Source organism: Bradyrhizobium sp. G127 (assembly GCF_021502575.1).
Lineage (GTDB): Bacteria > Pseudomonadota > Alphaproteobacteria > Rhizobiales > Xanthobacteraceae > Afipia.
Genome location: NZ_JAKFGN010000001.1, coordinates 2443928 through 2500788 on the forward strand (window position 1 = coordinate 2443928; position 56861 = coordinate 2500788).

Consider the following 56861-nt stretch of genomic DNA (forward strand, 5'->3'; position numbering starts at 1 on the left):
AAAGCCCGGTCTTGCGCCGGGCTTTTTTTGAACGTTACCTCTCACGTCATCGCGTCCCTTCCAGTCGTCCCCTAAAGTTGGCTACACTCGTACCCGAAATCCGCGCGGCAGACGCGGGCACGAAGGGACGAAATGTGATGGACGCCAAAGCAGCCTCCAACGAGGTCCAACGCCGCATTCTCGATGCGGTTGATGATGCCTTCGACCGGCAGCTTGAGACCACGAAACAGTTCTCTGCCATTCCCTCGACGCGTGGCGCGGAGGGGCCGTGTCAGGACATGATGCATGATCTGCTGCGCGAGCGCGGCTATGAGGTCGACGACTGGCACATCGATCTTGACGATCTGAAAGACCTGCGCGGCTACGGCCCCATTGAACATGATTTTTCGCGCGCCCGCACCGTGGTCGGCACCTATCGCCCGGCGCGTGAGGCCGGCCGCTCCCTGATCCTGCAAGGCCATTGCGATGTGGTGCCGGCTGGACCGCTCGATATGTGGGACACGCCGCCGTTCTCGCCGACGGTCAAGGACGGCTGGCTTTATGGGCGCGGGGCGGGCGACATGAAGTCCGGCACCATCGCCGCGCTTTACGCGCTCGATGCACTGAAGGCGGCAGGCGTCAGGCCGACGGCGCGAATTCATTTCCAGTCCGTCATCGAGGAGGAAAGCACCGGCGTCGGCGCACTCTCGACAGTGCAGCGCGGCTATCGCGCCGATTGCTGTTTTATTCCGGAGCCGACCAATGGCAGGCTGGTGCGCTCGCAGGTCGGCGTGATCTGGTTCCGGCTTAAGGTGCGCGGCAAGCCGGCGCATGTCTATGAGGCGGGCATCGGCGCCAATGCGATCAAGGCCGCCTATCATCTGCTTCAGGCGCTTGAAGCGCTGGAAGAGGAATGGAACAGGCGCGCCGCCAGCGACAGGCATTTCAGGATCGTGAGGCATCCGATCACGCTCAACCCCGGCATCATCAAGGGCGGCGACTGGGCCTCCTCGGTGCCTGCGTGGTGCGATGTGGATTGCCGGATCGCGGTGCTGCCCGGCTGGTCGATCGCCGACCATCAGGCCGAGATCGTGGCCTGCGTCGACGCCGCGGCGAAGGCGCATCCGTTCCTGTCGCAGAACCCGCCCAGTGTGGAATGGTCCGGCTTTCTCTCGGAAGGATATGAACTGACCGGCGGGGAGGACTCCGAGGCCGTCCTGCGCAGTGCCTATGAGGCGGTGTACGGCGGCCCCATGAAGGAGCTGGCCTTCACCGCGCTGACCGACACGCGGTTCTATGGCCTCAACGCCGGCATTCCATCGCTTTGTTTCGGGGCGAATGCCGAGGCGATGCACGGCTTCAACGAGCGGGTGGACATCGAATCGCTGCGCAAGACCACGCGGACTATCGCACTGTTCGTGGCGGGGTGGTGCGGCGTGGAAGCCGCATGAATACAGTGCCCACCCTCACGTTCATCTTTTACTTTAACGTCGGATCGGCCCGCATCCCGGCATTTTCACTTCATCCAGTTCATGATCATAGGGAGCAAGAGCATGACCCTGCTTGAGAAGATTCAGTCTCGGCCGATGCCCCTGGCGGTGTTGATTGGCGTCACCTTTGTGGCGGCGGAGAAGGACAGGGTGGCGGCGACGATGGTGGTGCGTGACGACCTCTGCACCGTCGGCGGCTCCATTCACGGCGGCGCGGTGATGGCCTTGGCGGATTCGGTGGGAGCCGCGGCGACCGTCATCAACCTGCCGCCCGACGCCAAGGGCACCACCACCATCGAGAGCAAAACCAACTTCATCGGCGCGGCGAAGGCAGGTTCGACGGTCACGGCGACCGCAACCCCGGTCCATATCGGGCGGCGGACCCAGGTCTGGCAGACCCGGCTGGAGGCCGAGGAGCGGCTGGTCGCGGTGGTAACGCAGACCCAGATGGTGCTCTGATGGTTCGTTGATCTGGAACAATGACACCGGAAACCCCTGATTCCGGCTGATTTCTTCGTCTGAACAAGCGACTGTGAGCTTTGCGGCGTTGCGCAATCGGTCCAGATTCGGATAGATCAGCCTTCAAAGAGAAAAGCGTCAAGAGAACAGGTCTTTCCTGAGGGTGCGCCGTTGCGCCCAAGATGACCGAGAAAAGTCCGATATGAACGCGCTGGTCCGAATTGCTCTCAGCCGACCCTATACTTTCGTCGTGCTGGCACTTCTTCTTCTGATCGTGGGGCCACTGGCGGCCCTGCGGACGCCGACTGACATCTTCCCCGACATCCGTATTCCGGTGATCGGTGTGGTCTGGCAGTACACCGGCCTGCCGCCGGACCAGATGTCGGGCCGCATCGTCACGCCGTTTCAGCGCGCGCTGACGACCACCGTCAATGACATCGAGCACATTACTGCGAACTCCTACAATACCTACGGCGTCATCAAGATCTTCTTCCAGCCCAACGTCGACATCCGCACCGCCAATGCGCAGGTCACGGCCATCGCGCAGACCATGCTGCGACAGTTGCCGCCCGGTTCGACACCGCCGCTGATCCTCAATTACAGCGCATCGACGGTGCCGATCATCCAGCTTGCCCTGGCGGGCGAGGGGCTGACCGAACAGAACATGTTCGACATCGCAACCAACCAGTTGCGCACGCCGCTGGTCACTGTGCCTGGCGCCGCGATCCCGTGGCCGTTCGGCGGCAAGCAGCGACAGATCCAGCTCGATATCAATCCGACTGCAATGCAGGCGCTGGGGCTTTCCGGACAGGATGTCGCCAATGCGCTGGCCGCGCAAAACCTGATCACGCCGGTCGGCACCCAGAAGATCGGCAATTTCGAGTACAACATCCAGCTCAACAACTCGCCGCTGAAGATCGAGGATCTTGGCAATCTGCCGATCAAGGTGGTCAATGGCGCGACGGTCTACATCCGTGATGTGGCGCAAGTGCGCGATGGCAATCCGCCGCAGACCAACATTGTGCACGTCGATGGCAACCGCTCCGTGCTGATGATGGTGCTGAAGGCCGGCGCGACCTCGACGCTCGACATCATTTCCGGCATCAAGCAGAAGATCATTGACGTCAAGGATCAGATGCCGGCCGCGCTCCGGGTTAACCTGCTTGGCGACCAGTCGATCTTTGTGCGCGGCGCCATTGCAGGTGTCGCCTTCGAGGGCGTGCTCGCCGCGGCGCTGACCAGCGTCATGATCCTGCTATTCCTGGGAAGCTGGCGCTCCACCATCATCATCGCGGTCTCAATCCCGCTCTCGGTGCTCGGCGCGATCATTTGCCTTGCCGCCATCGGCGAGACGCTCAACATCATGACGCTCGGCGGCCTTGCGCTCGCGGTCGGCATTCTGGTCGACGACGCAACGGTGACCATCGAGAACATCAATTGGCATCTGGAGCAAGGCAAGGAGGTCGAGGAATCGATCCTTGACGGCGCACGGCAGATCGTGACGCCGGCCTTCGTGTCGCTGCTCTGTATCTGCATCGTGTTCGTGCCGATGTTCTTCCTGACCGGTGTGTCGCGCTTCCTGTTCGTGCCGATGGCGCTCTCGGTGATGTTCGCCATGATCTGGTCGTTCATCCTGTCGCGCACGCTGGTGCCGACGATGGCGAAGTATCTGCTGCACAAGCATACGCATCACGAAGACGGCGCTGAGTTGCCGCCGACCCGAAATCCGCTCGTCGCATTCCAGCGCGGTTTCGAGGCCCGTTTCGAACAGTTCAGGGCGGGTTATCACAACCTGCTGGCGATGGCGCTGAACCATCGGCCGGTCTTTGTGGCGGGCTTCCTGGCCTTTGTCGCCGTCTCGTTCCTGCTGGTGCCGTTTCTCGGCCGCAACTTCTTTCCTTCGGTCGATACCGGCCAGATTTTGATCCACGTCCGCACGCAGGTTGGGACCCGCGTCGAGGAGACGGCCAACAAACTGGCCGACGTGCAGAAGGCGATCCGGCAAATCATCCCGTCCGAAATGATTGAGACAATGGCCGATAACATCGGCATGCCGATCTCCGGCATCAACCTGACCTACAACAACACCGGCGTGATCGGTCCACAGGACGGCGATATCCAGATCAAGCTCAAAGAAGATCACAAGCCGACGGACGAATACGTCCGTGAACTCCGCGAGCGGCTGCCGCGCGAATTCCCCGGCGTCACATTCGCATTTCTTCCCGCCGACATCGTCAGCCAGATCCTGAACTTCGGTTCGCCCGCGCCGATCGACATTCAGGTGCGCGGCGCGAACGTGGTGGAGAACTTCAAGTACGCCAACGATCTGTTGCGGCGGGTCAGGCTCATTCCCGGCGTCGCCGACGCGCGCATCCAGCAGTCGCCCAACAATCCGGGATTCAACGTCGATCTGGACCGCACGCGCGCGCAGTATGTCGGCCTCACGGCGCGCGATGTCACCAACAGCATGGTGGTAAACCTCGCGGGCTCCTCGCAGGTCGCACCAACCTTTTTCCTCGATCCGAACAACGGCGTGTCCTACTCCATCGTGATGCAGACGCCGCAGTACCAGATCGACTCGCTCAACAAACTCGAGGCGCTGCCGATTTCCTCCGCCGGGATACAGACGGCGCCGATGCTGGGCGGCATCGCCAACATCACGCGTTCGACATCGAGCGCGGTGGTGTCGCAATACGACATCCAGACCATGGTGCAGATCTACGCGACGCCGCAGGGCCGCGATCTCGGCGCGGTGGCCAAAGATATCCAGAAAGTGATCGACGAGACCGCGAAGGACCTGCCGCGGGGCAGCCGGGTCGTTCTGCTCGGACAGGTGCAGACCATGAACAGCGCCTTCGCCGGATTGCTGTTCGGCCTGCTCGGGGCGATCGTGCTGATCTACCTGCTGATCGTGGTGAACTTCCAGTCATGGTCCGATCCGTTCGTGATCGTATCCGCGCTGCCTGCGGCGCTTGCCGGCATTGTCTGGATGCTGTTCGCCACCCACACCACGCTGTCGGTGCCGGCGCTCACTGGCGCGATCATGTGCATGGGCGTCGCGACCGCGAACTCCGTGCTGGTCATTGCGTTCGCCCGGGAGCGCTATGAGGAACTCGGCGATCCCGTTGCCGCCGCGCTCGATGCCGGCTTCGTTCGCTTCCGTCCGGTGCTTATGACCGCGCTCGCGATGATCATCGGCATGACGCCGATGGCGCTGGGTCTCGGCGAGGGCGGCGAGCAGAACGCACCGCTTGGACGCGCCGTGATCGGCGGGCTGATTTTTGCGACGACCGCCACGCTGCTGTTTGTGCCGGTCGTATTCAGTATGGTTCACAAGAAGCAGCCCGCACAGCCTGCGATGGCGCCGGAGTTCGTTCATGCAACCTGACAAGACGCCCCCCGTTTCGCCGCGCAAGATACGGCTCTACGGCACCGTCGCCATCGGCGTGCTCGCGGCTGTGGTCACGACCGGCATCATCACTCGCTCGAACGGCGACGTGAAGTTGCGCGAATGGACTGACGCGCAGGCGGTGCCGTCGGTCGCGGTCACGCTGCCTGGCACCAAGCCGCTCAACGCCACGCTCGATCTGCCGGGACGGCTGGAGGCATATTCGCGCGCTCCGATCTTTGCGCGCGTCAGCGGCTATCTCAAAAGCTGGAAGTTCGATATCGGCGCGCAGGTGAAGGCCGGCGAGCAACTCGCCGAAATCGATGCGCCCGATCTCGATCAGCAGTTGTTGCAGGCCCGCGCCGATCTCACCAATGCGCAGGCTGCGGCCAAGCTGTCGGCGGCGACGCTGACGCGGCGCAAGACGCTGCTGGCCTCGAACTTCGTGTCGCAGCAGGAAATCGACGAGCGCTCGGCGGACCTCGCCAGCAAGGAGGCGCAGGTTAACTCGATGACCGCAAACGTTCAGCGGCTCGAGGCGCTGGCCAGCTACAAGAACGTCACCGCGCCGTTCGACGGCGTCGTCACCGAGCGCAACACCGACGTCGGCGCGCTCATCAATGGCGGCACCGGCTCGGGTGCAGCGATGTTCGTGGTGTCCGACGTCAAGAAACTCCGGCTCTATGTCAACGTGCCGCAGAGCTATCTGCCGGGCATCAGGATTGGCGCGAAGGCGACGGTCACTGTTCCGGAATATGCGGGGCGCACGTTCCCGGCCACCGTCGAAGCCTCGGCGCAGTCGGTCGATATTTCGTCCGGCACCACGCGGATGCAACTTGCGATCGAAAATCCGAATAACGAGTTGCGCCCGGGCGCCTACGCCAACGTCAAGCTGGCGTTGACCCGCGACGTCCAGCCGCTCAGCATTCCGGCCAGCGCGCTGATCTTCAACAACAGCGGTTTGCGTGTCGCCACCGTCAGCCCCGGCGACAAGGTGCTGTTCAAGAACGTCACCATCGCCCGCGACCTCGGCCGCGAGATCGAGATCGCCACCGGCCTGTCCGCCGATGATCGCATCATCATCACGCCGCTCGACGGCATCGCCGACGGCGACGCGGTCCGCATCGCAGGCGCTGGCAAGGACGGCACACCGCGCACCAGTTCGAACGCCACCACCAAGACCGAATAGGTTTCGGTTCAATCGGACTACCTGCCTTCACGGCGCGGTTCCTCGGGGGCCGCGCCGTTTTTGCGTGTGCATTTGTCACGGTCCATGCATCGGGGAAATTCTCTACGCTGATACTGCGGAGGATATTCATGCAATCACTTCTGGAGGCGGCGGGCAGTTTCAGGCTTGGGCCGCATCTGATCGCGCTGACGATCGCTTATCTGCTGGCGCTGCCGATCGGATGGAACCGGGAAAAGGAAGAGCGCAGCGCGGGCCTGCGCACCTTTCCGCTGGTGGCGCTGGCGACTTGCGGCATCGTGCAGGCCACCGAACATATTCTCCAGGGCCACCCCGAAGGCACCGCCCGCATCATCGAAGGCCTGATGACCGGCATGGGATTCATCGGCGGCGGCGCGATCCTCAAGACCGACAACACCGTGCGTGGCACTGCCACGGCCGCGAGCCTGTGGGCCACGGGGGCGACGGGCGCTGCGGTCGGACTCGGGGCTTACGACGTCGCAGTGGTGATTTCGCTGTTCACTTTCCTGACGCTGTGGCTGCTGGCGCCGTTCAAGCAGGAAGCGAAGTCGAAATAGCGGCCTGTGCGAGCCGCCGCTCTGGCGCTACCGCATGTTTCCGATCCGGCCGGGGAAGCCCGGATGGTGCGCGCTTTCGCCGGGCAGGCCGCTGGCCGCAGCTCCCGTTCCGATCAGACCTGGCATCGAGGTGTTGGGTGCGCCGGGCTGGTTGATGCCGCTGGTGTTGTTTCCGCTCGGCAGGGGCGCGATGAGGGCCGGCGGCGTCGCCGGCGATACGCCGGGCGTGCCGACTTCGCCCGAGAATTGCGCCGAGGCCGGAGAGCTCGCCGCGAGCGCCGATACGGCGGCGAGAATTGTCATGAGCAGTTTGCGTAACATGGGAGACTCCTTCATTTGACAAAGGCTCAATCCGCCCCGGGGGGACACGGTTCAGGAACAGCCGCGTGAATTTCATTATCGTTTCGACAGGGAAGGCATAAAAAAACGGCCCCGCATCGCGGGGCCGTTCCGTGGAGATTGAGTGTCTCGATCAGCGCGCCGGGCTTCCGACCGCGCCGGGGTAGCCGGGATTGGTCGGGCTGTCGCCGGGCAGGCCGCTTGGCGATGCCCCGGTTCCGATTGAACCGGGCGTGGACGTGTTCGGTACGCCTGGTTGATTGACGCCGCTGGTGTTGCTGCCTGTGGTTGTGCCGGGCGACGGCGTGATGGCGGGCGGGGTGGCCGGAGAGACGCCGGCCGAACCGGCCGCGGTGCCGCCAGGCGAGGAGGGCGGCGCCGTCTGGGCCATTACCGCGAGGGTCGAACCGGTGATCGCCGCCGTCACCAGTGCCGTCAGGAGTATTTTTTGTCGCATGTGAACCTCCGTGAAGATGAAGTTCAATGCGTTGGGCGATACACCGTTCCGAAACATGCGCGTGACACAGACGTGACGCGTGCCGTAAAAATTATCAGCGTGGCGCGCGTTGCGTCTTGGAACATTCACGAAAATGGCGCATTGTATACGTCGCCGGCTTAAGGGATGAGCGTTATGCGTACCGTCGTCGCCGTCGCACTTTTATGTGCAGTCTCCGCGCCATGCCCGGCGCAGGAGTTGACGCCGAACTTTCTGAAAAAAGAACCGTATTTTCTCTCGCCATGGTCGGTCGTTTACGTCGACAACGGCTCCTGCGGGGTCGGCAAGGTTCTGAAAGTCACCGGCGCGCTCGGCGCACTCCGCCGCAAGAAGGCTTGCGTCCCGATGGGACGGGAAGAGGCGTCCCGCAGTTTCGCGACACCCTGATCGGGAAATCTTCAGTCAGATTTGATTGGCGCGCCCGCTAGCGGGCGCGCTTTTTCCATAAGCCCACCAGCGGACCGTCAGTCCCATAGACCGGATCGGTGTCCGGCAGGGCGACTTGCGGAATAGTCCGGAGCGCCTTGCGGTGGTTGTCCGGCGTCGGGCGGGTGATTTCCATCTGCGGTCCCGGCGGATAGGCGCCGACCACTGCGAAATCCCCGGTCGCGGACAACCGCTGATGGCCCGTTCCCGCCGGCAGAATGGCGACGTCGCCTTTCCTGATCTCCAGTTCCTCGCCGTGATCGCCGCCGAAGCGCACCATCGCCCGGCCGCGCGCCACGCCCAGCACCTCATGCACGGTCGCATGATAGTGGAGGTAGTCGAAGATGCCGTTGCGCCACATCGCGCCCCAGCCGTTCGCGCCGAACACGGCTTCGATGGTGCTTTCCGGCTTCGCGTCGAGGACGATGGCGCTCTTGTAGAGCAGGAACGGCAGCCGGTTGTTCGGCACCAGGCCGTCATCGGCAAAGACGAAGGATACGGGGCGGACCCTGTAGGTCGCTGTCGACGGGTCAGTGAAATAGCTTGCGGTCATGGGGCACGAATCCATGTGGTCCGGGGCTGGATGGGGGGAATTGTGCGGGCGGTCGCCCGGCTGTTCGGGGAGATAACGCCGGACCCCCGGCGGGGTTCCTCCGCCCTTTAGGCTCGCGCCATTCGGTGCCGCGTCAAAAAAAGAAGCGCCGCGGATGATCGCGGCGCTTCAATCATGCGAGGGGAATTGGAACCGGATCAGTCGGCCTTCATGACCTCGCCGAACTGATCCCAGCTCTTGCCGTTCCAGCGCTGCAACTGAAGCTGGGTATAGGCCTGGCTCGATGTTTCGCTGGTGTTGACCCTGACGCCGGGCAGGGCGGTCGGCAGCACGAAATCCTTGAAGCTCTTCGACTGTTTCAGGATGTTCTCGCGCGAGAGATCATTGCCGCACTGTTTCAGCAACTGTTCGAGGATCATGCCCTGCTGGGTGCCGAAGGTGTAGTTCGAGTCCGCGATGTCCGCGCCCGGCAGGTACTTGCGGAAGAAGGCGATGTAATCCTGCACGCCCTTGTCGTCCTTCCATTTCGGATCGGCTGGATCCTTGAAGAACGCGGCGGAGACGACGCCGGTCACCTTGTCCAGCCCGACCGGCACGAAGGTCGCCGCGATCGAGGCACCGACTGTGTTGAGGATGATCAGCGGCTTCCATTCCATCTCGTTGATCTTGCGCAGCGCCTGCGCCGCGAATTTCGGCGTGCCGGCGATCAGCAGTGCTTCCGGCGCGGCGGCTTTCAGGTTCACGATCTGGGAATCCACCGTCGGATCGGAAACTTCATAGGCCAGCGCCGTGACCTTGTCGGCGAACGCTTCCTTGTAGACCGCTTTGAACGCGGTGACGAAGTCCTTGCCGAGGTCGTCGTTCTGATAAAGGATTCCGACCTTGGCGGCGGGAAGCTGGTTGCGAAAATACTTTGCGTAGATCTTGCCTTCGGTGTCGTAGCTCGGCAGCGCCGTGGTTGTGAACGGGTATTCCTTGATGTCGGTGAACTTCGTTGCGCCCGTGACGATGAAAGCGTGCGGCACCTTCTTGGCGTTGACGTACTTGATGGTCGCGGCCATCGCTGGCGTGCCGAGCGGGCCGAACAGGAAGGCGACCTCGTCGCTTTCGACCAGCTTGCGGGTGTGCTCCACCGCCTTAGGCGGGCTGTAGGCATCGTCATAGGTGATGTAATTGATCTTGCGGCCGTTGACGCCGCCGCGGTCGTTCACGGAATTGATGTAGGCGATGGTCGCCTTGCCCGTCGCCCCCAGCGGCGAGGCCGGGCCGCTGAACGGATAGGTGGCCCCGATCTTGACCTCGGTGGCGGTTACACCCGGCGCATCGGCGGCAAATGCGGCTGCGGTCATCGCAAGCGACGCCGTCATTGTTATCAGCAGTTTCTTCGACATCTGGTCTCCTTCTGCGTTTCCAGTCGCGTCGTGTGGACCACGCGCGGATTATTAGTTCAATTATAGAACGTTTAGTTAGCCCAGCCAGAATTTCACGCAAGCAGAAAATGCCAAGAAATAAAGCGGCGGAATAGCGCGCTCACACAGGCTTGTCTTTGCATTCTCGAACAAAGTTTGATTTTCGAACCTGAGATGGTGGTGGCGCGATTGCTGGACTTGGGGGCGGGGCGTCAATGCAGTTCGACGAATGTGTAGCGGTCGCGGATCATGGCGTTGAAGAACTCGCCCTTCGAGACCGCTCGGCAAAACTGGAAATAGACCTCGGCGGGAACGCCGTTATAGCTGTAGCGCCGCCCGCTCGTGAAAGTGACGTGAAGCTCGCGCGCGGCTGCGTTATAATCGATGCGGGCAATGGCGCTTGATGCGGTGTGCGGCATGCGGCCCCCGATGACGGCCGATATTAATGCCCGGGCGCGACGGGCGTTCCCTACAGGCGTTCGAGACATACGCGAGAGGCTGCGATGAGCCCCACGATCGTCAAACCGAAATCCACGACCAAAACCAAATTGCAGCGGCCGCCGCTGTACAAGGTGATCCTGCTCAATGACGACTACACGCCGCGCGAGTTCGTCGTGTCGGTGCTGAAAGCGGTGTTCAGGATGGGCGAGGAGACGGCGCACCGCGTCATGCTGACGGCGCACCAGAAGGGGGCCTGCGTCATCGCGGTCTATACCCGCGACGTCGCCGAGACGAAAGCCAAGGAGGCCACCGAACTCGGCAAGGCCAAGGGCTATCCGCTGTTCTTCACCACCGAGCCGGAAGAGTAGAAGCCGGCCGTCATTCCATCTTCACCACCGGTTCGCGATCCCACAAGCGCAAATTGCCAAGCGTCTCAATGAATCCCTTGACGTCCTTGGCGCCGGATAGCGCGATGCAGCCATCGTCCATGTCGTCGATTCCGGCCTTGGCGAACAGCGGCTGGGCCGCGGCGACGTAGCCGATGAACTTGCAATGGCTGAAGGCATCCGCAACGAAGTCGCGCGCGGTCGCCTCGTTCAGCAGATCCGCCATGCCGGCCTCGGACGGCAGCAGCGCCACCGCGTCGTAGAGCACGGACGGACCGCCGTCGATCTTCTGGTCGGCCGGAATGTGGCTCTTGTCGCTGGCGGTGATGCCGCCGATCTTGGGTGCAATCAACTCCCACGACGCGCCGGCTTTCTTCAAGGCGTTCTGTACGGCCTTCAGCAGCGCGGCGTCGGTTCCGTCGGTCACAAGGATGCCGAGCTTGCGTCCCTCAAACCGCTGCGGGCCGTTCTCGACGATGCTCAGCGCCGGCGAGGGTGGAAGGTCCTGCCGCGTGGGGACCGCAGCATCCGCGGGCTTCGGCATTTTCGGCAAGCCGAGATTGTCGGCGACGGTGTGTGCCAGCCGGTCATCGATGTTGAGCAGGTGAGATACGACGCGCTCACGAATAACCGGCAGCTTGCACTTGCTCAGCTCGAATGTAAGGGCGGCGGCGATGTGGTTCTGTTCGATCTCGGTCTGGCTGATGAAGAACTGCCGCGCCTGACTGTAATGATCGGCGAAGCTCTCCGGCCGCAGCCGTGCCTTCGGTCCCGCCTCAACGTCCGGGAACGCCCTGAATCCGCGCGTCGGGGATTCACGTGGGCCCGTGTCGAAAGAGTTGGGCTGATAGTTGATGGGGCCGACAGGATTGCGCATGGCCATGTGGCCGTCCTGCTGGAAGTGGGCGAACGGGCACTTCGGCGCGTTGATCGGGATATGAGTGAAGTTCGGACTGCCAAGCCGCTTCAGCTGCGTATCGAGATAGGAGAAGTTGCGCCCCTGTAGCAGCGGATCGTTGGAGAAGTCGATCCCCGGCGGCACGTTCTGCGTCATGAACGCAACCTGTTCGGTCTCGGCGAAGAAATTGTCCGGCATCCGGTTCAGGACCAGACGCCCGATCGGCATCGGCTTGATCTGCTCCTCGGGAATAATTTTGGTGGGATCGAGCACGTCGAATTCGAATTCATCGGCGAATTTCTGATCGAACAACTGCACCTGCAATTCCCACTCGGGGAAATTGCCCGTCTTGATCGCTTCCCAGAGATCCCGGCGATGATAGTCGGGATCGGCGCCGTTGATCTTGACCGCCTCGTTCCACGCCACCGACTGGAGATTCAGCTTCGGCTTCCAGTGGAATTTGACGAAGGTGGATTCGTCCTTTGCGTTGAGCAGGCGGAAGGTATGGACTCCGAAGCCTTCCATGAAGCGGAAGGAGCGGGGAATGGCACGATCCGACATCACCCACATGATCATGTGCATGCTCTCGGGCGTGAGACTGATGAAGTCCCAGAATGTGTCGTGGGCGGACTGCGCCTGCGGAAACGCGCTGTCGGGATCTTCCTTCACCGCGTGGACCAGATCGGGAAATTTGATCGCGTCCTGGATGAAGAACACCGGAATGTTGTTGCCGACCAGATCCCAGTTGCCCTCCTGGGTGTAGATCTTCACGGCAAAGCCGCGCACGTCGCGCGCGAGGTCGAACGAGCCCTTGCTGCCGGCGACGGTGGAGAAACGGACGAAGGCCGGCGTCTTCTCGCCTGCGCGCTGGAGGAAGTCGGCGCGGGTGTATTTCGAAAGCGGCTTGTAGGTTTCGAAGAAACCGTGCGCTCCATAGCCGCGGGCGTGCACCACGCGCTCAGGAATGCGCTCGTGGTCGAAGTGGAAAATCTTCTCGCGAAAATGAAAATCGTCGATCACCAGGGGCCCGCGCGGTCCGACGCGGAGCGAATTCTGGTCGTCAGCAACCGGGCCGCCCTGCGCCGTGGTCATCGTGTCGGCGCGGTCCGCCGTAGTCTGGTGCAGCTCGCCGCCGGAGCCGCGCTGAAGGTTCTGTTCATGGATCTTTGCACCACCGCTGGAACGCGAGGTTTTTGTTGCTTTGGCCATTGAGTGTCCTCTCGGGGGCTGGAAGCGGTCTAAGTCGGCGCGTGGGCCTTTGTTCCGCTTGGCGAGAGGAATGGCCGGTTGCGGCGCAAGGACACGCGCGATGCGGCAATTGCCAGCAGCGCGGCGGTCGGGATACGGTCCTCGGCCCTAGCCGGAGAGTGCCTATGACGACCGGATCAGAGACGATCCTGCCGCCCTTATTCGCCTGCCTTGAGACGCTGAGCCTGATCGCGCGTCATCTCGATCCCTCCTCATTTGCCGAAATGATGGGTGCGGCCGGGACGCCCTGGGAACGGCTGCGCGCGGCGCGTTCGCAGTTCAGCCCGGTCGACGGCGTGGACGAGCGACTCGCGACCGCCAGCGACGAGGCGCTGGCGGCGTTCGACGAACTGCGCGCCGCGCTCGACGGCGGCGACATCCGCGCCGTGTTCAAAGCGCTGCGCCATACGCCGCGCGCGCTGGAGGCGCTGTATCCGCTCGCGGCGATGATTCCAGCCGTGAACAGTTTCTTCCTCGATCCGTCGCTGCGCACCGACGCCGAGACACTCGCGCGCGGCATGCTGCCGGCGCGCGCAGGCGAGACCGGCGTGATTCATTTCGACAACGAGCCGCGCACCCGCGGCGGCTTCTCGCTCTACGTGCCGGAGAGCTATACGCCGGATCGCGCGTGGCCGCTGGTGGTGGCGCTGCACGGCGGCAGCGGACATGGCCGCGGTTTTCTCTGGAGCTGGTTGCGCGACGCCCGCAGCTTCGGCGCGATCCTTGTCGCGCCGACATCGTCGGGCAATTCGCTGGGCTCGACATGGGCGCTGATGGGCGACGACAACGATACGCCAAATCTCGCGCGCATCGTGGCCCAGGTCCGCGAGACGTGGAATATCGATCCCGACCGTCTGCTACTCACCGGCATGAGCGACGGTGGCACGTTCTGTTATGTCAGCGCGCTTGACGGCGCGTCACCGTTCACCCATCTCGCGCCGGTGTCGGCGACATTCCATCCGATGCTGATCTCGATGGCTGATGCCGACCGGCTGCGCGGACTGCCGGTCTATCTGGTGCACGGCGCGCTGGACTGGATGTTTCCGGTGGAGGTGGCGCGGCAGGCGAAGGCTGCGCTGACCGCGGCGGGCGCGAACGTGACCTATAGCGAGATCGACGATCTCAGCCACACCTATCCGCGCGAAATCAACGCGCCGATGATCGCGTGGTTGAAGGCGTAGCCGCGCGGATTGTCGCGGGGTATAATGCGGCCATGAAAATATCCGTCTCGATGAAACCGTCCGCTGTTTCCCTTGCTCCCATTTTCGGCATCGCCGCGCTGGTGTTGTTCGCCAGTGGCGTGCGTGTTCCGGTTCATGCCCAGTCGGCCGACCTTGTGCTGTGCGACCGGCTCGCCGCCGATCCCGCCGACCCGGACAAGCCGGCCGACGTGAAGGGCGTCCCGGCTGTCGCGGCGTCCGATGTCTCCACCGCGATCAAGTTCTGCAGGCAGGCCTCCGGCGCATCGCGCCGCGCAATGTATCAGCTCGGCCGCGCCTATGCCGCCGGCAACCAGAATTCCGAGGCGATCGCGGCGTGGCGCAGGGCGTCCGACAAGGGCAGCACATCGGCGATGGTCGAACTCGGTGTCGCGTATGCCACCGGTGCCGGCGTCGCCAAGGATGAAGCCGCGGCGGGTAAGCTGTTCGAGCGCGCGGCGCAGGGCGGCAATCCGCGCGGAGTCAGCAATCTCGCCGCACTCTCCGGCAAGGGCGGCGCTGCCCCTGCGGATGCGGCGCGTTCGCGGAGCCTGCTGGCGAAAGCGGCGGAGACCAATGCCGAAGCGCAGTTCCAGCTGGGACTGATGCTGCAGGATGGCATCGGCGGTCCGAAGGATGATGCCGGTGCGCGCAATCTGTTCGAGAAGGCTGCGGCGCAGGATCATCCCGGGGCGCTGGAGCGGATGGGCGCATTCGCCAAGGAAGGACGTGGCGGCGCGCAGGATTCAAGCGCTGCGAAAGCCTATTACGAAAAGGCGGCGGCGCTCGGCAATGACGACGCCAAGGCCGCGCTCAAGCGCGCGGAATGTCCTTATGTGCTGAAGGACAAATCCGGCAAGGTCGTCACCAATCTCTGTTTCTGAGGTCCAGGCGGTCACGTTTCGGAATTTGGCGTGCCTGGGATGCCGCGTCACAACGCCTGCGCTGCCGTGACCAGAAGTCCGCCGACGATGGCCATGTTCGACAGCCAGACATTGATGATATTTTGCCGCGCGGGGCCATCCATATCCCAGAAGTTCAGCAGCATGACGGAGGCTGCGATCGTAAAGACGATCAGCCCGAATGCCGCCGCGGGCATCCACAGACCCACGATCAGCAGCACGCCGCCAACAAACTGAAACGATGAGCCCGCCAGCAGAACGAGGCGCGGGAAGGGCACGCCGCGCGCAGCGATGGCCTGCGTCAGCACAGGGATCAGGAACATGTGGCGCACGCCGGCGAAGACGAACAGCCCGCCGAGCAACAGGCGGCCGACAATCAGCAGGGCCTGAGCAAGATTGAAAGACTTCAACCCGTCCGGCGTGCCCCGGTGACTCCGAAGCCGGGTCTGGTGTCCGGGGCGCGAAGCCGCGAAGGCTTTTCGGCATCGGGATTGAAGCTGAAGATTTCCAGGCTGCGCAGGTGGGTCGAGGCCCGCGAGACGAACACCGGCGTATCGCCAGCAAGGGCGCGGACGGTCTCCGCGCCGCAGCCTGTGCAGGAATAGGTGAATTCCAGCTTGGTCATCGCCCAGCGTACGTCCTTAACCTCCATGAGGTGACGGCGGCATTCCGGGCACACGATCACGGCCGGCTTCGCATCCCGGAGCGGCACGTTCTCAAGCATCTGAACTCTCCTTCGAGGCGGAAGGATATGGCCACCGTCGCGGGACGGCGCGACCATGGGCGAGGGTTCAGTGTACCGCCGGGGGGCGGGCATTGGCGGCGATTTTGGCGAAATACACAGGAAATTCAGGGCTTAAGCGCCATGGCTCCGGTTCATGCTTTACATGAACTGCGCCTCCCAAGACGCCGGATTCAGGGCGGCGGGGATTAAACCCGGCCGCTGACCGGAATCAGCGCTCCGGTGACGGCGCTGGCGGCGTCGCCCGCAAGGAACAGGATGACCTCGGCCAGTTCACTGCCCGTGACCCATTTGGAAAAGTCGGCCTGCGGCATGTCGCGGCGGTTGGCGGGGGTATCGATGGTCGAGGGCAGCACGGCGTTGACGGTGACCTTGCCCTTGAGTTCCGCCGCCAGTGCCTCGGTGAGCCGATGTACTCCGGACTTTGAGGCGGCATAGGGACCCATGCCTGCGCCGGCCTGCAACGCGCCCATCGCGCCGATGTTGATGATGCGGCCTGCGCCGGATGTCACCAGATGCGGGATCGCGGCGCGCGAGGCATTGAACGCGGTCATGACGTTGATGGTGTAGAGCCGCTGCCATGTTTTGGGATCGCCGTCGGTGATGGTCTCAAATGAAAATGCGCCGGCGATGTTGACCAGCGCGTCGAGCCTGCCGAAATGCGCGGCTGCGGCCTCAATGACTTTGACCGCCTGCGCTGTGTCCGAGAGATCGACGCCGCCGATGACGATCCGGTCAGGAGTGGGCGGGGTTACAGACGCCGCATGATCGATTTCGGCGACCTTCGCGCCGCGGGCACGCGCGGCCTCCGCGACCACCTTACCCAATGCGCCTGAGGCGCCGGTGATGACGAGGATTTTTCCGTTCATGCGGGCGCTCCGTGATCCGTCAGGCCGGACAGTTATAGCCGGACGACGGATCAAGCGGAATGCGCCGCCTCAGTCCAGCTTCGCCACCACGACGAGTCGCTTGACCTCGTTGTTCTTGTAGGCGCGCAGAAACTTCTCATAGTCCTTGAACGAGACGCAGCCGTTGGAGTCGCCGTTCGGCCCGAGCATGTAGGTGTGCGCCAGCAGGCCGGTGCGCCCGAACACATTGCCTTCGCCGCCGACCGGATTGAGCCGGATCGCCTCGACGCCGTGGAACAGGCTTTCGCGCATGGAGAGATCGTAGGTGTGCGGCGGGGTCGCGCCGTGCATGCGGACATGGACGAAGCGCGGATCGTCCATCTTGCTGCCGAGGCCGGAATGGGCTTCCAGCCTGGTGCCGTTCGGCATGTAGACCGTGCGGGCGGAGATGTCATAGACCGCCGTCTGCCGGTCGTAGCGGCCGGGCGTGAGACTGCTGCCGTCGCTGGCAATGCCGCCGTCGGGCGATGCGAAGGCCAGCGTCGGGCCTTTCTCTTGTCGTCCGAACAGCTTTTCGAAGATCGTGAGTTTCGGCTGGGCGATAGCTGCCAGCGCCGCTGCGCGATTGGCGGCGGCGGCTTCGGTTCGTGACGGGCCTTCGTTCGGCATCGCACGAAGCGAAGCGGGACGCGGCATCGGCAATGGTATCGCGAGGGAAGCTTGCTGGATTTTCGGCAGCGGCAACTGCGCGTCGCGGGTTTCCGGCGCAGGGGCTTCCGATTGAGGCCGGGTCTCGGGCGCGGGAAGGGCTTCCGGCGAGAGCGAGGCGACCGTGTAGGTTTGCGGCTGCGCGACCGGCAGACGGTCGGCCTTCGCCAGCACGGACGAAGGCGCATCGTCGGAGCGCGCGAGGAAGCGATCGGCGAATGTCAGGGTCGGGGCGGGGGTGCCCAGCGACGAGGTCACGTCGAGTTCAGCCACGGATGTCGCGAGCGCCGCAGCCGCGCCGGGAATGAACGTCACCTGCGGCAGATCGGGCGCCATGGCGTCGACCGCCGGGCCGAGCACGTTGCTATAGAGCGTCCAGGCGCAGGCCAGCACCACGGCGGCGAGCCCGGCGGTGCCGAGCACAGCCTGCGGACTGACTTTGGCAGAGGATGGCGGAGGAGGAGCGGGAGACACCCGATACGCGATACTGTACGCCATACGCCCTAAGCCCGGAATTTTTTCACGCAAACAGATTCCCCACGCGCGATGATCGTCGGCGCGGGCACACGATAGGTCGCGTGCCTGCGTCCGGAATCTCACGAAGCTGCGAGGTTCCGCACCGTCATCTCGCAGACATGCGGAGCGCCATTAAGGCGGCTTTTCGTTAAATGCGGATTAAATCCGGGGCGATGTGTGGCAACGCGATTCGATGCTAATGTTTCGCCACAGTGCGGACTCAATTCACCGGTTCCGCGCGTCCATGCGGGAACATCCATCATGAAACGGTTCATCATTCTGATCGCGGCGTGTGCCGTTCTCTGCGGCGCAAGTGCATCGCCCGTGGCCGCGCAGACCTTCCAGAGTTTCACCTGCGCCGACGGGGCGCGCTTCACCGCGGCATTTTTGAAATACGATCCCAAGCAGGTGCATCTGCAACTCGATGGCAAGGCGGTGGCGCTGAGAAAACGTTTCGCGCTGTCCGGTTCGCGCTACACCGCGCGCGGCATCTCGCTGACGATCAACAAGTCCGGCACAATCCTGCGCCACGGCAAGCGCGGGCCGACCCGATGCACCGCGACGTGACGGCGGCGTTCGGCGCGAGGGGCTGCCGTCGATCTGTCGGGGACGACTACAGGCCCTGAAACTTGAACGGCTCGGCCACCTTGAAATCCTTGCTGGTATCGCCGGCGAAGACGTTGCTCTGGTTCGGCCCGAGATCGAGCCTCTTGACCTTGCCCGTCTCGGCTGAGAAGTCGATCAGCTTGAGATCGACCCAGAACGTATTCGGCGTCAGCGCGGACTCGAAGAAGTATAGTTTCCGCTTTTGATCCGAGACCGTGCGCCAGCGGGTCGACGAGATGTTCGGCTCTCCGGGTGTCGAAATGCCGAACGGCACCGAGACGTTGCGGATGACGCTGAACACGCTGGCCAATGCAACGACGGGATCTTCGCTCTTCGGAATCGCGTTGACGTAGAACGCCGCACGGGCGAAGCGGTCGGCTGCGCGGTTGGTCCCCGGCAGCATCACGGTGCCGCCGATCTGCTTCCAGTAGGCATTCAGCGCAAGCTGCTGCTCGAACGTCGGCGAATTGGTCATCACCTGATAGTCGCGGCTGTGATGGATGATCTGTTTGCCGCCGATATATTCGATGACAGCGCTGTCGCCGCTGGAATCCGAAATCGAGAGATGCAGCGTCGTCAGGCGGTCCGGCTGCCCGGGCACCGCATCGGTGACGATCGTGAACGGCTCCTTGCGAAGTTCGTCGACCGCTTCCGCCACCGTCGCGAAATTATCGAGCACATACTGCGCCCAGGCGGCAATGGTGAGGCCCGGCCTGGTCTGATCGAATTTCGGATATTGCGACTCCACCAGCCACAACACGTTTGCGACAAGGCCTTTCTCGTTCATCCCGTCGGTGGTTGAAACCTCATATCCCGATGCGATGACGCTGCCGTATTTCGACGTCCATTTGACCGAATTGGGACCGGCTTCGCCGCTGCGCGTCATGCCGCGCGGAAAGATCCACAGGTTGGTCGCGACATCCATCTTCCAGTCCATCGAACGGGCTGTAATGACATCGTCACCATGGCCGAGATAGACCAGCCGTGTGCAGGCGTCGGCGCTGGATACGAAGCCGAAGGCTGCGGCGACCAGCGCCGCGGCTGCCTTGCGCCACGCGGCTGATTTTTGGATCGTCATCAAAACACTCCCGTTGCAAGCGACATTGAATCGGTCTGTCGTCACGATGATGAAGGATATACGCGAGCCGCTTTCTGCTGCAAAGAGCGGACGGTGCGTTCGGGAATTCGGTTCAATTTGAGTTTGTTTTGCGCGCTGTCTCCGCTACGCTTGTTTATTCTTAATATGGGACACGGCCATGACCGAACGCATTCTCGTTTTCTACGGCTCCTATCGTTCGGACCGGATGGGGATTCGCCTTGCGAATTTTGTTGTAAAGGGTTTGCGTGAGCGCGGCGCCGATGCCGAACTGATCGATGCCAAAGCCATTGGCCTGCCGATGCTCGACCGGATGCGGAAGGAATATCCGAAAGGCGAGGCGCCTGCTGCGATGGAAGACCTCGCGCAGAAGATCATTGCAGCCGACGGCTTCGTGTTCGTGACCGGCGAATACAACTGGGGCCTGCAGCCTGGCCTGAAGAATCTGACAGATCACTATCTTGAAGAGTGGTTCTGGCGGCCTGCGGCCATCGCCAGCTATTCGGCGGGGCGCTTTTCCGGCGCGCGGGCGGCGCTGGCGTGGCATGGCACGTTGTCGGAGATGGGCATGGTGGTGACCTCGGCAACCATCGCGGTCGGGCCGATTTCGCAAACCCTGTCCGCCGCGAGCGAGCCGACCGGACCGGGCGGCGAAGCGCTGGTCAAATCTTTTCCGCGTTTTGCGGACGATCTGATGTGGTGGGTCGAGGCCGCCAAGGCGCACCGGGCGCGAAAGCTGCCGCCGTACTGAGGCGGCCGGAACCGGGCCGGGTACGCACCGCAACAGCCCGTTTAACGAGGTCGAAACAATCCCGTCGTATGTTCAGGCGTTTCGATGACTCTTTTTTAAACGTCGTGCGTGCTCCCGGTCATTATCCAGGGTGTGTTGTGCAACATCATTTCATTCAGGAACTTCAGGACGTCATCAGCAACCGCTCGCCGGACCGCCGGCTCGCCTCATTGCGCAAGGTGACGGATCTATTTCTCGCGCATGGCAGCCGGCTCGGTCCAGCGCAGATCGAAATGTTCGACAGCCTGCTTCTGAGCTTCATCGGCGATTGCGATGCCGATGCGTTGACGGAGCTCAGCGGAAAACTCGCCGCGCTGTCGTTCGCCCCGGTCTCCGTGCTGCGCAGGCTGGCCGCGGACCGCGATATCGCTGTTGCAGGTCCGGTGCTGACCCTGTCGCCGGTGCTTTCAGGCGAAGACTTGATGGAGGTCGCCACATCGCGCGGGCAGGGACACTTGCTGGCGATCTCGGGCCGTTCGGCGATCGACGCCACGGTGACGCAGGCGCTCATCGATCTCGGCGGCCGGGATGTACTGCGTCGCGTCGCCGGCAATGAAGGCGCCACGATCACGCGCGCGGGATTGTTGCGGCTGGTTGCGGCATCGAAAGGCGATCCGCTGCTGGCGGAGAAGACCGGCTTGCGCGCCGATCTGCCGGTACGGCTGCTGCATGAATTGCTGAACAATTGCGCAGGTGCCATCCACGCGCGGCTAATGGCCAGGGCACCCTCTTCGTTGCGCGCTGAAATCAAGGCGCATGTCGACACCATCGCGCTGGCATCAAAGCGCAGGGCGGAGCGCCCGCGCGATCTCCGCTCGGCAATGGCGCTGGTCGAGCGGCTGATCGAGAACCGCCAGTTGACCGAAGACAAGCTCGCCGAATTCGCCGAGGACCGGCAATCTGAATCGGTCATCGCAACTCTCGCGGCGATGACGGGCGCGCCGATCCCGCTGATCCAGCCCTTGATGCGGATTCATCGCCACGACGGCCTGCTGACCGCTTGCCGGGCAGCCGACCTCTCATGGGAGACGGCGAAACGCGTGATCCTCAGCCGCGTGTTGTCGATGCCGGCGGCGGAGATCGAGCAGCTGCGCAAGGCCTATGACGAGATTTCCTTCTCCTCGGCCAGGCGCGCGCTCGCCATCTGGCAGCAGCAGTTCGCAAGGCCGCGCCGCGCGGGATAGGCAAGGGATCTGCACAGCGGGCGGCTCCTTGGCGCTTTCGGACCGGCGCGGGCTCGGCTATGCTGACCGGGTCGGATCACTTGCAGCAGGCGCAGATGATCGCTCGTAGGGTGTCGACTTTGGCGTCGCTGGCTGTTGGCTGGCTCGCGGTCTGTTGCCCACCCGCGATGGCGCAGACGCTTGCTGGTCTTGCAGGCCCCGCACCCGCGATCACCGCCTTGCCGCCGTCGAGCTTCGAAATCGCCGCGCGGGCCAAGGGTACGCCCGACATTCCCGGCCTCAACATTGTCTGGCTTACGCCATGGGGCCGCCTCGAGCTCGCGCGCGACTGGCGCAACATCATCGTGCATCAATCCGAAGGCCCGGCTGGCTCTGCGCGGGCCAATGCCATGCGCCAGTCGGAGCGGCCGGATCGCCGTGGCGCGACCATCTGGGTCGAGACCGATGGCACGGTGTACTGGTCCATCGTCGAATTCGCGGTGCCGCGCCATGTCCGCGACGGCAACCGCAAGGACAACAAATTCATCGACAACAGTTCGACCTTCGGTCAGGTCACCGACGACAATTCCATCGGAATTGAGTTCGTCGGCAACTACCCCAACGTACGCAAGCCGCCGACCGAGGCCCAGGTCGCCGCGTGGCGCACTCTCGTGCGCGTGCTGCAGGCGCGCTACAACATCCCGGCCGAGCGCGTCTTCGCCCACAACTGGATCGACTACAAGGACCGGCGCTATTGCGAAGGCTGCGAACTTGCCAAGCTGGCGCGCGAGCAGGGCACGACGTTCGCCGCGCATGATGCGAAGATCCCGGTCGATGCGGGTGCTCCCGCATTGCAGACCAACGCCCCCGCAGGCCTGTTAGCTGTAGCGCCGCCGGGCAGGGCAGAGTAGATACCCGATCCATATCGGTGCGACGCGAGGAGCGGCACGGGAAACCTGCCGTGACAGCCTGCTGCCGGAGTGAAGCAAGGAAAGGACGAAAGACATGATTGAAACCGTTGGCATCATCGGAGCCGGCACCATGGGCAACGGCATCGCGCAGATCTGCGCGGCTGCGAAACTCCCGGTCGTCATGGTGGATATTTCCGACGCGGCCGTTCAGCGCGGCGTCGCGACCATCGGCGGCAGCTTGGAGCGGCTGGTCAAGAAAGAGAAGATGTCCGCAGCCGACCGCGACGCGGTGCTGGCGCGGATCACCGCGACCACCGACAAGGCGAAACTCGCGTCCTGCGATCTCGTGATCGAGGCTGCGACCGAGAACGAGGGGCTGAAGATCAAGATACTGAAGGAGCTCTGCGAGGGCTTGCAGCCGCGCGCGCTGGTCGCCACCAACACCTCGTCGATCTCGGTCACCAAACTGGCGGCGGCGACCGATCGCCCGGACCGTTTCATCGGCATGCACTTCTTCAATCCGGTGCCGGTGATGCAACTGCTGGAACTGATCCGCGGCCTGCAGACCTCCGACGATACCCACGCCAAGGCGCTCGGCTTCGCCCAGCGCGTCGGCAAGGTGGCCGTCACCGCGAAGAACAGCCCCGGCTTTGCAGTCAATCGCATCCTGTGCCCGATGATCAACGAGGCGGTGTTCGCGCTGCAGGAGGGTATCGCGTCTGCTGAGGAAATCGACGCCGGCATGAAGCTCGGTTGCAACCACCCGATCGGCCCGTTGGCGCTGGCCGACATGATCGGTCTCGACACCATGCTGTCGGTGATGGAGGTGTTCTACACCGGCTTCAACGATCCGAAATATCGCCCCGCGCCGCTCCTGAAGGAGATGGTCGATGCGGGTCATCTCGGCCGCAAGACCGGCCAGGGCTTCTATAACTACGGTAAGGCGTAAGGCTCTGGAGTTCTTTCCGCGGCGTCATCCTGAGGTACGAGGGCCATAAGCGCGTTTACGCGCGTCTTTGACGCGCTATGGCCGGAGCCTCGAAGGATCGCCGCCGCCTTCGAGGCTCCATGCTGCGTATGGAACGCCTCAGGGTGACGGCCTCAATGGTCCGGCTGTCACGGCCGCATGAAGGCGAAGTCGGTGTCGGGATCGCAGTGGTCGGCGACGAAGCGCAGTTCCGACTGCACGTCGGCCACGGTCCTCGTCTCGAGATAGGTGGAGACCACGAGGCCGAGCAGCGCGCGGCAGATGCCGTCGCTGTCCTGTCCAGCGGCCTTTGCCTCGGCCAGCGCCGCCTTGAAATGACGCTGTGCGATTTCGGCTGCGGACATGCGGGTCTCCCTGTTGGCGTGTCGGATATTTCTGCAGCGAAACCGCAACGGGCGATTTGATCCGGATCAAGGCCGAAGCGGCGCTGCGCCGTTGCCTGGCACGGCCCGGCGGCTTACATCAGACCCATGACCGAACGACCCGCGCCCGCCATTCACACCTTCCATCCTGACCTCACCGAAGAGAAGATCGTGCAGCTGGTCGCGACATTCTACGGCCGCGCCCGCGCCGACGATCTGATCGGCCCGATCTTCAACGCAGCCGTGAAGGACTGGGACCATCACATCGGCAAGATCACCGACTTCTGGTCGTCGATGATGCTCAAGACCGGGCGCTACGACGGCCGCCCGATGCGTCCGCACCTGATGCTGCCGCTGACGGGCGAGCATTTCGACCGGTGGCTCGTGCTGTTCGAGGCCACCACGCGCGAAATCTTCGAGCCTGATGTGGCCGAGGCCTTCATCATCCGGGCCCGCCGCATCGCCGACAGCTTCGAGATGGGCATCGCGACCACGCGCGGCGAGATCGCACGGCCAAGGCACAGCGTCTGACGCGCGAACGACGCCTGCCGACGATGCTGCACCTGACGGCGATGCTGCGTGAACGCAGGGCTTACCTGACCGGTTTCAGAAGGTCCTTGGCCAGACGAGTGACTTGGGGCGCGGAATCGCCGCGTATCCGCTCGACGAACCAGAATGCCCAGATCGCGAAAAACGAGAGCAGGAATATCGCGCCGCACGACAGAAGCGTTTGCTGAACGGACATGGCGTCCTCCGTGTCACTGCGAAATTGCACGCCTAAAGGCTAGGCGGCTGCGCAGTCCTGCGTTTGATCAGGATCAAGCCGGAGCGACAATGTTTCGGCTAACCGGCGCGCCGCTAGAGCGACGAGGACAGCAGCATGCGTGTCATGGTTGTCGCCGGTGTCTGATAGGCGAGGCCCATGGCGATCACGGCTGCAGCCGTGAGCACGAGCACCGCCACCACGACCGTGAGGCACACCAGCCGTTCGCTGTCATCATTGTCGAAGCCGTTGAGGTGAAGCCGCATGACGCACCTCCATTCTTCGTCTCAAGCTACGCTTCCGCGCGGCTTGTTCCAGACAGCAATGCTGACGTGTCGGAGGGAATTCGTCTTTGCGATAGGACAAAGTGTCAGCGCCAGCCGAGCGCGGGCGCGACGTGTTTGAGGATCGATTCAATGACATGGGCATTGTATTCGACGCCGAGCTGGTTCGGCACCGTGAGCAACAGCGTGTCGGCCTCGGCGATAGCCTCGTCCTGCTTCAACTGTTCGATCAGCTTGTCCGGCTCTGCCGTATAACCGCGCCCGAAGATCGCCTGCATGTCGCCCTCGATGAAGCCGATCTGGTCGCCCGCATCGCCGCCGTTCCCGAAATACTCGCGGTCGCGGTCGTCCATCAGCGCGAAGATGCTGCGGCTCACCGAGACACGCGGCGTGCGCGTGTGGCCCGCCTCCTTGTAAGCCTCGCGATAGAGGCGGATTTGCGCCGCCTGCTGCACATGGAACGGCTCGTTGGTCTCGTTCTTCTTCAGCGTCGAGCTTTGCAGGTTCATGCCGAGCTTGCCCGCCCACACGGCGGTGGCGTTCGACGCAGCGCCCCACCAGATGCGGTCGCGCAGACCTTCCGAATGCGGTTCGAGCCGGAGAAGTCCGGGCGGATTGGGAAACATCGGGCGCGGATTGGGCTGCGCGAAGCCCTTGCCCTTGAGCATATCGAAGAACACTTCGCCGTGGCGGCGGCCCATGTCGGCGTCGGTCTCGCCCTCATTGGGCTGATAGCCGAAATAGCGCCAGCCATCGATGACCTGCTCGGGCGAACCGCGGCTGATCCCGAGTTGCAGCCGTCCGCCCGCGATGAGGTCGGCCGCGCTCGCGTCCTCGACCATGTAGAGCGGGTTCTCGTAGCGCATGTCGATCACGGCGGTGCCGATCTCGATTTTGCTGGTCTTCGCGCCGACGGCGGCGAGCAGCGGGAAGGGCGAGGCGAGCTGGCGGGCAAAATGATGCACGCGAAAATACGCGCCGTCGGCGCCAAGTTCTTCGGCCGCCGCCGCTAGCTCAATGGATTGCAGCAGCGTGTCGGCGGCTGAACGTGTCTGCGATTGCGAGGAGGGCGTCCAATGGCCGAAGGAGAGAAATCCGATTTTCTTCATGGAAGCGGGGGACTCGTGCGTGTGCGGGTCCGCCGTAGATGGGGATTAGGGGCGTGCGGGGCAAGGTGGCGAAAACGCGTCATCGCGGGGATGGCGCGGGAGGCAAGGAGGCTAAAGCACGTCATTGCGAGGAGCGATAGCGACGAAGCAATCCAGCTATCGCTTGCGGCGTGTTCTGAATGGATTGCTTCGCTGCGCTCGCAATGACGAGCGCCGAGCTACGGGAATCTCTCAACTCGTCATGGCCGGGCTTGACCCGGGACAAGCCCGGTGATGACGATCGTGAGTGATGGGAATTTGGTTGGTAGCCCGGATTTCGCTGTGCTTTATTCGGGCTATGCTTGCTTAAAATTATGCAAGGGATTTGGTTTGTTGTGCTACTGCATCATTCATCGCATCCAATATGCATGTAGACTTAAAGCAATACGAGATGCCTGAATGATGGCTTTGCATACCATCGCGCCCGTTTAGATGCCCCGCATTTATTCCGATCAGTTTTAATTCGCGAACGTAGCCACCGGTAATACCGACACCACCTTTAAAGCCCTTGGCGAGCGCAAATACTGGGCTCCCGGATGAACCCGAAGATGAAAAAGCTTCATAGGCGATACGTCGGCCTGGCTCCATTTCATGGTCGCGATAGTCACTTGCTGGATCACTGGCGATCGTGCCCATCCGCATTATAGGTCGATCGCCGTTACGATCGTAAAAATCAGGATAACCCGGAAGTGCGACCATGTCGCATATGTCCAGTTTCGATAGCTCCGCGTCGCTAGCAATCAGTGACTGACCAACATAATTGGTCATCATATTTTTAGATTTATTTACGTGGTATGTTGCACTTGTAACATCGATGGCTGCGACGTCTTCAATTGAATTTTGGGGAAAGCCGAGAAAGATTTCCTGTCCTGCAAAATCTCCAACTAGGTGCTCACCCCCAAAGTACCCAGAGACCCTGATGTTCGCCATCTGATAGCCAGCGTACTTTATGTTTTTCATCGCGGCGTCGACGTTGTGTCGATTCGTTACGAGAAACTGTTTACCGTCTTTTATTGCGTAGAACGCTGTGCCGCTGATTGTCTTTGAATCTCCTGACGCAGAAATATGTTCGACCTCAATCCGGTACGCACAATAGAGGAGGAGTTTGCCCGGAGCGTGATACATTTTGGATTAATAAGTCCCTCGTTTCGTGAAGATGCCCAGCGCTTGGCTGGGCATCTTTGTAATTCTAAAAAATCAGGTTGATCTACCTCACGAACACCCCGTCGTAGAGCCGCACGTGTCGCACTTCATGCACGTCCCGTTCCGCACCAGCGTGAAGTTCGAGCACTCCGTGCACATGTCGCCTTCGTAGCCTCGGGCTTTGGCTTCTGCGCGGCGCTCGGCCTTCGATGGCGTGGCGTGCGTCGCGGCTGAACCGGCTTTGCTCCACTGCTGCGCTTCCAGCTTTTCGGTCGGCGAGAGGTCGCGCTCGGGCTCTGCGGTCTTGAGCGCGGTCGCGCCTTCGAGCGACGAGCCACCTGAAGTATTTTCTTGGCCGTGCCGTGCGGTCGCGCCCGCCGAAGCGATCGACGTGACGTTGCCCGAGGCCTGGGCATCGGCGGCGCCGCCCTGCATGACCACGAGCTTGTCGGTGCGCGAGCGGGTCAGGCCCTTCGAGACGAACTTGTTGCCGTCCGGCGACTTGCCTTCCTCGACGCCCTTGCCGAGCGCGTCGAAGTTGGTCTCGCTCGGATCGACATGGGCGAGATCGAAGCGCGACATGTAGCTCACCGCGAGTTCGCGGAACACGTAGTCGAGGATCGAGGTCGCGAACTTGATCGAGTCGTTGCCCTGCACCGGGCCCGCGGGCTCGAAGCGGGTGAAGGTGAAGGCGTCGACATATTCCTCCAGCGGCACGCCGTATTGCAGGCCGAGCGAGACCGCGATGGCGAAGTTGTTGATGAAGGAGCGCAGCGCCGCGCCTTCCTTGTGCATGTCGATGAAGATCTCGCCGAGGCGGCCGTCGTCGTATTCGCCGGTGCGCAGATAGACCTTGTGGCCGCCGACCACCGCCTTCTGGGTATAGCCCTTGCGGCGATCCGGCATCTTCTCGCGCTCGCGCATCACGATGATGCGCTCGACCAGCTTCTCGACGATCTTCTCCGAGACCTGCGCGGTGCGGGCCGCCATCGGCTTGTCGTAGAACGCCTCGACCACATCGTCCTCGTCCTCATCGTCGGCGATGAGCTGCGAGTTCAGCGGCTGGCTCAGCTTCGAGCCGTCGCGATAGAGCGCGTTGGCTTTCAGCGCCAGCTTCCACGACAGCAGGTAGGCAGCCTTGCAGTCCTCCACCGTGGCGTCGTTCGGCATGTTGATGGTCTTGGAAATCGCGCCCGAGATGAAGGGTTGCGACGCCGCCATCATGCGGATGTGGCTTTCCACCGAGAGGTAGCGCTTGCCGATCTTGCCGCAGGGGTTGGCGCAATCGAACACGCTGTAGTGGTCGGACTTCAGGTGCGGCGCACCTTCCACGGTCATCGCGCCGCAGATGTGAATGTTGGCGGCCTCGATCTCGCGCTTGGTGAAGCCGAGCGCGGTGAGCAGGTCGAAGCCGGGGGCGTTGATCGCGTCCGGATCGAGTTTGAGTGTGTCGCGCAGGAAGTCCTCGCCGAAGGTCCACTTGTTGAAGGCGAACTTGATGTCGAACGCGGTCGGCAATGCCTTCTCGGCCTTGTCGAGCGCTTCGTCGGTGAAGCCCTTGGCTTTCAGCGTCGAGCGGTTGATGCCCGGCGCGTTGGAGAGCGAGCCGTGGCCGACGGCATAGGCCTCGATCTCGGCGATCTCGTTTTCGGGATAGCCGAGCGCGCGCAGCGCTTCCGGCACGGCGCGGTTGATGATCTTCCAGTAGCCGCCGCCGGCGAGCTTCTTGAATTTCACCAGCGCGAAGTCCGGCTCGATGCCCGTGGTGTCGCAATCCATGACGAGGCCGATGGTGCCGGTCGGCGCGACCACGGTGGTCTGCGCGTTGCGGTAGCCGTGGGCTTCGCCGAGTTCGAGCGCCTTGTCCCATGCGGCCTTGGCGCGGGCGACGACGTCGGCCTGCGGGCAGCTTGCGTAGTCGAGCGGCACCGGATTGACGGCGAGGCCTTCAAAGCCGCGGGATTCGCCATGCGCCGCGCGGCGATGGTTGCGGATCACACGCAGCATGTGCGCCGCGTTCTTCTTGTAGCCGGGGAAGGGGCCGAGTTCCTTCGCCATTTCGGCGGAGGTGGCGTAGGCGACGCCGGTCATGACGGCGGTCAGCGCGCCGCACAGCGCGCGGCCTTCCTTGGAGTCATAAGAGAGACCCATGGTCATCAGGAGACCGCCGATATTGGCGTAGCCGAGGCCGAGCGTGCGGAACTCATAGGAGAGTTCGGCGATCGCCTTCGACGGGAACTGCGCCATCATCACCGAGATTTCGAGTACGACGGTCCACAGCCGGCACAGATGCTCATAGGCTTCGATGTCGAAGCGCCGGGTCTGTGTGTCGTAGAAGGTCAGCAGGTTGGCGGAGGCAAGGTTGCACGCCGTGTCGTCGAGGAACATGTATTCCGAGCACGGATTGGACGCGCGGATGTCGCCGCTGGCCTTGCAGGTGTGCCAGTCGTTCATGGTGGTGTTGAAGTGCAGGCCGGGATCGGCCGAAGCCCAGGCGGCGTAGCCGATCTTCTCCCACAGGTCGCGGGCCTTGAGCGTCTTGGTCACCTTCTTGTTGGTGCGGCCGATCAGGTTCCAGTCGCCGTCGGTTTCCACCGCGCGCAGGAAATCGTCCTTGAGCGACACCGAGTTGTTGGAGTTCTGGCCGGCGACCGTGAGGTACGCTTCCGAATCCCAGTCGGTGTCGTAGGTGTCGAACGAGATGTCGGTGTAGCCCTGCTTGGCGAACTGCATCACGCGCTTGATGAGATTATCCTGCACCATGGCGCGGCGCGCGAACTTGATCTCGCGGCGCAGCGCCGGATTCTTTTCAGGGTCGAAGCAGTCGTCGCCTGAACCTTCGCAGTTCACGCAGGCCTTCATGATGGCCTTGAGGTGCTTCTGGTTGATCTTGGAGCCGGTGACGAGGGCGGCGACCTTCTGCTCCTCCTTCACCTTCCAGTCGATATAGGTCTCGATGTCCGGATGGTCGGCGTCGACCACCACCATCTTGGCGGCGCGGCGGGTGGTGCCGCCGGACTTGATGGCGCCCGCCGCGCGGTCGCCGATCTTGAGAAACGACATCAGGCCGCTCGAGCGGCCGCCGCCGGAGAGTTTTTCGCCTTCGCCGCGCAGCCGCGAGAAGTTGGAGCCGGTGCCGGAGCCGTATTTGAACAGCCGCGCCTCGCGGACCCACAGGTCCATGATGCCGCCTTCGTTGACGAGGTCGTCATCGACGCCCTGGATGAAGCAGGCGTGCGGCTGCGGATGCTCGTAGGACGATTTGGATTTGGTCAGCTTGCCGGTCTTCCAGTCCACATAGAAGTGGCCCTGGCCGGGACCGTCGATGCCGTAGGCCCAGTGCAGGCCGGTGTTGAACCACTGCGGCGAGTTCGGCGCGACCATCTGCTTGGCGAGCATGAAGCGCAGTTCGTCGTAGAACGCTTTCGCATCGTCCTCGGATGTGAAGTACGAGCCCTTCCAGCCCCAGTAGGTCCAGCAGCCGGCGAGACGGTCGAACACCTGCTTGGCGGAATGCTCGCCGCCGATGCGCTCGGATTCGGGCAGTGCAGCGAGAGCGTCGGTGTCCGGCACCGAGCGCCACAGCCATGAGGGGACGGTCTCTTCCTCGACCTTCTTCAGGCGTGAGGCGACGCCCGCTTTACGGAAATATTTCTGCGCCAGAACGTCGGAGGCGACCTGCGACCAGAACTCGGGGACTTCGACATTCTCCAGCCGGAACACCACCGAGCCGTCCGGATTGCGGATCTCGCTCGTCGTCAGCCGGAAGTCGATGGCGGCGTAGGGTGACTGGTCGGCTGTGGTGTAGCGGCGTTCAATGCGCATCGTAGTGCCCCGTCTTTTGCCGGCGCGCCCGTCACGGACGGTACGCCGGAGATTTCAATTTGCGAACCGGTTCGTTCGCCGTTTTGCCGTTCACGCTCGTCCCCAAAGTCTTTCGACGTCTGGTCCGATGCCCCGGCCTGTTAACTCTGGCGGGCACGAGACGGTCCCCACGACCGGTTGCGCCCGAACGCCCCAAACTTGCCTTTTGCGCCGCGGTTTGCCGCGGTTTCACCTTTTCGATCCCGGCCCCGAAAACGGGCAGACAAATCCCCGGCCCGCGACCTCGACCGGCCTGACGGAGCTGTCTGTTTGACCCTATTCGGGAGGTGCCCGGCGAGACTGAAAACCCCCGCGCCGAACAGTCCCGAAGCTAGGCCGACTCCAACCGGCACGTCAAGGATTAGTGTCGAAAGCTGAATCAAATACTAAATATGGTGGAAAATGCGGATTTCCAGCGGAATGGACCATCGCCCGGAAGGTTCGCACTGCGGGAAGTATCGGTGAGTCCTTGCGGATTCGGAAGCCGAATTCTCACCTCATCGTGAGTTCCTCCAGTGTTTGTCGCGAGCTTCCGAAATCGCGCCTTTGCTATGCGCGCTTTTTGCGGTTTTCGGGTGGATCATGCGCGGTCCGCGTGGTCTTTCTCCCCGTCATCCACATGGCCGTGGACCTTGAGTCGAAGGACGAACCTGTGGATACGCGCACGCCCGAAGCCCTGATCGAAACGTCCCAAGCCGAACGCGCCGCCGCGCTGCGCCGCTCGCGGATGATCGGTTATGTGCTGCTGGTGGCGACATCGGTCGGCTGGGGTTTGAACTGGCCGGTGACGAAGCGCCTTCTGAGCGAACTGCCGCCGCTGTCTCTGCGCGGTCTTTCCGGCATCATAGGCGCTGCGTTGCTGGCTTTGCTGGCGGTTGCCTTCCGGCAGTCGCTGAAAGTGCCGAGCGCGCTGTGGCCGCGGCTGGTGTTGCTGTCGCTGCTCAACGTGACGGCGTGGATGGCGCTGATGGGTCTTGCGCTGACATTTCTGCCGGCGAGCGAAGCGGCGGTGATGGCTTATACAATGCCGGTCTGGGCCTCGGTGCTGGCGTGGCCGATTCTCGGCGAGCGTATCTCGCTGTTGCGCGTGGTGGCGATGGCGATGGCGATCGCCGGCCTGGTCGCGCTGATGGGCGGCGGCGGGGTGTCCGCCACCAGCGCCAAAATGCCCGGCATCCTTCTCGCACTCGCAGGTGCTTTCCTGTTTGCGGTCGGCACGGTGCTCGCCAAACGCTGGCCGCTGACGCTGCCGCCTTTGACATCAGCAGTGTGGCAAATCCTGATCGGCTGCATTCCGGTATCGCTGGCTGGTCTTCTCTTGGAGCAGCCCCACTTTACGGCGCTCTCGTCGCTCGGCTGGTCGTTATTCGCATATTCGATCGTCGTGCAGTTTTGTGTTGCTTATGCCTGCTGGTTCGCCGCGCTCGAACGGCTTCCGGCCTCCGTTGCGGCCATTGGCACATTGCTGGTGCCGGTGATCGGGGTGGTGGCGTCGGCGACGGCGCTCGGCGAGCCTCTCGGGCTGGCCCAGATCGCGGCGTTGGGATTCACCATTGCAGGCGTCGTCCTGGCGTCACGCTCCTGAGCGGTAGTCTCAATCCGCGCAGAATATGCCTGCCAATAGCCCATTGTTGAAAGTTGTGGCTCGAAAGCGACAGCATCGGAAACTCCTGCCTGCTAGGTTCCACAGTGAATTGATGGGCGATTAACGTCTGCGATGATCGGGGCTGTGCGTGGCGTGGTTGCGGGTAGGTGTTGCGTGGTGTTCTCGCGCGCAGACAATGCGCGCGTTGCTGTGCCTTTTCGTGATCGCGGCGTTTGTCAACGTTATTGCGTCGACGGATGCGCGCGCGCAGTTCGTCTGCAACGGCGTCAGTCCGAGTCCTACCGATTTAACCTGCGCGAATAGTGGTGTCGAAACGGGCGCGCTTTCGACGACCTCGACAATTTTGGGTGCTCAGGCTGTCACTATCAATTCCGGTCTTGTGCAGGGTGATGTCGGAACCTTGGCTGACGGTGGAGGAGACGCCACTTCACGCAACACCAGCGCGATTACCGGTTATCTCTTCACGCAAACCAGCAATGGTGCGGCAGGTTTCGGGGGCGGCAACGCTGCCACTTATAACGCGGGCGTCGTCGACGTCATTGCGACGATAACTCAGGATGGCGGAACTGCCCTCACGGTCAACTCGGGCCGTGTTCTCGATCTCAACAACGCCTATCCAAGTATTCCGGCTGGAATTGCCACAGTGACGGCCTTCGGTGGCGACGCAACGACGATTAACAGCGGAAACGTGAACGGCGGAATAATCACCGCCACAGGACTCGTTAGCGGCGCCGGCAGTGCGACGACTGTAAATTCCGGCACGGTATTGGGAGGTATCAACACGATCTCCGGTTTTGGCGGAGATGCATCAACCATTAATTCCGGCGTTGTCCATGGAGACGTCGTTACGGCCGCAAATGCTGTCGGGAATGCGGCATTCGTGAACTATGGCACGATCGATGGAAACGTCCTCGCCGTTACGCCGGACGGACATGCAACGGCCTACAATGGTGGCAGGATTTTAGGCGAGTTGGACGTGATCGCGGGTAACGCCGGGATGGCAGCCCTGACGAATGCAGGATTGATCGATTCAAGCTCCTCGACGGGCGTCGCAATCGATCTCACCCAACTCAGTTCTGCGACACCCACGACGCTGAACATCCTGCCGGGATCGCGCATCGTGGGGGAGATCATCTTGAACGGCGATGTCTCCGATCCGTCTGCCGTTGGGACGAAAATCAATATCCTGAGCGGCCACGACATCTCCTCGGTCCTGACCTTCGGCGGATGCGGGTGCGCCACTGGCGGCCTTATCGATACCGGCGCAACGGTCAATGTCAGCGGCGGCGCGCCGTATGTCGTCAGCGGCAACACGGTTGCTATCCTTGATCCGACATCGTTCGCGATGGCCGACCGCAACGTGATCGATGTAACGCGCACCATCACGTCGCTGGTGACGAGCCGTCTCACCAATCCGGCGCCCATCGGCGGCGGCACGTCATCGGCGATTGGTTTTGCCCCATCCGGCAACGTCGCGCGCGACATGGCCAACGACGCATTCTCGGTTATTCCGGCGCTCGCGTATGCCGGCAACGATCGCGTGTTGCTGAGCAACCCGAGCTTCACTGCGGCGGACGGCACCAGCGTCTGGGCGCAGGGCTTCGGCGGGCAGCGGATTCAGCGTGCCGACGCGCCGACATTGCGTTCGGTGAACAATTTCTACGGCGGAGTGCTTGGTGTCGACAGGACGGTTCAGCCCGGACTCCGCCTTGGCGGATTCATCGGCGCAGGCAATGTGAAATCGACCATCGAATTGAATTCCGGCGACACTAAAAGCGATATGGTTTTCGGTGGCGTTTACGGCCGTTATGCGATGGGACGCGGGTTTCTGGATTTTTCATTGCTCGGCGGTCACAACAGCAACGATGTCAGGCGCACCATCGCCAACAATGCCGTGCCCGGTGGTTACGAATATGCGGCGGGCAAGTACAACGGGTGGTTCATCAGCCCTGAGATCGCCTACGGCCTCACCCAGTCGCTCGGCGCCAACCTGACCCTGACGCCGTCTGCGCGCGTGCGTTATCTTGCTGCCGGTTTCGGCGGCTATGATGAGAGCGGATCGAGCACGAATCTTAGCGTCGGGTCGCGCACCTCGCACAATTTCGAGGAGCGCGGCGAGTTCAGGCTGACCCACACCACGAATGCGACGCCCGCCGAGCGATTGCAGCTCAGCGGTACCGCCGGGTTGATTGCCTTGCAGCGCGCCGGTGACAGCACTGTCAACACCATCTTGCTCGGCCAGAGCCTTGCCTTTGCAACACCCGGCAAGGCGAGCCTTGTCGGCTTCTATGCCGGTGCCGGTTTCGACTGGCGCAACGTGTCCGGCATCTCGGTGTTCGCTGCCACCGAGTTCACGGCCATGTCGGATTCCAGCCGGACCATTACGGGCAGGGGCGGCGTGAAGGTCGCATTCTGATCTTTGCGCTCGCGCACGCGCGTCTTTCAAATCGTCCAATGAAAAAGCGGCGCATCTGCATGCGCCGCCTTTTCAAATTCGTGCTCGTCCGGTTTACGGGCAGGGATACCGGTTGCCGTCGTAATTCAGGTAAGTGCCTGACGCAGGATCGTAGGACCGATAGCGCTGCATGCAGTAGGCTTCCGCATCGCCGCCGTAGCCGTAGCTTGGTGCCACGACGACTGGAGCAGGGGCCGGATAGTAAGCCGGGCCGCCATAATATCCAGGCCCGTAATAGGGGTTGGACCCAGCGGCGATCGCACCGCCAATCAGTGCGCCAGCAGCAAGGCCAATGCCCAGCCCCGCCGCGCCACCGCCGCGATAATATCCGCGCCGCCGCCACTGAACTTCTGTCACGAGCGAATTGGCGTTGCCGGCATGCACAGCCGCCAGAGATTGGCTCGGCGCCAGCGGGGCCGCATGGCCGGATGACATCGCAGCCATCGGAAGCGCCAGCGCAACTGCTGCGATTGCGCATCCATTCCTAAAGGTGATCATTATCCTCACTCCAAGCCCGCATCGATCACTCTGTATCGGGGGCCGCACGGGATGCGCAGCTCCATTCAGAGGATAATAATGTTCGTCTGGATTCAGGCGCTTGTGGGGCGGTTCCCCTTAGGGAACAGCACCCGCAAGGCTGGACTAAGCTGCGCCGCAACCAGTTATGGACAGGCGTAGCGATTGCCGTCGTAGGCCAGATAAGTACCGGACGACGGGTCGTATGACTTGTAGCGCTGCGCGCAATATGCCGCCGCATCATCCCCCGCAGGGGCGACGGCATACTGATCGTCACCGACATAGGCATCCGGCGCGTAGGCGTAGCTGTCGTCATAGTAGTACGGGTCATTGTAATAATAAGATGAGCCTAGACCGCCGAGCGCAAGACCCGCCGCGAAGCCGTATCCTGGGCCGCGCCAATGCCGGCCATGCCAGTGATTTCTCTGGCCGCCGGCCCAGCGCTGGCCTGAAATGGCGGGTCTTGCAGCTATTGCCTGGCGTCCTGCAAATGCGCCTGCGCCGATGACACCTGAGCGTCCGGCGAAGCTTCCTACACGTGATCCACCGCCGAAACTCGGGCGGGCTGCGAAGCTGCCGGTGCGGAAGCCGCCTCCGCCGCCGCGGAATGCTGCGCCTCCGCCGCCGCCACCGCCACCGCGGGAAAAACCTCCGCCGCCATGCCCGCCGCCGCCGGGCCTCGCATCCGCAGACGCCGACAAGAGGACGGGTGAGATTGCAAGAAGCGCTGCTGCGCCAACAATTTTCAGATTGATCATCGCTCGAGCTCCGGGTGATTTGGTGGGAGAACGGACGGCAGAGCGAGACGTTCCGTTCCTACCAAAACTTCACCGTGATCGTCGCACCCACCAGCCCAACGCAGCATGAACGGATTGCGCCGAAATCATGTTGTCTGATTTATGAAGCTCGATAGTCGGTGACCAGCGCGTGTGGCGACAGCTCAATGTTGTCGTGAGGGCCGCGCGAGACAACTTCCTGTCGCGTTCGCGGCAACGCGCCGGGGTATTCCTCCTGCAAATAGGCAATCAGCTTTTCCCGCACCTCGCAGCGCAGATCCCACGCGGCAGGCGCGCTGCGCGCGCTCAGCAATGCGCGCAGTTCGACGGTGTTATCCTTGGTGGCGTCGCTGACCTGAAGCACCACCACGCGGCCGTCCCAGAGCGGCGAGGCGCGGGCGACCTCCATCAGTTTCCCGCGCAGCTTCTCGACCGGCACGGTGTAGTCGACATAGAGAAAGACCGAGCCGATCAGCGCGGACGTTTCCCGCGTCCAGTTCTGGAATGGCTTCTCAATGAAATAACTCAGCGGTACGACCATGCGCCGCCAGTCCCACAGCTTGATCACGACATACGTTGTCGTGATTTCCTCGATAGTGCCATATTCGCCTTCGAGGAAGACCACATCGTCCAGACGGATCGGCTGCGCCATCGCGATCTGCACGCCAGCGATCAAATTGGAGAGCAGCGGACGGGCGGCGAGACCGATGGCGAGGCCTGCCACGCCGGCGGACGCGAACAGGCTGACGCCATATTGCCTGACCTGCTCGAAACTCATCATCGCCGTCGCGAGCGTCATTATGACGATCAGAACATCGGCTGCGCGCTTCAGGATACCGACCTGGGTGACGTGCTTGCGTGCCAGCAGGTTGTCCTCGGCATCGAGCTTGAAACGTCGCAGATAGACCTGCGACCCGATCTGGACGGCGGTGATCGCGGTCCATCCGAGCAGGGCGATGAATGCGACATTGAGGATGTTGCCGAAGATGGTGGACGCTCGTTCGCCGATGGGGGCGATCCGGACCACAAGGGACAGCGCCAACACGATCAGGGCGAGCTTGAGCGGACCCTTGCTGTTGGTCAGCAGGGCCCGGATCTTTGGATGCCTGACACCGAGAATGTTGCGGATCGCGTGGACGATGACGGCATTGGCGATCAGCGCGACGACCACGCCGCCGATCACGAGCACTGAAGCGACCAGCCAGTTTGGCAGCAGCCAAAGCGTATCGATGATTTCGGCGTAGCTGTATTTGATGACGTCGAGCATCGCGGCGGAATCCGGGGCTGTACGGGGATCATGTCAACGCGCGGGCGCAAGATATGTTCATGCATCGCATCAAGCCGCTGGGGACGCTGGACAATTGGGCCGCCTGATGGCATCAAACACGTCTTGCGCCGCTGTGCGCGTCAGTCTCGGGTGCCCGCCATGAAGCTGTTTTTCCTACGTTTTTTCACGTGGTGGAGCGGTTCGACGTTCGGCACGCAGCTTTGGACTCGGCGCTTTGGGGAACTGGTCGGAACGGACGAGGGCGGTAACCAGTATTACCGCACCAAGGGCGGCCAGATCGATCCGACGCTCGGCTTCGAGCGCCGCTGGGTAATCTACAATGGATATGCCGAAGCAACCCGTATCCCTCCGGCTTGGCACGGCTGGATCCACCACACTGTGGACACACCGCCCACCGAGATCGACTACAAGCAGCGTGAGTGGGAAAAGCCGCACCGGCCCAACCTGACCGGCACGCCAGGCGCCTATCGGCCATCAGGCTCGACGCTGGCTGCGGGCCGCCGGCCTAAGGCGACGGGCGACTATCAGCCCTGGACGCCGGGGCAGTGAATCCCGAACATTGACGCCTGAGAGTGGTCTTTGGCGTAACAAGGCGGCCCGAATTGCTCGCCCTTTCGCCGCCGTAATCGGCGTGTTAACCGATGGCTCTGCGCGCGGCCCTTTGTCTGTAGAATGGCGCGGGTTCGATTCGGTTGTATCGTCGATTGGGCCGGATCAATTCTAGATCGTGACGTGATCGTTTCGACATCGTTTCGACAGGTGTGGAGCCAGATGTTTTCCGAAAACCGCTTCGCCCTTTTCGGCATCGTGCTCCAATAAAGTCGCGCAATATGCTCCGAACCGTCGCCACATTTTCCTTCGCGGCCCTGATTGCCGCCTCGCTGACGTCGCTGGCGGCTCCCGTCCATGCGCAGATCGGCAACATCTTTTCCGACAGGCCTCGCCCGCCGGTCAACGTCGCGCCGCGTGGCGAACCAGTGCAGGACCCCGATGAGGAGGAGGTGCCAGATCTTCCGCAGCAGGGTCGTCTGTTGCCGACACCCAACCGGCCTTTGCCGGGGCAAGGCGTTCCGCCGCCCGGTGCTGTTCAGACCCAGCCGTTGCCGCCGCCGCCCGGTCAGCTGGCCGTGCCGGGACAGGGAACGCCGAATGCTGCCACTATGCCGCCCGGTGCCAATCCGTTGCCGGGTCTACCGCCTGGGCAGAAGCAGCCGCGTGGTGCACCGCCCGCTCCAGCGACTTTGCAGCCTGGTGACGAGGTGGTGACCGAGCCTCCGGCGCAGAAGATCGTCAACAAGCAGGCGGTCTTTGCCGGTCTCGACAAGATCACCGGCCGTATCATCAAGTTCGAAGCGGACATGGGCGAGACCGTTCAGTTCGGAGCGCTGCGGGTGAAGCCTCAGGCCTGCTACACGCGCCCGTCGACAGAATCCGCCAACACCGATTCCTTCGTTGAGGTTGATGAAATCACCTTGCAGGGTGAGGTGAAGCGGATTTTCTCCGGCTGGATGTTTGCTGCGAGCCCGGGCCTGCACGGTGTCGAGCATCCGATCTACGATATCTGGCTGACGGACTGTAAGGGGCCATCTGCGACAGTCGCCCAGCAGGAAGGGCCAAAGCCCGCGGCATCCGCGCCTCAAGCTCAACCGACGCAGCAGAAGCGCTTGCCGCCAAAGCAGCCGGCTGCGCCACGACCGCCTCCGCCGAACCCGTTCCCGCCGTTCCGGCAATAGCCGACCGAGCTTTTTGCGATCTGGGTCCGCGGCCAGAGATTAGCCTCGCAGGTGTGCGAGCGCCTCTGCGCCCGTGACGGGGCGATCTGCAGGCAACGCGAAGAAATCGCCATGTCCGGTGATGGCTTCATCGAGCAGCGCACGATAGCGCCGCCGCGGAATCTCCACGGCGCCAAACGTGCGCAAATGATCCGTGACGAACTGGGTGTCAAGCAGCACGTAACCACCCGCGATGAGCCGAGCGACGAGATGCACCAGCGCCACTTTTGAAGCGTCGCGTGCAGTGTGGAACATGCTCTCGCCGAAGAACGCACGGCCGAGACTGACCCCGTAAAGTCCGCCGACTAGTTCGTCGCCCAGCCAGGCCTCGACGCTGTGGCAGTAACCGAGATCATGGAGCGACGTGTAGAGATCGCGAATGCGGCCATTGATCCAGGTGTCATCACGACCGGGCTGCGGTGCGGCGCATCCGGCGAGGGTGCGCTTGAACGCTGTATTGATGGTAACGCGGAAGGTATCCGCCCGAACGGTGCGGGCAAGACGGGACGTGACGCGAAAGCGGTCGAGCGGAATGACGCCACGTTGTTCGGGTTCGACCCAGAAGATCGTCGGATCGTCGGCGCTTTCCGACATCGGGAAGATGCCGCAGGCATAGGCACGGAGCAGAATGCTTGGCGTAATTTCCGAAGATGCAGCGTCGCGCGAGCTCATGCGCAACCCTAGCAGGTCGCAACGGTCTCCGCGACTGTCAAGCCGCGCCAGCGGACTGTTGTGCCGACGCGGCCATATCCTTCAGCCGCAGCACGATGCGGGTGCCGGAGTGGGACGGATCGCGCTCGGCATGGGTTTCGAGCTTGGCCGCCATGGCGCTGACGATACGCTGGCCCATGCCAGTGGATTGAGGGTTCTCCTTGACCTGCAAGCCGACGCCGTCATCGGAAATTGTCAGAACGAGTCCATCGGCGCACGATCGCAATTCAACATGAATCGGACCGGCCCCGTCCGGGTAGGCGTATTTGACGGCGTTCATCACCAGTTCGTTGACAATGATACCGATCGCGACCGCGCGATCCGGATCAATCTCCACCGGCTCCGCTTTCAACGTGAGCCGTGACATCTTGTTGCCCTGGGCAGACCGCCGCAAATCCTCGAGCAGGGCTTCCAGATACTGGTTCAGCATCACGGTTTTCAGGTCTTGCGATGTGTAAAGGCGGCGATGCACCTGCGCGACCGCAGCGACGCGGCCCATCGCGTTGGTCAACGCGGCTTTGACGTCGGCATCGCCGCTGGAATTGGCCTGAAGGTGCAACAGCGAGGCGATGATCTGCAAGCTGTTGCCGACGCGATGGTTGACTTCGCGCAACAGCACCTCGCGTTCGGCTGCGAGTGCGGCATAGCGGTCGCGTGAGGCATGAACTTCGGCCTCCGCGTCATCGCGCGCCTTGCGGACGAGAGCCTGTTCCAGTGCGCCTCTCGCAGCGACATCGAGCAGGGCAATGAATTCGCCCTGCACGTCCTTCACCAGATAATCGGACGCACCGGCCTTGAGGGCGGTGATCGCGATTTTGCTGTCCTGCGAGGCCGTCACGAAAACGACCGGCGGCGCACCGGGAATCTTCAGTATTTCGGCAAGGGTCTCCAGACCATCGAGGCCGGGCATGTGCTGATCAAGCGCAACCACATCGACGCCGCCTTGCCTGATCCGCGCCAGTCCGCTCGCGCCATCGCCGGCATGCTCGACAGCAAAGCCTTGCCGCTTGAGCCCACGCTCAACCAGCCGCGCAAGATGGGCATCGTCGTCGACATACAGGATGAGTGGTGCTGATGGCTTCATGTGTTTACGGGCGGCACCTTGATGACTGAAAAGAACAAGCCGAGTTGCCGAATGGCGTTGGCAAAACTCTCATAATTTACGGGCTTGGTGATGTAGACGTTACAGCCGAGTTCATAGCAGCGCTTGATCTCCTGTTCGTCGTCAGTGGTCGTGAGGACGACGACCGGCGCGCACTTGATGTGGCTGTTGTCCTTGATCCGTTTCAGGATATCGATCCCGGTCATGTCAGGTAGATTGAGGTCGAGCAGGATCAGCAGCGCCTGGTCTTTATGTTCGACCGCAGAGCCATCGGTGCCGAACAGATACTTCACCGCATCTGTACCGTTCGTGAACGGAATGATCTCATTGTTGACGCCGGAGCGGCGGATATTGCGTTCGATCAGACGGGCGTGACCCTCGTCATCCTCGATCATGATGATTTTGACCGGCAGACTCATTCCTCTTTTCCTTGTGTTCCGAGATTCCATTGTGCGGGCAAGGCCACTGTAAATGTGCTGCCCTCGTTGAGTTCTGATGAAACATTGATGGTGCCGCCCATCCGGCGCACCAGCGCGCGGACGTGAGCCAAGCCAATTCCCTGGCCTTGACGATCCTGAAGACCGGCCCGGCGGAACAGATCGAAGATCCGTTTGTGGTCCTTGGGATCGATGCCCCGGCCGTTGTCGGACACCTCGATGATGACAAATCCGAGCTTGTTGCGGCCTTTGATCAGGATATCGCCCGGCACGCCCGGCCTGAGATACTTGAGAGCATTATCAATCAGGTTGGAGAAAATCTGTTCCAGTGCAAGACGGTCGCTGACGAGGCCAGGCAGAGGCTCGACGCGAATTTGCGCGTTCGCTTCGGAGGCCTGGTGAGCAACTGACGAGATGATTGTTTCGACCAGCTCGCGCGTGTCGACCGGTACCGGGTGAAATTCGCGGCGGCCTTCGCGGGTCAGATTAAGAATCGCCGAGATCAGGCGGTCCATCTTGCCTATTGAGGATTTGATGAAGCCGAGTGCTTCGGAGAAATCCTGCGAAAGTTGCTTGTCTTCTGCTTGAAGCTCAGGCGCATTGGCGGGATCTGTGTCGCCAATGGGCTCCGGAACGACCGGAGCCGTCGCCGCGGCACGGCTGTAGCGGGCAATACGGCTGAAGATGTCGTTGCGCAGCTCTTCGAGTTCGCTGGTGAAGCCCATGATGTTGACGAGCGGCGAGCGCAGATCATGGCTCACGATATAGGCGAAGCGCTGGATCTCCTCGTTCGCTTCTCGCAAATCGGCAGTTCGTGTTTCGACAATGGACTCAAGGTTGATGTTGTTTTCCCGCAGTTGATGCTCGGCATGATCGCGCGCCTGACCCGATCGTCGAATCAGAAATATCGAGAGCACCGCAAGGAAAAGCACGAGACCCGAACCCGTCGTTGCGACGATGGCGGCAAGTGTCTGACTGCGATCGGCGGCCTGAGTTCGCCTCTGGAACAGCCTGCCTTCCTCCGCGCGCATCGCGGTGGCGAACTCGCCTATGCGTCGAGCCGAGATGCCGCTCTCGTCGCGCAGCATCGCCACGCCACCCGGAATATCGTTTTGCTTCACGTAGTCGATGGCTTTTGAAAATTCCGCCAACCGTGAATCGACGGCCGCACGCAACTGTTTGACGTTTTCGACTTGGACCGGGCTATCGCTTGTCTGTTGGCCCAGCTTGGCCATGCCAGCGGGAATGCGCGCGACCGCGGCTTCGTGCTCGGACAGAAATTTGGGTTGCGACGTCAGCAGATAGCCGCGTGCAGCACTTTCCGCTCGGCGGATATCCAGCAACACCGTCGATATCTGGTTCTCGACTTCGACAGTGTGCACGACCCACGACGAATCCTCTTTCGAGCGATTGACCAGATAGATCGATGCCACGCTGATTACGACCAGCACCAGAAAGCCCGCGGACAGAAGGGCAATTTGCCAGATCAGGCGCCGACGGGCCGCTTCGCGCGTCACGTCGTTACTTTCCGCTTAACGGACCAGGGAAATGTCTGGAAACTCAAATTCATGCCCATGCAGCAGCAATAGCTTACAGCCGGGAGAACGCGCAAATACGAACTTGGTTCCATCGATGGAACGAGGAATGATGGCCGTCGTGTTTTACACTTTTGCTGAGAGGTGAAAGCGTTCAGGAGCCCTTGGTGTCGCCGGCGGTGAGGTAATGCTCAAGCCAGTGAATGTGGTAGTCGCCGTCGATGATGCTGGGCTCCCGAACCAGAGCCCGGAACAGCGGCAGCGTGGTTTCCACGCCGTCGACGACCATTTCATCCAGCGCGCGCCGCAGCCGCATCAGGCACTCACCGCGGGTCTTGCCGTGGACGATGAGCTTGCCGACCAGCGAGTCGTAGTAGGGGGGGATAACGTAGCCCTGATACACGGCTGAATCGATCCGCACGCCAAGTCCGCCGGGCGGATGGTACTGCATGATCTTGCCGGGCGAAGGCCGGAAGGAGACCGGGTTTTCCGCGTTGACGCGGCACTCGATCGAGTGACCGTTGATAACGATCTGGTCCTGCGTGCAGGGCAGGTCGCCGCCTGCGGCAACGCGAATCTGTTCGATCACAAGGTCGATGCCCGTGATCATCTCCGTCACGGGATGCTCGACCTGGATGCGCGTGTTCATTTCGATGAAATAGAACTCGCCGTCCTCGTAGAGGAATTCGATGGTGCCAACGCCGAGATACTGCATCTCGCGCATGGCCTTGGCGCAGGTCTCGCCGATCTTCGCCCGTGCCGCTGCGTTCAGGATCGGTGAGGGACCTTCTTCCCAAACTTTTTGATGACGGCGCTGAAGCGAACAATCACGCTCGCCGAGATGGATCGCGCCGCCACGACCGTCGCCGAGAATCTGGATTTCGATGTGACGCGGCTTGCCGAGATATTTTTCGAGGTAGACCGAGCCGTCGCCGAAGGCTGCCTTGGCTTCGTTGCTTGCGGTGGAGAGCGCCAGCATCAGGTCGGCCTCGGTGGGAGCAACCTTCATGCCGCGTCCGCCGCCGCCGGCTGCAGCCTTCACCAGAACAGGAAAGCCGATCTTCTTGGCGATGGCCATGGCATCGTCACCGGGGCCGACGCCGCCATCCGAGCCCGGTACCACGGGAATGCCGAGGCGCTTGGCGGTTTTCTTGGCTTCGATCTTGTCGCCCATCAGGCGGATATGTTCGGCCTTCGGGCCGATGAAATGCAGGTTGTGGTCGGCAAGAATTTCGGCGAAGCGCGCGTTCTCGGACAGGAAGCCGTAGCCGGGATGAACCGCGTCGGCACCGGTGATTTCACAGGCCGCGAGCAGCGCAGGCACATTCAGATAGCTGTCTTTCGCGGGCGGCGGTCCGATGCAGACGCTTTCGTCGGCAAGGCGGACATGCATCGCATTCGCATCGGCGGTCGAATGAACCGCGACGGTCGCGATACCGAGTTCCTTGCACGCGCGCAGCACGCGCAATGCAATCTCGCCGCGATTGGCAATCAGGATCTTGTCGAACATTGTGCCTGCCTTGTCCCGTCATGCTGAGGAGCGAGCACTTGCGAGCCTCGAAGGGTGACGGCGCCTGATCCTTCGAGGCTCGGGCTGAGCTCGCACCTCAGGATAACGGCGCGTTTCTATTCAATGATGACGAGTGGCTCGCCGAATTCGACGGGCTGGCCGTCTTCGACGAGGATTTGCGTGACCGTGCCGGCGCGCGTCGACGGAATCTGGTTCATCGTCTTCATCGCTTCGATGATGATGAGCGTATCGCCGACTTTCACCTTGCTGCCGACATCGACGAACGGCTTCGCGCCGGGCTCGGAGGCGCGATATGCCGTGCCGACCATCGGAGAGGGGACCGCGCCGGGGTGCTTGGAGACATCGGCAGGTGCCGGGGCTGCCGCCGCGGCAGGCGCCTGCCCGGGAGCTGCTGCCGGTGCGGGCTGGTAGGCGACCGGCGCCGCCGCTGCGATGCTGATGTTGCGCGCGACCCGCAGGCGCAATCCGGCACGTTCGATCTCGATTTCCGTGAGATTGGTTTCGTCGAGCAACATTGCCAGTTCGCGAATGAGCTCGCGCTCATCGGCCGGTTTTGCTTTTGGGGTAGATGTGTCTTTCGGCGAAGAGGCCATGTGAAATCCGAAACTTTCTTAATTGATAAACGGGCGATCAGGTTTGGGCCTGGGCGCCGATCTTGGCGGCGAGGCCGCTGATTGCGAGGCGATAGCCGTCGATACCGAAGCCGCACAAGGTGGCCACGGCGGCCGATGCGACGAAGGAGTGATGACGGAAACTCTCACGCGCAAAGATATTGGAGACGTGAACTTCCACAGTCGGGATTTTGACTGCCATGAGCGCGTCGTGAAGCGCGATCGAGGTATGCGAATAACCGCCCGCGTTGATGATGATGCCTGCGGCTTTCTTCGCGCCGGCCTCATGAACGAAATCGATAAGTTCGCCTTCGCGGTTCGACTGGCGGCAATCGGCGGTCAGGCCAAAACGTGCGGCGCTGTCGTGGCAGAGTTTTTCCACGTCGGCGAGCGTGTGACGGCCATAGGTTTCCGGCTCGCGGGTGCCGAGCAAATTGAGGTTCGGCCCGTTGAGCACGTAGATCGTCTTTGCCATCCGAAAACCAAATCCAGCAATGTCGGCGAAATGATGCGGAGCGCGCAGCTTCGGGCGGTTTATAGGCAACATGGGGCCGGTAGGGAAGCCTGAACGGCCGCTCCATCCCCGGTCAAATGGTTCAGAAATCACCTAAAAAGGCCGATGGAACGCGCGGAAATCGTTGGTTAACCAATCTTAAGGAATGTTAATGGCGGGCGCACCCGGGCCGTCCCACCGGGCACATGGTCAGTGTTTCTTCGGATCAGCACGCCGCCTTGCCGCAGCGGGCCTCGGAGATTTTCTTCGAAAGCCCCTCGACGCCCAATGCGCCGACCACCACGTCGCTGCCGATCACGTAGCTCGGCGTGCCGTTGAGGCCCATGTCTTCGGCGAGCTTGAAGTTCTCGTTGAGCGTGGCGCTGACCTCGGGGCTGACGATATCCTTTTCGAGCCGGGCCATGTCGAGGCCGGCATCCTTGGCGGCCGCCATCGCGCGAGCCTTGTCGGCCTGTCCGCGGCTGTTCAGCAGCTTCTGGTGGAAGTCGAGATACTTCTTGCCGGTGGGGTCCTGCATGCGAACCGCAACTGCGACCTGTGCCGCCTCCACAGAGCCCGGTCCTAACACCGGGAATTCCTTCAGCACGACGCGCAGCTTGGGATCTGCCTTCATCAGCTCCAGCATGTCGTTCATCGCACGTTTGCAATAGCCGCAATTGTAGTCGAAGAACTCGACGAAATTGACGTCGCCGCTGCGATTGCCGACCACGACGCCGCGCGGCGAATTGAAGATCACCTCTGCATTTCGCTTGACCGCGGCGCGATGCTTTTCAACTTCCACCGCCGTCTGGCGCTTGGTGAGCTCGGCCGACATTTCCTCAAGCACTTCGGGGTTCGCGACCAGATAGTCCTTGATGATCTTCTGAATTTCGCTGCGCTGGCTGTCAGTGAACGTCTGCGCATGCGAAACCACGGGCAGGCCAATCACGAGCGCGAAGGCGTAGGGAGCAAGAAAGCGAAGCGAGCGCATGAGATTTCCTTCGGGACTGTGTTGGACCGGGCAGGGGCCGGAGTTCAATTCTTTATCGGCTTCGTGTTGACGATGTCGTCGGCCTTGACCCAACCGGGGGTGCCGATGGCGAACCGCGTCTTGGCGCGCGAGGCGAGATCCCGCGCCGTCTTCTGGTCGCCGCGTAAAAAGGCCGCCTGCGCAGAGGCGAGATCGGCTTCCGCGTAATCGCCCTTGCGACCATAAGCCATTGCGAGCTGGGAGTATCCAAGCGCGGCTTCCGGTTCCCGGGACAATGCGGCGCGTAGAATCTTGATCGCCTCCTCTGCGTAGCCCTTATTCTCCGATGCCACCAAGGCCTGGCCAAGTAACATCTCGATGAGCGGCACGTTGCCTGATAACTGTACGGCTTTGCGGAGCGGGGCGATGGCCTCATTTGGTTTGCCGCCCTCCAGCAGCGCCTGTCCCCTCAGCTCGTAAAAATAAGGGTTGCTGGGCTGGACGCGGATCAAGGCGTCGATCAGGGCCAGTGCGTTGCGCAGGTCGCCGTGGCGATAAGCGGCGATGGCGCGGGCGTAGCGCGCGGGCAGGCTGTCGTTCGATGCCGGATAGCGGCGGTAGACGGTGTCCGCACGCTCCATGAAGCCCGATACCTTGGCACGCATCATGTCGTGGCGAAGCTGCAAGGCTGCATCGTCCTTCTTGTCCCAATAGGGACTCGATTGCGCCAGTTCCTGTAAGGCCCTCACGCGTTCGGCGGGCATCGGATGGGACTGGTTGTAAGGATCAGCACCGGCTGATGCGTAGAGCGATTGCTCCGAAAACCGCTTGAAGGTCTCGTACATTCCCTTGGCGGACTGCCCCGTGGCGTTGAGAAACTTCACGGCCGCCTTGTCGGCGTTTTCTTCCTGCTGTCTCTGGTAGGAGAGCATCGTGCGCATGATGGCGGCTTGTGGAGCCGCGACTGCTGCCGCGCCAGCATTTCCGGCGCCGGCTCGCCCGCCCGCAACCGCAGCTCCCAGACCGAGCAGCATGGCGATGATCATCTGGGTCTGCGCACGTGCAACCTGCTCGCGCAATTTTGAGAGATGGCCGCCCGCAAGGTGGCCTGTTTCATGGGCCAGCACGCCGATGATCTGATTGGGCGTGTCGGACTCGCGCAAAGCGCCGTAGTTCACGAAAATGCGGCGGCCGTCGGCGACGAACGCGTTGAACGTCGGGTCGTTGATGATGACGACCTGGATGTTCTGTTTTTCCAGACCGGCCGCGCGCAGGATCGGACGAGTGTAGTCACGCAGGAGCTGCTCGGTTTCAGCGTCGCGCAGCAGCGGCGGGCCGCCCTGTTGTGCATGCACCGGCCATGATGCCGCCAGCATCGCTGCCGCGGTCACCACGGCTGTCGCGCGCCGTCCCAACGACCGGCCAAACCGCAGGGCTGGCGCACGAATTCGCGATGCGCCGATACGCTGCGATAATTCGGCCGGCGCGGGCAGGAGGGCATTTGTCATGACTTGGTCAGCGGCATCGAGCGGTTTGCAAATTTGGCAATGGAGCGGCGACATGTAGGGTGCTAAATCAATATCTAACAAGACGCCGAATGCGGCAGGACAACGGCGCGGTATTGCACGCTTGGCTGGCGTGCCGCCCCTCCGGGAGATAGCAGATTTCATGCTCGTGTGGGGGGCGCAAGTCCGTATGACTTCTACAGCACGCACATTTTCGGATTTGCGAACCCAAACCACACGAGAATTGCAATTTTCCAGTGTCCTTTTGAATCCGAAGTTCGGTATGGAGAGGGCTGCAATATGAGGCGAACTTCGGATTCGGGACACTGGTTGTGACGCTCACAGACAAGGCAAGAGGCCTTTGGAAGCCTTCCACCCGCGGCAATGTACCGCCATTCATGGTGATGGACGTGATGGCCGCGGCCGCCAGAATCGAGGCCGCGGGGGGAAACGTGATTCACATGGAGGTTGGCCAGCCGGCGGCGCCAGCGCCCAAGACCGCCATCGCTGCGGCTCGCGCGGCGCTCGACATCGGAAAAATCGATTACACGGCCGCGGTCGGCATTCCATCATTGCGCCGGCGAATCGCGCGCCATTATCGCGAGACCTATGCGCAGGAGGTTGATCCCGCGCGCATCGTGATTACCACCGGCTCGTCCGGAGCTTTTGTGCTGGCCTTCCTGTCTGCATTTGAACCTGGCGACCGGGTTGCGATCGCGTCGCCAGGCTATCCGCCATATCGTCATATCCTGCACGCTCTCGGATGCGAGCCGGTCCTGATCGAAACCACCAGCGAGGCGCGGCATGCCCTCACCGGCGAGATGCTGCTGGAGGCGCATCGCAGGACGCCCCTGAAAGGCGTGCTGGTTGCAAGCCCGGCCAATCCGACCGGCACCATGATGACGCGCGAGGCGATGGCGGATCTGATGGCCGCCGCCGACAGTGCCGGCATCCGGTTCGTTTCCGACGAGATCTATCACGGCCTCGACTACGCGTTTCCAGCGGTGACCGCAGCGGAGCTTTCGCCGGAGGCGATCATCATCAATTCGTTCTCGAAATACTTCTGCATGACGGGCTGGCGCGTTGGCTGGATTGTCGTGCCCGAAGGGCTGATGCGTTCGGTCGAAACGCTGCAGCAGAATCTCTCGATTTCTGTGCCGACGCTCTCCCAGATCGCGGCTGAAGCGGCATTCGATGGGCGTGCGGAGATGGACGTCATTAAGCACGGCTACGAGGAAAACCGCCGGATCCTGATGGAAGGGTTGCCGAAAGTCGGGCTGACCGAGTTTCTGCCGGTCGATGGCGCGTTTTATCTCTACGCCGACGTCTCGAAATTCAACCCCGACAGTTTCGAATTCGCCAAGACGATGCTGCAGCAGGCGCATGTGGCGGCGACACCGGGGATCGATTTCGATCCGTTCCACGGGAAATCATTCGTGCGTTTTTCGTATTCGCGCTCGACACAGGAAATCACCGAGGCGGTTGCGCGCATCGCGCGCTGGCTCGGGACCGGTTGATTGTTGCCGATATAACCACCCACGACGAAAAACGCCCGCTTCGCAGCGGGCGTTTTGTTTTGCCTGTATTGCTCAGTTACTCGCCGCGGCGCGACCACCAGCCAGCCCGGCGCGGCGCCGGCTCGGGAGCGGCTTCAGGCTCTGGCGAAGCGGCAGGCTCGCTCGACGCCGGTGTCTGAACCGGAGCCGGGGCGGATTCCTGCTTTGAACTGTCGCCAAAGAAGAAGCTCACCTTCTCGCGAACGGTGGACCGTTTCCGCGGAGCTTCCGCAGGCCCATCTTCGGATGTGGAGACGGGATGTGAGACCGGTTGCGGAGAAGGCACCATCGGGCGCTCCTCGCGAGCCGGCTCGGACGGATACGACAGATCGGCGGCTGCTTCACTCACCTCGGATTCCGGCAAAGGTCCCAGGTCGTCAGCAATCGACGAGACGATTCCTTCACGAGGCTGGTCGCCTTCGGCCCCGCCAGGTTCGTTGCCCCCACGCCGGCGACGTCCCCCACGGCGGCCACGGCGGCGCGGACGGCGTTCGCCATTCGGCTCCTGTTCAGCGCGAACTTCGCCGTTTTGTTCCTCGGACTCGTCGTCGCCTTCATCGCTGTCACTGGCTTCGCCGACGGCGTCATCCAGCGGCGCAATCCCCGACGCGTCGCCCCGATCGGAAGCCTGCGCGCCTTCGCGGGCTTCTCCGCCACGCCCACGCCGCCGGCGGCGGCGTTTGCGGCGCGGACCTTCCTCGCCTTCAGCGACGGGGGCACCTTCCGCAGGTGTCGTCTCGGCCGCTTCCTCGTCGTCGCCTTCGAACTCCGCCTCGGCTTCGAATGTTTCGTCTTCCACGTACTCGTAGGTGTCTTCCACGGCAGCAGGGAAGGCTGCGACCTGTGCCGCTAGGATTGCCTTGGCAGCTTCCAGCGTATGCACGGCTTCGCCACGATCGATGACGAAGGACTGTTGACCGCTGATGGTCGGATCGGCGATCACGGCGAGCGTGACCTTAAAGCTGTTTTCAAGATCGCGCAGATGGCCACGCTTGTGGTTCAGCACATAGAGCGCGACATCGGTCCGCGTGCGCACGGTGAGATTGTGGGTCGGCCCCTTCATCAGGGTTTCTTCCAGGCCGCGCAGCAGTTGCAGGGCGACGGATGAAACCGAGCGGACATGTCCGGAGCCGCCGCAATGCGGGCAGGGCTCGGTGGAGCTTTCCAGCACGCTGGCACGGATGCGCTGGCGCGACATTTCGAGCAGGCCGAAATGCGAGATCCGGCCGACCTGGATGCGCGCGCGATCCTGCCGCAGGCAATCGCTCATCTTGCGTTCGACGGCGCGGTTGTTGCGCTTCTCGTCCATGTCGATGAAGTCGATGACGATCAAACCCGCGAGATCGCGCAGACGGAGCTGCCGTGCGACTTCCTCGGCTGCTTCAAGATTGGTCTTGAGCGCGGTGTCCTCGATGTGATGTTCGCGCGTGGACCGGCCCGAGTTGACGTCGATCGAAACCAGCGCTTCGGTCTGGTTGATGACGATGTAACCGCCGGATCGCAACGTCACCGTCGGCGAGAACATCGCGTCGAGCTGGCTCTCGACGCCCATGCGCGAGAACAGCGGCTGGCCGTCCCGGTACTGCTTCACCGCCCGCACATTGGTCGGCATCAGCATCTTCATGAAGTCGCGCGCCTCGTTGTAACCGGCCTCGCCGGCGACCAGGACTTCGTCGATTTCCTTGTTGTAGAGGTCGCGCAGCGAGCGCTTGATCAGCGAGCCTTCCTCGTAAACGAGAGTAGGGGCCTGCGACTTCAGCGTGGTGTCACGGACGGTTTCCCACATCCGGATCAGATACTCGAAATCGCGCTTGATTTCCGGCTTGGTGCGCGAGGCGCCCGCCGTGCGCAGGATGATCCCCATGCCTTCCGGCACATCGAGATCCTGCACCACGTCCTTGAGACGGTTGCGATCCTGCGCCGAGGTGATCTTGCGGCTGATGCCGCCGCCGCGCGCCGTGTTGGGCATCAGCACCGCATAGCGGCCGGCGAGCGAGAGGTACGTCGTCAGCGCCGCACCTTTGTTGCCGCGCTCCTCTTTCACAACCTGAACCAGCATCACCTGGCGGCGCTTGATAACTTCTTGAATCTTGTACTGACGGCGTGGGCGGAAGGCGCGTTCCGGCACTTCTTCCAGCACATCGTCGCCACCAACTGACTCGACGACATCTTCTTCGGCGTCGTCGCCGTCTTCATCGTCCTCGCCGTCGTCATCCGCATCGTCGGCGTGACGCTCTTCCTGATGCTCGTCGCCGTGAGCGGCGATGCTGTCGCGAGATTCGTTATCGTCGTGATGGTTATGTTCGCCGTCATTCGCGTGGTCGTCGGACGACTGCGGCGGAGCGGCTTCTGCTGCGGATTGTTCTGGGGATGCTGCTACGACGTGTTCCGCATCGTCGGCGTGATGTTCTTGCTGGTGGTCGTCGCCACGCGGAGCCACCGCCGCGACCTCATGAGCTTCTTCGTGCTCGGGCGCATCGGCATGATGTTCGTAGTCGACATGCGCGTCGTCGTGGGGATGGTCCGGCGTGTGATCGCCCACCTGCGCAGTATCCGCTTCCGGTGCACCAGCCTCCGTCTCCGGGCCGGTGCCCTCGATGATCTCGCTCTGCACCCGCTCGCCGCTGCTGCGTCGCCGAGAATTGCGATGGCGGGACCGGCGGCGGCTGGAACGGTTTTCTGATTCTTCCTCGGCCTCGCGATGCGCGCGCTCGTCGGCCTCGATCAGCGCTTGGCGATCGGCAACCGGGATTTGATAATAGTCGGGATGGATTTCGCTGAAGGCGAGAAAGCCATGCCGATTGCCGCCATACTCGATGAAGGCGGCCTGCAGCGACGGCTCGACGCGCGTGACCTTGGCGAGATAGATGTTCCCGCGCAGTTGCTTGCGCTGCGCAGACTCGAAATCAAATTCCTCGACGCGATTTCCGCGCACCACAACCACCCGGGTCTCTTCCGGATGGGTGGCATCGATCAGCATTTTGTTGGGCATTTTGGAACTCATGACGGCGAACGGGACGCTCGACGGCCAGCGCAGCGCGCTTGGCCGGGGCACGTAACGGTCCACCTGATTCGGGGGTGAGGGGAAGGCCGAAACGCCGCCCGAAGCACCGTGCCGATCGCAACGCCAGCGGAACGCGACGCGGAGATGCGCGTCGTATCGATGTTGGCATTGACGGGATTTCGATACTGATCCCGTTCGGCTTTGGAGTCTGGCGCATCAAGCGTCGGCCCGTCTAATTCAATGTGGCGGCAAAGTTGCTGCCGTATCCTGCCGCTGACGTGCCAGCGGTTGGTTGCTGGCAGTGCCAACGCGGCGCAACAGCGCGCGCTGGCTCTCGATGGTCCGCAGCCTCGCGACTACGTTCGCCGGTTATGAGGTAGCCGCTCGGGCTGGTTACCGCCGCTCCGCTTCAGCCGCGCGATGCGCTGGCTGTGGAGGGTCGGAAGGTACACTAGAACCTCAAGGAAGTAATTTGAGGATCTGGCGCTGCACCGGGAAGCTGAACGCGACACAACCGCAAGTTTAAACCGTCAGCCCCTCCTACATACGTCGGATGTGTCTCTCTGGCAAGGGAAGCGTCACAGCGCTGCAACACAACGGGGTAATCGTTCGGGGGGCAGTAAGCGGCTGTTAACTGTGCGGTTCTATTGCGTTATGAGGGCTGTCGGGAGGCATCGGATTCGTTGACGAGCCGCTTGAATCATTACGTATTGCTGGCGATTGCATCGGTGTGCAGTGCGGCATTTGTCTGCATGGTGCCGGCTGCGGCGGTCGCGGTCGAATCCCAGCGACCACAGCTCGCGGTTGCGGCGGCCTTTCCAGTCGCCTCCGACGTGCGGGTCGCGGGCGACGATAGGCAGACGCGTTTTATTCTCGATCTCGATCGCAAGATTGACGCCCGCGCGTTCGTGCTCGGCGATCCTTATCGCGTGGTCGTGGATATTCCCCAAGTGACCTTCAATCTTCCCGCCGGTTCGGGAACGGCTGGGCGGGGATTGATCCGCGCCTTCCGCTACGGGCTTGTCATGCCGGGCGGTTCACGGGTTGTTTTCGATCTGAGCGGTCCGGCGAAGATCGAAAAGTCCTATGTGATGGAGGCTGCGAACGGGCAGCCGGCCCGGCTCGTTGTTGAACTGGCCGCGGTTGAACGCTCGGCCTTCAGGCCATCGCATCCCGGGGACGAGCCACCGCAATTGCGGCCAGCTATCGTTGCCGACGTAAGCGGAACGGCTATGGAGACGACGGGCAGCGCCAAAACCGGAAAAACCGTCGATCCGCGTCCGGTTGTCGTGATCGACCCGGGTCATGGTGGCGTGGACAACGGGACCCAGGCCGCCACGGGCGAGAGCGAAAAGTCGCTGGTGCTGGATTTCGCCAAGGCGCTGCGGGACAGAATAGAGAAGAGCGGCAAGTTTCGCGTGGTGATGACACGTGACGATGACACTTTCGTCCCGCTCGGAGATCGAGTGAAGATCGCGCGCACCAATATGGCGGCGCTGTTCGTCTCCATTCACGCCGACGCACTGCCAAAGCGCGAAGGGGACGCACAAGGCGCCACGATCTATACGCTTTCAGAGAAGGCTTCCGACGCCGAAGCCGAAAAGCTCGCCGAGGCCGAGAACAAGGCCGATGCCATTGCCGGCATCAACCTGACTGAGGAACCGGCAGAGGTCGCGGATATCCTGATCGATCTGACGCAGCGGGAGACGCGAACGTTTTCAAGCCGTTTCGCAAAAATGCTCGCCACCGAAATGAAGACCGTGGCGCGGATGCACAAGCATCCGCTGAAATCGGCAGGCTTCAAGGTTCTCAAAGCCCATGACGTTCCTTCGGTCCTCGTCGAACTGGGCTATGTGTCCAACAAGGACGACCTCCAGCATCTTGTCTCGGAAAGCTGGCGGTCGCGTACAGTCGGGTCGGTCGCGCAGGCGGTGGACGCCTTCCTCGGCAAGCGCGTGGTTTCCGCCAGCCCCTCCAACTGATCCTCTACGCTTGAATTCGCAGGGTAATTGCCGCCAAAGCCCTAGTTTGGCCACAGCCGCGGCCCTATAGAAATTCGGCTTGGGACCGGATCAGAATCGATCCATTCGCCAGTAGCGAATGGTATAGTTTGGTTTGGGTACCCGGTGTGCGCCTCGGATCGCCCCAGACGCTTAGGACGGATACTGACGATGCGCTTGCTGTTGCGGTTTATGGGCTTTTTGTTTGCGGCAGGAACGATCGTGTTCCTCGTCGGCGTTGCCGCCGTGGCAGGCCTGATCTGGCATTTTTCGAAAGATTTGCCGGACTATTCGCAATTGCAGGACTACGAACCGCCCGTGATGACCCGGGTCCATGCGGCGGACGGCGCACTGCTCGGAGAATACTCGAAGGAACGCCGGCTCTATCTTCCAATCCAGGCGATCCCGAAGCCCGTCATCAACGCGTTCCTCGCGGCGGAAGACAAGAACTTCTATGAACACGGCGGCATCGACTTTACGGGCATGGCGCGCGCCGCCGTTCTGTACGCGCAGAACTACGGTTCCAATCGTCGTCCGCAGGGCGCATCCACCATCACCCAGCAGGTCGCAAAGAACTTCCTTCTGACAAACGAAGTGTCCTTCAACCGCAAGATCAAGGAAGCTCTGCTGGCGATGCGCATTGAGCGCACCTACACCAAGGACAAGATCCTCGAGCTGTATCTCAACGAAATCTATCTCGGCCTCGGCGCATACGGCATTGCGGCGGCTTCGCTGGTTTATTTCGACAAGTCGGTGAACGAACTCACCATTGCTGAAGCATCCTATCTGGCGGCATTGCCGAAGGCGCCTGCGGCGCTGCATCCGGTTCGCAACCGTGATCGCGCTATCGAGCGCCGCAACTACGTGATCGATCGGTTGCTGGAGAACGGCTGGATCAAGCCCGCGGATGCCGTTGCCGCGCGTAAAGAGCCGATGATCGTCACGAGCCGCACCAATGCGGCGCACATTTTCGCCGGCGAATATTTCGCCGAAGAAGTTCGCCGCGATATCTTCGAGCGGTATGGTGAGAAGAAACTCTACGAAGGTGGCCTTTCGGTCCGCACCACACTCGACCCCAAACTTCAAGTAATGGCCCGCAAGTCGATGGTGGCCGGCCTCGTCAATTTTGACGAGGCGCAGGGCTGGCGCGGCGCGCAGAACAAGATCGACATCACCGGCGACTGGGGCGTGAAACTCGCTGAAGTGAAGTCGCTTTCGGATATTTCCCCGTGGCGCATGGCGGTGGTTCTGGAGACCAGCGATCAGTCGGCGCGGATCGGTTTTCAGCCGGGCCGCGAGCTTGGCGGCGCGGTCCTCAAGACGCGCGATACCGGTCTGATCTCGCTCGATGGAGTACGATGGGCGAAGGCTGCGTCCGGTCCGACGCGCTTCAAGACTCCGACCGCTGTGACACAGGTGCTTGCGCCGGGTGACGTGATCTATGTCGATCCGCTGCTCAACAAGGACGGCAGCAAGGTCGATGGGCAATACCGGCTGCGGCAGGTTCCGGAAGTCTCTGGCGCAATGGTTGCGATGGATCCGTGGACCGGCCGCGTTGTGGCGATGGTCGGCGGCTTCTCCTTCGACCAGAGCCAGTTCAACCGCGCGACGCAGGCTTATAGGCAGCCCGGCTCGTCGTTCAAGCCGATCGTCTATTCGACCGCGATGGATAACGGTTACACGC

The 56861-nt window shown here is 62.2% G+C and carries 52 protein-coding genes (1 of these 52 cut by a window edge); 22 read left to right on the forward strand and 30 right to left on the reverse strand.

Features of this window, described 5'->3' with window-relative positions; genetic code table 11:
- The first annotated feature begins 137 nt into the window (after nt 1-137).
- The 5 genes from LVY71_RS11580 (at nt 138) to LVY71_RS11600 (ending at nt 7080) form a co-directional block, all read left to right on the forward strand.
- On the forward strand, nt 138-1430 hold the full coding sequence (locus tag LVY71_RS11580; RefSeq protein ID WP_235099904.1) for an ArgE/DapE family deacylase: 1293 nt from the start codon (nt 138-140) through the stop codon (nt 1428-1430).
- A gap of 102 nt (nt 1431-1532) precedes the next feature.
- Nucleotides 1533-1928 (forward strand): PaaI family thioesterase, encoded by a 396-nt coding sequence (locus LVY71_RS11585; protein ID WP_235099905.1) that lies wholly within the window; start codon nt 1533-1535, stop codon nt 1926-1928.
- Nucleotides 1929-2130: 202 nt separating this feature from the next.
- Nucleotides 2131-5316: an efflux RND transporter permease subunit gene (locus tag LVY71_RS11590; protein ID WP_235099906.1), complete on the forward strand. Its 3186-nt coding sequence runs from the start codon at nt 2131-2133 to the stop codon at nt 5314-5316.
- Nucleotides 5306-6505, forward strand: a complete 1200-nt coding sequence (locus LVY71_RS11595; protein ID WP_235099907.1) for an efflux RND transporter periplasmic adaptor subunit — start codon at nt 5306-5308, stop codon at nt 6503-6505. The genes LVY71_RS11590 and LVY71_RS11595 overlap by 11 nt, the downstream gene beginning before the upstream one ends.
- Nucleotides 6506-6633: 128 nt before the next feature.
- A complete protein-coding gene (locus LVY71_RS11600) occupies nt 6634-7080 on the forward strand; it encodes an MgtC/SapB family protein (RefSeq protein ID WP_235099908.1) in 447 nt (148 codons plus the stop codon).
- 27 nt (nt 7081-7107) lie between these two features.
- On the opposite strand, the gene LVY71_RS11605 is transcribed toward LVY71_RS11600, so the two are convergent.
- Both LVY71_RS11605 and LVY71_RS11610 read right to left on the reverse strand, forming a co-directional pair.
- Nucleotides 7108-7401, reverse strand: coding sequence for a hypothetical protein (locus LVY71_RS11605; protein WP_235099909.1), 294 nt, complete (start codon nt 7399-7401; stop codon nt 7108-7110).
- Between the two features lie 151 nt (nt 7402-7552).
- Nucleotides 7553-7876: a hypothetical protein gene (locus LVY71_RS11610; RefSeq protein ID WP_235099910.1), complete on the reverse strand. Its 324-nt coding sequence runs from the start codon at nt 7874-7876 to the stop codon at nt 7553-7555.
- 174 nt (nt 7877-8050) lie between these two features.
- On the opposite strand from LVY71_RS11610, the gene LVY71_RS11615 reads away from it, so the two are divergent.
- Nucleotides 8051-8302 (forward strand): hypothetical protein, encoded by a 252-nt coding sequence (locus LVY71_RS11615; protein ID WP_235099911.1) that lies wholly within the window; start codon nt 8051-8053, stop codon nt 8300-8302.
- 37 nt (nt 8303-8339) lie between these two features.
- Here the strand turns inward: LVY71_RS11615 and LVY71_RS11620 are convergent, their stop codons facing one another.
- From LVY71_RS11620 to LVY71_RS11630, 3 genes are all read right to left on the reverse strand, one after another.
- Nucleotides 8340-8894: a cupin domain-containing protein gene (locus LVY71_RS11620; protein WP_235099912.1), complete on the reverse strand. Its 555-nt coding sequence runs from the start codon at nt 8892-8894 to the stop codon at nt 8340-8342.
- A 197-nt stretch (nt 8895-9091) separates the two neighbouring features.
- A complete protein-coding gene (locus LVY71_RS11625) occupies nt 9092-10285 on the reverse strand; it encodes an ABC transporter substrate-binding protein (protein ID WP_235099913.1) in 1194 nt (397 codons plus the stop codon).
- Between the two features lie 230 nt (nt 10286-10515).
- Nucleotides 10516-10722: a KTSC domain-containing protein gene (locus tag LVY71_RS11630; protein ID WP_235099914.1), complete on the reverse strand. Its 207-nt coding sequence runs from the start codon at nt 10720-10722 to the stop codon at nt 10516-10518.
- 84 nt (nt 10723-10806) lie between these two features.
- Here LVY71_RS11630 and clpS point away from each other — a divergent pair, with 84 nt between their 5' ends.
- Complete coding sequence (gene clpS / locus LVY71_RS11635) at nt 10807-11112, forward strand: ATP-dependent Clp protease adapter ClpS (RefSeq protein ID WP_235099915.1); 306 nt, start codon at nt 10807-10809, stop codon at nt 11110-11112.
- A gap of 10 nt (nt 11113-11122) precedes the next feature.
- Here clpS and katE read toward each other — a convergent pair whose 3' ends face one another.
- On the reverse strand, nt 11123-13237 hold the full coding sequence (katE, locus tag LVY71_RS11640; RefSeq protein WP_235099916.1) for a catalase: 2115 nt from the start codon (nt 13235-13237) through the stop codon (nt 11123-11125).
- 164 nt (nt 13238-13401) lie between these two features.
- On the opposite strand from katE, the gene LVY71_RS11645 reads away from it, so the two are divergent.
- Nucleotides 13402-14457, forward strand: coding sequence for an alpha/beta hydrolase family protein (locus tag LVY71_RS11645; RefSeq protein ID WP_235099917.1), 1056 nt, complete (start codon nt 13402-13404; stop codon nt 14455-14457).
- A gap of 32 nt (nt 14458-14489) precedes the next feature.
- Nucleotides 14490-15359 (forward strand): tetratricopeptide repeat protein, encoded by an 870-nt coding sequence (locus tag LVY71_RS11650; RefSeq protein WP_235099918.1) that lies wholly within the window; start codon nt 14490-14492, stop codon nt 15357-15359.
- A 47-nt stretch (nt 15360-15406) separates the two neighbouring features.
- On the opposite strand, the gene LVY71_RS11655 is transcribed toward LVY71_RS11650, so the two are convergent.
- The 4 genes from LVY71_RS11655 to LVY71_RS11670 all read right to left on the reverse strand — a co-directional run bounded on the left by LVY71_RS11655 (nt 15407) and on the right by LVY71_RS11670 (nt 18173).
- Nucleotides 15407-15787 carry a DoxX family protein gene (locus tag LVY71_RS11655; protein WP_283842521.1) on the reverse strand — a complete coding sequence of 127 codons (381 nt, stop codon included), beginning with the start codon at nt 15785-15787 and terminating at the stop codon, nt 15407-15409.
- Complete coding sequence (locus tag LVY71_RS11660; protein WP_235099919.1) at nt 15784-16101, reverse strand: hypothetical protein; 318 nt, start codon at nt 16099-16101, stop codon at nt 15784-15786. The genes LVY71_RS11655 and LVY71_RS11660 overlap by 4 nt, the downstream gene beginning before the upstream one ends.
- A gap of 206 nt (nt 16102-16307) precedes the next feature.
- The gene (fabG, locus tag LVY71_RS11665; protein WP_235099920.1) at nt 16308-16988 is read right to left on the reverse strand and encodes a 3-oxoacyl-ACP reductase FabG; all 681 of its coding nucleotides are present in this window, start codon (nt 16986-16988) and stop codon (nt 16308-16310) included.
- Nucleotides 16989-17057: 69 nt separating this feature from the next.
- The gene (locus LVY71_RS11670; protein WP_235099921.1) at nt 17058-18173 is read right to left on the reverse strand and encodes a DUF2778 domain-containing protein; all 1116 of its coding nucleotides are present in this window, start codon (nt 18171-18173) and stop codon (nt 17058-17060) included.
- 279 nt (nt 18174-18452) lie between these two features.
- Between LVY71_RS11670 and LVY71_RS11675 the strand changes: the two genes are divergently transcribed.
- Entirely contained in the window at nt 18453-18758 is a 306-nt protein-coding gene (locus tag LVY71_RS11675; RefSeq protein ID WP_235099922.1) for an MliC family protein, read from the forward strand.
- Nucleotides 18759-18804: 46 nt separating this feature from the next.
- Here LVY71_RS11675 and LVY71_RS11680 read toward each other — a convergent pair whose 3' ends face one another.
- Complete coding sequence (locus LVY71_RS11680; RefSeq protein ID WP_235099923.1) at nt 18805-19875, reverse strand: linear amide C-N hydrolase; 1071 nt, start codon at nt 19873-19875, stop codon at nt 18805-18807.
- Nucleotides 19876-20053: 178 nt separating this feature from the next.
- Between LVY71_RS11680 and LVY71_RS11685 the strand changes: the two genes are divergently transcribed.
- The 4 genes from LVY71_RS11685 to LVY71_RS11700 all read left to right on the forward strand — a co-directional run bounded on the left by LVY71_RS11685 (nt 20054) and on the right by LVY71_RS11700 (nt 23706).
- Nucleotides 20054-20644, forward strand: a complete 591-nt coding sequence (locus tag LVY71_RS11685; protein ID WP_235099924.1) for an NADPH-dependent FMN reductase — start codon at nt 20054-20056, stop codon at nt 20642-20644.
- A gap of 137 nt (nt 20645-20781) precedes the next feature.
- Complete coding sequence (locus LVY71_RS11690) at nt 20782-21867, forward strand: DUF2336 domain-containing protein (RefSeq protein WP_235099925.1); 1086 nt, start codon at nt 20782-20784, stop codon at nt 21865-21867.
- A gap of 95 nt (nt 21868-21962) precedes the next feature.
- Entirely contained in the window at nt 21963-22757 is a 795-nt protein-coding gene (locus LVY71_RS11695) for a peptidoglycan recognition protein family protein (protein WP_235099926.1), read from the forward strand.
- Between the two features lie 94 nt (nt 22758-22851).
- Nucleotides 22852-23706 (forward strand): 3-hydroxybutyryl-CoA dehydrogenase, encoded by an 855-nt coding sequence (locus tag LVY71_RS11700; protein ID WP_235099927.1) that lies wholly within the window; start codon nt 22852-22854, stop codon nt 23704-23706.
- Nucleotides 23707-23873: 167 nt separating this feature from the next.
- Here LVY71_RS11700 and LVY71_RS11705 read toward each other — a convergent pair whose 3' ends face one another.
- Nucleotides 23874-24089 (reverse strand): hypothetical protein, encoded by a 216-nt coding sequence (locus tag LVY71_RS11705; protein ID WP_235099928.1) that lies wholly within the window; start codon nt 24087-24089, stop codon nt 23874-23876.
- Between the two features lie 126 nt (nt 24090-24215).
- On the opposite strand from LVY71_RS11705, the gene LVY71_RS11710 reads away from it, so the two are divergent.
- Nucleotides 24216-24638, forward strand: a complete 423-nt coding sequence (locus tag LVY71_RS11710; protein ID WP_235099929.1) for a group III truncated hemoglobin — start codon at nt 24216-24218, stop codon at nt 24636-24638.
- A gap of 61 nt (nt 24639-24699) precedes the next feature.
- Here LVY71_RS11710 and LVY71_RS11715 read toward each other — a convergent pair whose 3' ends face one another.
- The 5 genes from LVY71_RS11715 to LVY71_RS11735 all read right to left on the reverse strand — a co-directional run bounded on the left by LVY71_RS11715 (nt 24700) and on the right by LVY71_RS11735 (nt 31270).
- On the reverse strand, nt 24700-24852 hold the full coding sequence (locus tag LVY71_RS11715; protein WP_235099930.1) for a hypothetical protein: 153 nt from the start codon (nt 24850-24852) through the stop codon (nt 24700-24702).
- A 113-nt stretch (nt 24853-24965) separates the two neighbouring features.
- Entirely contained in the window at nt 24966-25136 is a 171-nt protein-coding gene (locus LVY71_RS11720; RefSeq protein ID WP_235099931.1) for a hypothetical protein, read from the reverse strand.
- Between the two features lie 104 nt (nt 25137-25240).
- On the reverse strand, nt 25241-26263 hold the full coding sequence (locus LVY71_RS11725; RefSeq protein ID WP_235099932.1) for an LLM class flavin-dependent oxidoreductase: 1023 nt from the start codon (nt 26261-26263) through the stop codon (nt 25241-25243).
- Between the two features lie 351 nt (nt 26264-26614).
- On the reverse strand, nt 26615-27427 hold the full coding sequence (locus LVY71_RS11730) for a hypothetical protein (protein ID WP_235099933.1): 813 nt from the start codon (nt 27425-27427) through the stop codon (nt 26615-26617).
- A gap of 87 nt (nt 27428-27514) precedes the next feature.
- Entirely contained in the window at nt 27515-31270 is a 3756-nt protein-coding gene (locus LVY71_RS11735) for a vitamin B12-dependent ribonucleotide reductase (protein WP_235099934.1), read from the reverse strand.
- Nucleotides 31271-31928: 658 nt separating this feature from the next.
- Between LVY71_RS11735 and LVY71_RS11740 the strand changes: the two genes are divergently transcribed.
- Nucleotides 31929-32894: a DMT family transporter gene (locus LVY71_RS11740; protein WP_502797558.1), complete on the forward strand. Its 966-nt coding sequence runs from the start codon at nt 31929-31931 to the stop codon at nt 32892-32894.
- Between the two features lie 196 nt (nt 32895-33090).
- Nucleotides 33091-35331 (forward strand): autotransporter family protein, encoded by a 2241-nt coding sequence (locus tag LVY71_RS11745; RefSeq protein WP_235099935.1) that lies wholly within the window; start codon nt 33091-33093, stop codon nt 35329-35331.
- Between the two features lie 93 nt (nt 35332-35424).
- On the opposite strand, the gene LVY71_RS11750 is transcribed toward LVY71_RS11745, so the two are convergent.
- The 3 genes from LVY71_RS11750 to LVY71_RS11760 form a co-directional block, all read right to left on the reverse strand.
- Nucleotides 35425-35868, reverse strand: coding sequence for a BA14K family protein (locus LVY71_RS11750; RefSeq protein ID WP_235099936.1), 444 nt, complete (start codon nt 35866-35868; stop codon nt 35425-35427).
- A gap of 164 nt (nt 35869-36032) precedes the next feature.
- Complete coding sequence (locus LVY71_RS11755; protein ID WP_235099937.1) at nt 36033-36644, reverse strand: BA14K family protein; 612 nt, start codon at nt 36642-36644, stop codon at nt 36033-36035.
- Nucleotides 36645-36783: 139 nt separating this feature from the next.
- On the reverse strand, nt 36784-37929 hold the full coding sequence (locus LVY71_RS11760; protein WP_235099938.1) for a mechanosensitive ion channel family protein: 1146 nt from the start codon (nt 37927-37929) through the stop codon (nt 36784-36786).
- Nucleotides 37930-38088: 159 nt separating this feature from the next.
- Between LVY71_RS11760 and LVY71_RS11765 the strand changes: the two genes are divergently transcribed.
- Nucleotides 38089-38499 carry an NADH:ubiquinone oxidoreductase subunit NDUFA12 gene (locus LVY71_RS11765; protein ID WP_235099939.1) on the forward strand — a complete coding sequence of 137 codons (411 nt, stop codon included), beginning with the start codon at nt 38089-38091 and terminating at the stop codon, nt 38497-38499.
- Nucleotides 38500-38780: 281 nt separating this feature from the next.
- On the forward strand, nt 38781-39683 hold the full coding sequence (locus LVY71_RS11770) for a DUF2155 domain-containing protein (RefSeq protein WP_235099940.1): 903 nt from the start codon (nt 38781-38783) through the stop codon (nt 39681-39683).
- 39 nt (nt 39684-39722) lie between these two features.
- On the opposite strand, the gene aat is transcribed toward LVY71_RS11770, so the two are convergent.
- From aat to LVY71_RS11815, 9 genes are all read right to left on the reverse strand, one after another.
- Nucleotides 39723-40394, reverse strand: a complete 672-nt coding sequence (gene aat / locus LVY71_RS11775) for a leucyl/phenylalanyl-tRNA--protein transferase (protein WP_235099941.1) — start codon at nt 40392-40394, stop codon at nt 39723-39725.
- Nucleotides 40395-40431: 37 nt separating this feature from the next.
- Entirely contained in the window at nt 40432-41517 is a 1086-nt protein-coding gene (locus LVY71_RS11780) for a sensor histidine kinase (RefSeq protein WP_235099942.1), read from the reverse strand.
- Entirely contained in the window at nt 41514-41954 is a 441-nt protein-coding gene (locus LVY71_RS11785; protein WP_235099943.1) for a response regulator, read from the reverse strand. Before LVY71_RS11785 ends, LVY71_RS11780 begins: the two co-directional genes overlap by 4 nt.
- Complete coding sequence (locus LVY71_RS11790; protein ID WP_235099944.1) at nt 41951-43489, reverse strand: sensor histidine kinase; 1539 nt, start codon at nt 43487-43489, stop codon at nt 41951-41953. The genes LVY71_RS11785 and LVY71_RS11790 overlap by 4 nt, the downstream gene beginning before the upstream one ends.
- A 172-nt stretch (nt 43490-43661) precedes the next feature.
- Nucleotides 43662-45017: an acetyl-CoA carboxylase biotin carboxylase subunit gene (gene accC / locus LVY71_RS11795; protein ID WP_235099945.1), complete on the reverse strand. Its 1356-nt coding sequence runs from the start codon at nt 45015-45017 to the stop codon at nt 43662-43664.
- Nucleotides 45018-45133: 116 nt separating this feature from the next.
- The gene (gene accB / locus LVY71_RS11800; protein WP_235099946.1) at nt 45134-45631 is read right to left on the reverse strand and encodes an acetyl-CoA carboxylase biotin carboxyl carrier protein; all 498 of its coding nucleotides are present in this window, start codon (nt 45629-45631) and stop codon (nt 45134-45136) included.
- 37 nt (nt 45632-45668) lie between these two features.
- Complete coding sequence (gene aroQ / locus LVY71_RS11805) at nt 45669-46124, reverse strand: type II 3-dehydroquinate dehydratase (protein WP_235099947.1); 456 nt, start codon at nt 46122-46124, stop codon at nt 45669-45671.
- Nucleotides 46125-46368: 244 nt separating this feature from the next.
- Complete coding sequence (locus tag LVY71_RS11810) at nt 46369-47133, reverse strand: DsbA family protein (RefSeq protein ID WP_235099948.1); 765 nt, start codon at nt 47131-47133, stop codon at nt 46369-46371.
- Between the two features lie 44 nt (nt 47134-47177).
- Complete coding sequence (locus tag LVY71_RS11815; protein ID WP_502797575.1) at nt 47178-48620, reverse strand: M48 family metalloprotease; 1443 nt, start codon at nt 48618-48620, stop codon at nt 47178-47180.
- 395 nt (nt 48621-49015) lie between these two features.
- Between LVY71_RS11815 and LVY71_RS11820 the strand changes: the two genes are divergently transcribed.
- Complete coding sequence (locus LVY71_RS11820) at nt 49016-50134, forward strand: pyridoxal phosphate-dependent aminotransferase (protein WP_235100096.1); 1119 nt, start codon at nt 49016-49018, stop codon at nt 50132-50134.
- A 76-nt stretch (nt 50135-50210) separates the two neighbouring features.
- Here the strand turns inward: LVY71_RS11820 and LVY71_RS11825 are convergent, their stop codons facing one another.
- A complete protein-coding gene (locus LVY71_RS11825; protein ID WP_235099949.1) occupies nt 50211-53165 on the reverse strand; it encodes an Rne/Rng family ribonuclease in 2955 nt (984 codons plus the stop codon).
- A 695-nt stretch (nt 53166-53860) separates the two neighbouring features.
- On the opposite strand from LVY71_RS11825, the gene LVY71_RS11830 reads away from it, so the two are divergent.
- On the forward strand, nt 53861-55159 hold the full coding sequence (locus LVY71_RS11830) for an N-acetylmuramoyl-L-alanine amidase (RefSeq protein ID WP_502797561.1): 1299 nt from the start codon (nt 53861-53863) through the stop codon (nt 55157-55159).
- A gap of 189 nt (nt 55160-55348) precedes the next feature.
- Nucleotides 55349-56861 carry the 5' portion of a penicillin-binding protein 1A gene (locus tag LVY71_RS11835; protein ID WP_235099950.1) on the forward strand. 980 nt of this gene lie beyond the right edge of the window, so only the first 1513 of its 2493 coding nucleotides appear in the window; the start codon lies at nt 55349-55351; its stop codon lies beyond the right edge, outside the window.

Excerpts from the sequence above, each read along its gene's own strand:
- LVY71_RS11780 (WP_235099942.1), bottom strand. The coding sequence starts at position 41,517 with ATGAAGCCATCAGCACCACTCATCCTGTATGTCGACGACGATGCCCAT.
- LVY71_RS11825 (WP_235099949.1), bottom strand. The coding sequence starts at position 53,165 with ATGCCCAACAAAATGCTGATCGATGCCACCCATCCGGAAGAGACCCGG.
- fabG (WP_235099920.1), bottom strand. The coding sequence starts at position 16,988 with ATGAACGGAAAAATCCTCGTCATCACCGGCGCCTCAGGCGCATTGGGT.
- LVY71_RS11610 (WP_235099910.1), bottom strand. The coding sequence starts at position 7,876 with ATGCGACAAAAAATACTCCTGACGGCACTGGTGACGGCGGCGATCACC.
- accB (WP_235099946.1), bottom strand. The coding sequence starts at position 45,631 with ATGGCCTCTTCGCCGAAAGACACATCTACCCCAAAAGCAAAACCGGCC.
- LVY71_RS11700 (WP_235099927.1), top strand. The coding sequence starts at position 22,852 with ATGATTGAAACCGTTGGCATCATCGGAGCCGGCACCATGGGCAACGGC.
- LVY71_RS11710 (WP_235099929.1), top strand. The coding sequence starts at position 24,216 with ATGACCGAACGACCCGCGCCCGCCATTCACACCTTCCATCCTGACCTC.
- aroQ (WP_235099947.1), bottom strand. The coding sequence starts at position 46,124 with ATGGCAAAGACGATCTACGTGCTCAACGGGCCGAACCTCAATTTGCTC.
- LVY71_RS11760 (WP_235099938.1), bottom strand. The coding sequence starts at position 37,929 with ATGCTCGACGTCATCAAATACAGCTACGCCGAAATCATCGATACGCTT.
- aat (WP_235099941.1), bottom strand. The coding sequence starts at position 40,394 with ATGAGCTCGCGCGACGCTGCATCTTCGGAAATTACGCCAAGCATTCTG.
- LVY71_RS11735 (WP_235099934.1), bottom strand. The coding sequence starts at position 31,270 with ATGCGCATTGAACGCCGCTACACCACAGCCGACCAGTCACCCTACGCC.
- clpS (WP_235099915.1), top strand. The coding sequence starts at position 10,807 with ATGAGCCCCACGATCGTCAAACCGAAATCCACGACCAAAACCAAATTG.
- LVY71_RS11620 (WP_235099912.1), bottom strand. The coding sequence starts at position 8,894 with ATGACCGCAAGCTATTTCACTGACCCGTCGACAGCGACCTACAGGGTC.
- LVY71_RS11785 (WP_235099943.1), bottom strand. The coding sequence starts at position 41,954 with ATGAGTCTGCCGGTCAAAATCATCATGATCGAGGATGACGAGGGTCAC.
- LVY71_RS11695 (WP_235099926.1), top strand. The coding sequence starts at position 21,963 with ATGATCGCTCGTAGGGTGTCGACTTTGGCGTCGCTGGCTGTTGGCTGG.
- LVY71_RS11625 (WP_235099913.1), bottom strand. The coding sequence starts at position 10,285 with ATGTCGAAGAAACTGCTGATAACAATGACGGCGTCGCTTGCGATGACC.
- LVY71_RS11705 (WP_235099928.1), bottom strand. The coding sequence starts at position 24,089 with ATGTCCGCAGCCGAAATCGCACAGCGTCATTTCAAGGCGGCGCTGGCC.
- LVY71_RS11715 (WP_235099930.1), bottom strand. The coding sequence starts at position 24,852 with ATGTCCGTTCAGCAAACGCTTCTGTCGTGCGGCGCGATATTCCTGCTC.
- LVY71_RS11755 (WP_235099937.1), bottom strand. The coding sequence starts at position 36,644 with ATGATCAATCTGAAAATTGTTGGCGCAGCAGCGCTTCTTGCAATCTCA.
- LVY71_RS11745 (WP_235099935.1), top strand. The coding sequence starts at position 33,091 with ATGCGCGCGTTGCTGTGCCTTTTCGTGATCGCGGCGTTTGTCAACGTT.
- LVY71_RS11580 (WP_235099904.1), top strand. The coding sequence starts at position 138 with ATGGACGCCAAAGCAGCCTCCAACGAGGTCCAACGCCGCATTCTCGAT.
- LVY71_RS11670 (WP_235099921.1), bottom strand. The coding sequence starts at position 18,173 with ATGGCGTACAGTATCGCGTATCGGGTGTCTCCCGCTCCTCCTCCGCCA.
- LVY71_RS11815 (WP_502797575.1), bottom strand. The coding sequence starts at position 48,620 with ATGACAAATGCCCTCCTGCCCGCGCCGGCCGAATTATCGCAGCGTATC.
- LVY71_RS11720 (WP_235099931.1), bottom strand. The coding sequence starts at position 25,136 with ATGCGGCTTCACCTCAACGGCTTCGACAATGATGACAGCGAACGGCTG.
- LVY71_RS11645 (WP_235099917.1), top strand. The coding sequence starts at position 13,402 with ATGACGACCGGATCAGAGACGATCCTGCCGCCCTTATTCGCCTGCCTT.
- LVY71_RS11680 (WP_235099923.1), bottom strand. The coding sequence starts at position 19,875 with ATGACGATCCAAAAATCAGCCGCGTGGCGCAAGGCAGCCGCGGCGCTG.
- LVY71_RS11810 (WP_235099948.1), bottom strand. The coding sequence starts at position 47,133 with ATGCGCTCGCTTCGCTTTCTTGCTCCCTACGCCTTCGCGCTCGTGATT.
- LVY71_RS11650 (WP_235099918.1), top strand. The coding sequence starts at position 14,490 with ATGAAAATATCCGTCTCGATGAAACCGTCCGCTGTTTCCCTTGCTCCC.
- LVY71_RS11675 (WP_235099922.1), top strand. The coding sequence starts at position 18,453 with ATGAAACGGTTCATCATTCTGATCGCGGCGTGTGCCGTTCTCTGCGGC.
- LVY71_RS11765 (WP_235099939.1), top strand. The coding sequence starts at position 38,089 with ATGAAGCTGTTTTTCCTACGTTTTTTCACGTGGTGGAGCGGTTCGACG.
- LVY71_RS11820 (WP_235100096.1), top strand. The coding sequence starts at position 49,016 with ATGGTGATGGACGTGATGGCCGCGGCCGCCAGAATCGAGGCCGCGGGG.
- LVY71_RS11770 (WP_235099940.1), top strand. The coding sequence starts at position 38,781 with ATGCTCCGAACCGTCGCCACATTTTCCTTCGCGGCCCTGATTGCCGCC.
- LVY71_RS11585 (WP_235099905.1), top strand. The coding sequence starts at position 1,533 with ATGACCCTGCTTGAGAAGATTCAGTCTCGGCCGATGCCCCTGGCGGTG.
- LVY71_RS11615 (WP_235099911.1), top strand. The coding sequence starts at position 8,051 with ATGCGTACCGTCGTCGCCGTCGCACTTTTATGTGCAGTCTCCGCGCCA.
- LVY71_RS11750 (WP_235099936.1), bottom strand. The coding sequence starts at position 35,868 with ATGATCACCTTTAGGAATGGATGCGCAATCGCAGCAGTTGCGCTGGCG.
- LVY71_RS11730 (WP_235099933.1), bottom strand. The coding sequence starts at position 27,427 with ATGTATCACGCTCCGGGCAAACTCCTCCTCTATTGTGCGTACCGGATT.
- LVY71_RS11725 (WP_235099932.1), bottom strand. The coding sequence starts at position 26,263 with ATGAAGAAAATCGGATTTCTCTCCTTCGGCCATTGGACGCCCTCCTCG.
- LVY71_RS11590 (WP_235099906.1), top strand. The coding sequence starts at position 2,131 with ATGAACGCGCTGGTCCGAATTGCTCTCAGCCGACCCTATACTTTCGTC.
- LVY71_RS11605 (WP_235099909.1), bottom strand. The coding sequence starts at position 7,401 with ATGTTACGCAAACTGCTCATGACAATTCTCGCCGCCGTATCGGCGCTC.
- accC (WP_235099945.1), bottom strand. The coding sequence starts at position 45,017 with ATGTTCGACAAGATCCTGATTGCCAATCGCGGCGAGATTGCATTGCGC.
- LVY71_RS11685 (WP_235099924.1), top strand. The coding sequence starts at position 20,054 with ATGACCGAACGCATTCTCGTTTTCTACGGCTCCTATCGTTCGGACCGG.
- LVY71_RS11740 (WP_502797558.1), top strand. The coding sequence starts at position 31,929 with ATGGCCGTGGACCTTGAGTCGAAGGACGAACCTGTGGATACGCGCACG.
- LVY71_RS11630 (WP_235099914.1), bottom strand. The coding sequence starts at position 10,722 with ATGCCGCACACCGCATCAAGCGCCATTGCCCGCATCGATTATAACGCA.
- katE (WP_235099916.1), bottom strand. The coding sequence starts at position 13,237 with ATGGCCAAAGCAACAAAAACCTCGCGTTCCAGCGGTGGTGCAAAGATC.
- LVY71_RS11600 (WP_235099908.1), top strand. The coding sequence starts at position 6,634 with ATGCAATCACTTCTGGAGGCGGCGGGCAGTTTCAGGCTTGGGCCGCAT.
- LVY71_RS11595 (WP_235099907.1), top strand. The coding sequence starts at position 5,306 with ATGCAACCTGACAAGACGCCCCCCGTTTCGCCGCGCAAGATACGGCTC.
- LVY71_RS11660 (WP_235099919.1), bottom strand. The coding sequence starts at position 16,101 with ATGCTTGAGAACGTGCCGCTCCGGGATGCGAAGCCGGCCGTGATCGTG.